The sequence below is a fragment of the Alphaproteobacteria bacterium genome (assembly GCA_002869105.1).
Taxonomy (GTDB): domain Bacteria; phylum Pseudomonadota; class Alphaproteobacteria; order UBA7879; family UBA7879; genus UBA7879.
In genome coordinates this window covers 57,672-106,683 of the sequence record PKTP01000002.1, presented here as the reverse complement: position 1 = coordinate 106,683, position 49,012 = coordinate 57,672, and the positions used below count along the sequence as shown (strand labels likewise).

At 41.2% G+C, this 49,012-nt stretch carries 52 protein-coding genes, 3 tRNA genes and 1 other RNA gene (1 of these 56 running past the window's edge); 16 read left to right on the top strand and 40 right to left on the bottom strand.

What is annotated here, in order from left to right; translation table 11 throughout:
* From C0582_00850 to C0582_00830, 5 genes are all read right to left on the bottom strand, one after another.
* Positions 1-99 (bottom strand): hypothetical protein (locus C0582_00850; GenBank protein PLX30457.1); only part of this gene is annotated, 99 nt, incomplete at its 3' end.
* A 74-nt stretch (positions 100-173) separates the two neighbouring features.
* Positions 174-247 (bottom strand) — tRNA-Gly (locus C0582_00845).
* Positions 248-255: 8 nt separating this feature from the next.
* Positions 256-341, bottom strand: a tRNA-Tyr gene (locus tag C0582_00840).
* A 57-nt stretch (positions 342-398) separates the two neighbouring features.
* Positions 399-1,544, bottom strand: a complete 1,146-nt coding sequence (locus C0582_00835; GenBank protein ID PLX30451.1) for an aminotransferase DegT — start codon at positions 1,542-1,544, stop codon at positions 399-401.
* A gap of 22 nt (positions 1,545-1,566) precedes the next feature.
* A tRNA-Arg gene (locus C0582_00830) sits at positions 1,567-1,643 on the bottom strand.
* A gap of 188 nt (positions 1,644-1,831) precedes the next feature.
* On the opposite strand from C0582_00830, the gene C0582_00825 reads away from it, so the two are divergent.
* The 3 genes from C0582_00825 to C0582_00815 are packed head-to-tail and all read left to right on the top strand — an operon-like array spanning position 1,832 to position 3,106.
* Positions 1,832-2,398, top strand: a complete 567-nt coding sequence (locus C0582_00825; protein PLX30450.1) for a hypothetical protein — start codon at positions 1,832-1,834, stop codon at positions 2,396-2,398.
* The gene (locus tag C0582_00820; protein ID PLX30449.1) at positions 2,364-2,744 is read left to right on the top strand and encodes a hypothetical protein; all 381 of its coding nucleotides are present in this window, start codon (positions 2,364-2,366) and stop codon (positions 2,742-2,744) included. Before C0582_00825 ends, C0582_00820 begins: the two co-directional genes overlap by 35 nt.
* On the top strand, positions 2,726-3,106 hold the full coding sequence (locus C0582_00815) for a hypothetical protein (protein PLX30448.1): 381 nt from the start codon (positions 2,726-2,728) through the stop codon (positions 3,104-3,106). The genes C0582_00820 and C0582_00815 overlap by 19 nt, the downstream gene beginning before the upstream one ends.
* 77 nt (positions 3,107-3,183) lie before the next feature.
* On the opposite strand, the gene C0582_00810 is transcribed toward C0582_00815, so the two are convergent.
* From C0582_00810 to C0582_00775, 8 genes are all read right to left on the bottom strand, one after another.
* The gene (locus C0582_00810; protein ID PLX30447.1) at positions 3,184-3,804 is read right to left on the bottom strand and encodes a hypothetical protein; all 621 of its coding nucleotides are present in this window, start codon (positions 3,802-3,804) and stop codon (positions 3,184-3,186) included.
* On the bottom strand, positions 3,798-4,199 hold the full coding sequence (locus tag C0582_00805; protein ID PLX30446.1) for a hypothetical protein: 402 nt from the start codon (positions 4,197-4,199) through the stop codon (positions 3,798-3,800). Before C0582_00805 ends, C0582_00810 begins: the two co-directional genes overlap by 7 nt.
* Positions 4,184-4,630: a hypothetical protein gene (locus C0582_00800; protein PLX30445.1), complete on the bottom strand. Its 447-nt coding sequence runs from the start codon at positions 4,628-4,630 to the stop codon at positions 4,184-4,186. Before C0582_00800 ends, C0582_00805 begins: the two co-directional genes overlap by 16 nt.
* A gap of 107 nt (positions 4,631-4,737) precedes the next feature.
* The gene (locus C0582_00795) at positions 4,738-5,454 is read right to left on the bottom strand and encodes a repressor LexA (protein PLX30444.1); all 717 of its coding nucleotides are present in this window, start codon (positions 5,452-5,454) and stop codon (positions 4,738-4,740) included.
* A 66-nt stretch (positions 5,455-5,520) separates the two neighbouring features.
* Positions 5,521-5,787 carry an aryl-sulfate sulfotransferase gene (locus tag C0582_00790; protein ID PLX30443.1) on the bottom strand — a complete coding sequence of 89 codons (267 nt, stop codon included), beginning with the start codon at positions 5,785-5,787 and terminating at the stop codon, positions 5,521-5,523.
* On the bottom strand, positions 5,787-6,896 hold the full coding sequence (locus C0582_00785; protein PLX30442.1) for a hypothetical protein: 1,110 nt from the start codon (positions 6,894-6,896) through the stop codon (positions 5,787-5,789). The genes C0582_00790 and C0582_00785 overlap by 1 nt, the downstream gene beginning before the upstream one ends.
* 5 nt (positions 6,897-6,901) lie before the next feature.
* The gene (locus C0582_00780) at positions 6,902-7,798 is read right to left on the bottom strand and encodes an RNA polymerase factor sigma-32 (GenBank protein ID PLX30441.1); all 897 of its coding nucleotides are present in this window, start codon (positions 7,796-7,798) and stop codon (positions 6,902-6,904) included.
* A 12-nt stretch (positions 7,799-7,810) separates the two neighbouring features.
* On the bottom strand, positions 7,811-8,605 hold the full coding sequence (locus tag C0582_00775) for a hypothetical protein (protein ID PLX30440.1): 795 nt from the start codon (positions 8,603-8,605) through the stop codon (positions 7,811-7,813).
* 98 nt (positions 8,606-8,703) lie between these two features.
* Between C0582_00775 and C0582_00770 the strand changes: the two genes are divergently transcribed.
* Positions 8,704-9,120, top strand: a complete 417-nt coding sequence (locus tag C0582_00770; protein ID PLX30439.1) for a hypothetical protein — start codon at positions 8,704-8,706, stop codon at positions 9,118-9,120.
* A 473-nt stretch (positions 9,121-9,593) separates the two neighbouring features.
* On the opposite strand, the gene C0582_00765 is transcribed toward C0582_00770, so the two are convergent.
* The 15 genes from C0582_00765 to C0582_00695 all read right to left on the bottom strand — a co-directional run bounded on the left by C0582_00765 (position 9,594) and on the right by C0582_00695 (position 22,332).
* Positions 9,594-10,466, bottom strand: coding sequence for a hypothetical protein (locus C0582_00765; protein ID PLX30438.1), 873 nt, complete (start codon positions 10,464-10,466; stop codon positions 9,594-9,596).
* Positions 10,466-11,542: a hypothetical protein gene (locus tag C0582_00760; GenBank protein PLX30437.1), complete on the bottom strand. Its 1,077-nt coding sequence runs from the start codon at positions 11,540-11,542 to the stop codon at positions 10,466-10,468. Before C0582_00760 ends, C0582_00765 begins: the two co-directional genes overlap by 1 nt.
* Positions 11,539-12,141 (bottom strand): recombination protein RecR, encoded by a 603-nt coding sequence (locus tag C0582_00755; protein PLX30436.1) that lies wholly within the window; start codon positions 12,139-12,141, stop codon positions 11,539-11,541. Before C0582_00755 ends, C0582_00760 begins: the two co-directional genes overlap by 4 nt.
* An 8-nt stretch (positions 12,142-12,149) precedes the next feature.
* Positions 12,150-12,473 (bottom strand): YbaB/EbfC family nucleoid-associated protein, encoded by a 324-nt coding sequence (locus C0582_00750; GenBank protein PLX30456.1) that lies wholly within the window; start codon positions 12,471-12,473, stop codon positions 12,150-12,152.
* On the bottom strand, positions 12,473-14,125 hold the full coding sequence (gene dnaX, locus C0582_00745) for a DNA polymerase III, subunit gamma and tau (GenBank protein PLX30435.1): 1,653 nt from the start codon (positions 14,123-14,125) through the stop codon (positions 12,473-12,475). Before dnaX ends, C0582_00750 begins: the two co-directional genes overlap by 1 nt.
* 16 nt (positions 14,126-14,141) lie before the next feature.
* Positions 14,142-14,238, bottom strand: an RNA gene (gene ffs / locus C0582_00740) — signal recognition particle sRNA small type.
* Between the two features lie 116 nt (positions 14,239-14,354).
* The gene (locus tag C0582_00735; protein PLX30434.1) at positions 14,355-15,068 is read right to left on the bottom strand and encodes a hypothetical protein; all 714 of its coding nucleotides are present in this window, start codon (positions 15,066-15,068) and stop codon (positions 14,355-14,357) included.
* 107 nt (positions 15,069-15,175) lie between these two features.
* Entirely contained in the window at positions 15,176-16,147 is a 972-nt protein-coding gene (locus C0582_00730) for a hypothetical protein (GenBank protein ID PLX30433.1), read from the bottom strand.
* The gene (locus C0582_00725) at positions 16,144-18,936 is read right to left on the bottom strand and encodes a hypothetical protein (GenBank protein PLX30432.1); all 2,793 of its coding nucleotides are present in this window, start codon (positions 18,934-18,936) and stop codon (positions 16,144-16,146) included. The genes C0582_00730 and C0582_00725 overlap by 4 nt, the downstream gene beginning before the upstream one ends.
* Positions 18,937-19,117: 181 nt before the next feature.
* Complete coding sequence (locus tag C0582_00720) at positions 19,118-19,651, bottom strand: hypothetical protein (protein PLX30431.1); 534 nt, start codon at positions 19,649-19,651, stop codon at positions 19,118-19,120.
* Positions 19,652-19,688: 37 nt separating this feature from the next.
* Positions 19,689-20,351, bottom strand: a complete 663-nt coding sequence (locus tag C0582_00715; GenBank protein PLX30430.1) for a hypothetical protein — start codon at positions 20,349-20,351, stop codon at positions 19,689-19,691.
* 70 nt (positions 20,352-20,421) lie between these two features.
* Entirely contained in the window at positions 20,422-20,604 is a 183-nt protein-coding gene (locus C0582_00710; protein PLX30429.1) for a DNA gyrase inhibitor YacG, read from the bottom strand.
* Between the two features lie 16 nt (positions 20,605-20,620).
* Positions 20,621-21,496, bottom strand: coding sequence for a hypothetical protein (locus C0582_00705; GenBank protein ID PLX30428.1), 876 nt, complete (start codon positions 21,494-21,496; stop codon positions 20,621-20,623).
* Complete coding sequence (gene maf, locus C0582_00700) at positions 21,493-22,098, bottom strand: septum formation protein Maf (protein ID PLX30427.1); 606 nt, start codon at positions 22,096-22,098, stop codon at positions 21,493-21,495. The genes C0582_00705 and maf overlap by 4 nt, the downstream gene beginning before the upstream one ends.
* A gap of 15 nt (positions 22,099-22,113) precedes the next feature.
* Positions 22,114-22,332, bottom strand: a complete 219-nt coding sequence (locus tag C0582_00695) for a translation initiation factor IF-1 (protein PLX30426.1) — start codon at positions 22,330-22,332, stop codon at positions 22,114-22,116.
* Positions 22,333-22,384: 52 nt separating this feature from the next.
* Between C0582_00695 and C0582_00690 the strand changes: the two genes are divergently transcribed.
* On the top strand, positions 22,385-23,149 hold the full coding sequence (locus tag C0582_00690; protein ID PLX30425.1) for a hypothetical protein: 765 nt from the start codon (positions 22,385-22,387) through the stop codon (positions 23,147-23,149).
* Positions 23,150-23,215: 66 nt separating this feature from the next.
* On the opposite strand, the gene C0582_00685 is transcribed toward C0582_00690, so the two are convergent.
* Positions 23,216-24,445, bottom strand: a complete 1,230-nt coding sequence (locus C0582_00685; protein ID PLX30424.1) for a glycosyl transferase — start codon at positions 24,443-24,445, stop codon at positions 23,216-23,218.
* Entirely contained in the window at positions 24,336-25,349 is a 1,014-nt protein-coding gene (locus C0582_00680) for a ferredoxin--NADP(+) reductase (protein ID PLX30423.1), read from the bottom strand. The genes C0582_00685 and C0582_00680 overlap by 110 nt, the downstream gene beginning before the upstream one ends.
* A 51-nt stretch (positions 25,350-25,400) precedes the next feature.
* On the opposite strand from C0582_00680, the gene C0582_00675 reads away from it, so the two are divergent.
* The 7 genes from C0582_00675 (at position 25,401) to recA (ending at position 37,072) form a co-directional block, all read left to right on the top strand.
* Positions 25,401-25,877, top strand: coding sequence for a tRNA (adenosine(37)-N6)-threonylcarbamoyltransferase complex ATPase subunit type 1 TsaE (locus C0582_00675; protein ID PLX30422.1), 477 nt, complete (start codon positions 25,401-25,403; stop codon positions 25,875-25,877).
* A gap of 2 nt (positions 25,878-25,879) precedes the next feature.
* Positions 25,880-28,726: a hypothetical protein gene (locus C0582_00670; GenBank protein ID PLX30421.1), complete on the top strand. Its 2,847-nt coding sequence runs from the start codon at positions 25,880-25,882 to the stop codon at positions 28,724-28,726.
* On the top strand, positions 28,723-31,995 hold the full coding sequence (locus C0582_00665; GenBank protein ID PLX30420.1) for a hypothetical protein: 3,273 nt from the start codon (positions 28,723-28,725) through the stop codon (positions 31,993-31,995). Before C0582_00670 ends, C0582_00665 begins: the two co-directional genes overlap by 4 nt.
* A 65-nt stretch (positions 31,996-32,060) precedes the next feature.
* Entirely contained in the window at positions 32,061-34,049 is a 1,989-nt protein-coding gene (locus C0582_00660; GenBank protein PLX30419.1) for an oligopeptide transporter, OPT family, read from the top strand.
* A 193-nt stretch (positions 34,050-34,242) separates the two neighbouring features.
* Positions 34,243-35,532, top strand: a complete 1,290-nt coding sequence (locus C0582_00655; protein PLX30418.1) for a hypothetical protein — start codon at positions 34,243-34,245, stop codon at positions 35,530-35,532.
* On the top strand, positions 35,522-35,956 hold the full coding sequence (locus C0582_00650) for a hypothetical protein (protein PLX30417.1): 435 nt from the start codon (positions 35,522-35,524) through the stop codon (positions 35,954-35,956). The genes C0582_00655 and C0582_00650 overlap by 11 nt, the downstream gene beginning before the upstream one ends.
* A 57-nt stretch (positions 35,957-36,013) precedes the next feature.
* Positions 36,014-37,072: a recombinase RecA gene (gene recA, locus C0582_00645; GenBank protein PLX30416.1), complete on the top strand. Its 1,059-nt coding sequence runs from the start codon at positions 36,014-36,016 to the stop codon at positions 37,070-37,072.
* A 202-nt stretch (positions 37,073-37,274) separates the two neighbouring features.
* Here the strand turns inward: recA and C0582_00640 are convergent, their stop codons facing one another.
* Positions 37,275-37,484 (bottom strand): hypothetical protein, encoded by a 210-nt coding sequence (locus tag C0582_00640; protein ID PLX30415.1) that lies wholly within the window; start codon positions 37,482-37,484, stop codon positions 37,275-37,277.
* Positions 37,485-37,494: 10 nt separating this feature from the next.
* Positions 37,495-38,343 (bottom strand): hypothetical protein, encoded by an 849-nt coding sequence (locus C0582_00635; protein PLX30414.1) that lies wholly within the window; start codon positions 38,341-38,343, stop codon positions 37,495-37,497.
* Positions 38,344-38,969: 626 nt separating this feature from the next.
* Between C0582_00635 and rpmG the strand changes: the two genes are divergently transcribed.
* Complete coding sequence (rpmG, locus tag C0582_00630; protein PLX30413.1) at positions 38,970-39,152, top strand: 50S ribosomal protein L33; 183 nt, start codon at positions 38,970-38,972, stop codon at positions 39,150-39,152.
* Between the two features lie 179 nt (positions 39,153-39,331).
* Entirely contained in the window at positions 39,332-39,499 is a 168-nt protein-coding gene (locus C0582_00625; protein ID PLX30412.1) for a hypothetical protein, read from the top strand.
* Between the two features lie 4 nt (positions 39,500-39,503).
* On the opposite strand, the gene C0582_00620 is transcribed toward C0582_00625, so the two are convergent.
* From C0582_00620 to C0582_00610, 3 genes are read right to left on the bottom strand one after another with little or no spacing between them, the layout of a single operon-like run.
* On the bottom strand, positions 39,504-39,920 hold the full coding sequence (locus tag C0582_00620) for a hypothetical protein (protein PLX30411.1): 417 nt from the start codon (positions 39,918-39,920) through the stop codon (positions 39,504-39,506).
* 60 nt (positions 39,921-39,980) lie between these two features.
* Positions 39,981-41,264 (bottom strand): hypothetical protein, encoded by a 1,284-nt coding sequence (locus tag C0582_00615; protein ID PLX30410.1) that lies wholly within the window; start codon positions 41,262-41,264, stop codon positions 39,981-39,983.
* Positions 41,265-41,309: 45 nt separating this feature from the next.
* Entirely contained in the window at positions 41,310-41,984 is a 675-nt protein-coding gene (locus C0582_00610) for a hypothetical protein (protein PLX30409.1), read from the bottom strand.
* Between the two features lie 455 nt (positions 41,985-42,439).
* Between C0582_00610 and C0582_00605 the strand changes: the two genes are divergently transcribed.
* Positions 42,440-43,417 carry a hypothetical protein gene (locus C0582_00605; GenBank protein ID PLX30408.1) on the top strand — a complete coding sequence of 326 codons (978 nt, stop codon included), beginning with the start codon at positions 42,440-42,442 and terminating at the stop codon, positions 43,415-43,417.
* Between the two features lie 5 nt (positions 43,418-43,422).
* On the opposite strand, the gene C0582_00600 is transcribed toward C0582_00605, so the two are convergent.
* The gene (locus C0582_00600; GenBank protein ID PLX30407.1) at positions 43,423-44,454 is read right to left on the bottom strand and encodes a hypothetical protein; all 1,032 of its coding nucleotides are present in this window, start codon (positions 44,452-44,454) and stop codon (positions 43,423-43,425) included.
* A 59-nt stretch (positions 44,455-44,513) separates the two neighbouring features.
* Here C0582_00600 and C0582_00595 point away from each other — a divergent pair, with 59 nt between their 5' ends.
* Positions 44,514-45,281, top strand: a complete 768-nt coding sequence (locus tag C0582_00595; protein ID PLX30406.1) for a hypothetical protein — start codon at positions 44,514-44,516, stop codon at positions 45,279-45,281.
* A 123-nt stretch (positions 45,282-45,404) separates the two neighbouring features.
* Here the strand turns inward: C0582_00595 and C0582_00590 are convergent, their stop codons facing one another.
* The 4 genes from C0582_00590 to rpiB form a co-directional block, all read right to left on the bottom strand.
* Positions 45,405-46,973: a hypothetical protein gene (locus C0582_00590; GenBank protein PLX30405.1), complete on the bottom strand. Its 1,569-nt coding sequence runs from the start codon at positions 46,971-46,973 to the stop codon at positions 45,405-45,407.
* Between the two features lie 114 nt (positions 46,974-47,087).
* On the bottom strand, positions 47,088-47,552 hold the full coding sequence (locus C0582_00585; GenBank protein ID PLX30404.1) for a transcriptional regulator NrdR: 465 nt from the start codon (positions 47,550-47,552) through the stop codon (positions 47,088-47,090).
* A 9-nt stretch (positions 47,553-47,561) separates the two neighbouring features.
* Positions 47,562-48,836 carry a serine hydroxymethyltransferase gene (gene glyA / locus C0582_00580; GenBank protein ID PLX30403.1) on the bottom strand — a complete coding sequence of 425 codons (1,275 nt, stop codon included), beginning with the start codon at positions 48,834-48,836 and terminating at the stop codon, positions 47,562-47,564.
* A protein-coding gene (gene rpiB, locus C0582_00575; GenBank protein ID PLX30402.1) for a ribose 5-phosphate isomerase B crosses the window boundary here: on the bottom strand, positions 48,833-49,012 show its 3' end. 252 nt of this gene lie beyond the right edge of the window; 180 of the gene's 432 nt are visible here — the last part of the coding sequence; its start codon lies off the right edge, out of view — the gene reads right to left on this strand; its stop codon occupies positions 48,833-48,835. Before rpiB ends, glyA begins: the two co-directional genes overlap by 4 nt.

Below are 49,012 nucleotides of genomic sequence, written 5' to 3'. Positions count from 1 at the left end.
GGTGATCGCCGCTGTTAACGTTGTCTTCCCATGGTCAACGTGGCCAATCGTCCCAATGTTACAGTGCGGCTTATTTCGATTAAACTTCTCTTTACTCATTTAGTTGCTCCTTAAGAAACTCAAATTTTTAGTTATCATACTGAGGTTTTTTGTGCATTACCACCATAAAAAGTTGGAGCGGGTGAAGGGAATCGAACCCTCATAACTAGCTTGGAAGGCTAGGGCTTTACCATTAAGCTACACCCGCATAAGAGGTGGTGGAGGGAGTAGGATTCGAACCTACGTACGCATACACGGGCAGATTTACAGTCTGCTGCCTTTAACCACTCGGCCATCCCTCCGGAAAACCATAATTGCACTTAAGTTTTTTTAGGTGAAAAAGTCAATACTTAATCGCACTAAAAACCCGATTTATTTTTAAAAAATGCTTGGATTTTATCAATAATGAACGATTGTTTCTCCCCATCCAAATACGGGTGCATTGGCAAACTTAATACGTGTTGTGATAACCGCTCACTAACCGGCACTCCCTTTGGTGCACTGGGATATTGTTTATAAGCTGGCTGGTGACTCAAGGGAATGGGATAGTAAACCATGGTTGGAATGTTATGATCCTTCAATGCTTGCGCAAGCGCATCACGGTCTGATGTTTGCAGCGTGTATTGCGCCCAAACAGATTCATAATCAGTTGGCACCAGGGGTGTTTTAACATACTCCTGCAGTCCCTCTGTATAGCGCTGCGCAATTTCTTGCCTTCTTTGGATTTCATCTGGATAGATTTTTAACTTTTCCAGCAGGATAGCAGCTTGAATCGTATCAAGGCGCCCATTCATGCCCAGGCGCACATGTTCATAGCGATGGGAACCTTGTCCATGCCCCCTGATTGATTTGAGCACTTTATCAAGCTCTGAATCGTTGGTGAAAATAGCACCACCATCCCCATAACAGCCAAGAGGCTTTGCGGGGAAAAAGCTTGTTGAACCAGCATCACCATAAGATACTGCTACCTTACCGTCTTGCTTAGACCCAAATCCTTGGGCACAGTCAACCAACAGTTTCATGCCATTTTGTTTGGCAAGTGACTCAATATTTTTTAAGTCAGCCGGCAAGCCAAATAAGTCAACGGCTATAATTACTTTTGCCTTTAAATCAGACTTCGTTTTAACCCAATCGATCGCCTCATTTAGTGAGTTGATATCCATGTTAAATGTATCTGGATCAACATCAACAAAAACCGGGGTTGCTCCCAACATGGCAACCACCTCAGCCGTTGCAACAAAAGTAAAAGCTGGTACAAAAACAGCATCACCAGGCCCAACATTCCAAGCCCATAACGGCATCAACAACCCATCCGTACCACTTGCGCATCCAATGGCGTGCCTAGCTCCAGAAAATTGAGCAAGTTGTTGTTCGAGTTCCGCAACTTGCGGGCCATTGATATAGCATCCTTCTCGAACAACCTCTAAAATTTTCTGCTCTAACTCTGCGCCAAGGCGCTGCCTTTGAGCCTGCAGATCAATGAATGGAATGGTGTTTGGGTCCATGCGTGTTCTCTTTAAAATTTGTTGGCGCACTCGACAGGATTCGAACCTGTGACCTCTGCCTCCGGAGGGCAGCGCTCTATCCAGCTGAGCTACGAGTGCTAAAGTTTCTTTTTTTATAGCGATCAGCTCAACTTTTGTCTAACGCAAATCATAGCAAAGCTTCTACAAATGATGTTTCGAAGTATTTGAGGAGGTCAAAAAAAATCCACACTCGCAAAAAAATAAAAACAATGTTAGAAAGAATAAAGACTTGTTCATGTGTAACAGAGGGGCTGCAGGACCAACTCATGACTTATCGTTCTATATTGTTAACCATGTTTGTATGGGCTCAGACCCTTTACTGCCAAAATGCTTCAGATCTCCAAATTCAGCTCAAAAACCTTCGTGAGTCCCTCTACCAAGCCGAAAATATTCCCGGCCAAAAAGGGTTAGATCAGGTTAAGTATTATCAAAAGCTCATTGAAGAAAAAGAAAAAGAGCTTGTCGATCAAGGCGTTGATCCCGAGCCAGAGGACAAAGAAAATGCTCCTTGGATGCACACAGATGACCTGGAAAAAATTAATTACCAATCACACCAGCCTAACGCGGGACATCAATCGGCTCTTCAAGATATTGACAAAGAAATACTCAATGTTGAAGAAAAGCTAAATTGGCTCATTCAAAACAAAGAATCTGGCATCCTCAATGCAAATGAGGTTGCCAATCAAATCAATCAGCTTGCTGAAGAAAGAGAAAGCCTGCTGATCACCAAAAATAATCTCAGGGAAGACCCAACATCCACCATCGTCAACTATAAATCAAAACGCTCAAAAGAAACTCTTGATCGCGATCAAAAACTTAAAGATCCGAAATGAGCAACTCCAAAGCACCTTTAATCAAATCTATCTTTTACGTGAGCAAATACTTGAACAAACCGATGGCGAGGCTATTAAAAAGCTTGGTAATAAAATTTCCTCACTTGAACAGGAAGAAAAAACGTTAAAGGCGAGAATACGTGCCATGGTCCAATCCCCTCTCCCTCCTCGAGTCATGAGCAAAACACATCAAGAGCATCTAAAAAAAGGCAATACCAATCAGGTTGAATACGACTTAAAGCTAAAATCTTTTATTCAAGAGCTCTCCATTAAAGTGACCAGCTCCGTACAAAGCTTTCAAAAGCTAGCTCTGGCACAGAAATTTCAATGCTCGGTCAACAATTAACATTATTGAATCAACAAATAGTCATGGCTCAAGAAGATCTTAACGAATTAAAATTGGATAAAAGCCACTCAAACCAATCGGGTGCAGAAGCTACTCTTCTTACAAACCAACACGCTGTTGCACCAACGCCCCCACAACCTCAAGCGACTAAAAGCGAGCACAGAGAAGGTTTAACCCAACAAATTAAATCTCAACAACAGCAAGCTTTATGGTCTGAAACGCCACAAACAAACCAACAAGCTGAAGCCTTTAAGCCGAATGATCAAGCTTACAATGCGCAAAGTCTAGCAAAAAATGTTGAGGAAAAATCCCAGGTAAAAGCTGAACAAATAAGAGCCCTTGAAAACATTAACAGTATTTAAAAAGCATCTTGGTTTTTAGACTCTATTCCTCTTCTGAATGAATTAATCTCTTAGACACATCACGCCTATTTACCAGATTATTTTCGCCAAAATCTTGGCACAAGGACAACAAAAAAAACAACAAGCTCTAATCGTCCTAAAAGCATAGAGAGAATAAAAATAATCTTAGCAGCATTCGGCACACTGTAATAAGTTGAACTTGGACCAATCATCTCTCCTAGACCTGGCCCTAGGTTGGTGAGTGTTGCCACCACACCTGAAATGGTTGTCATAAAATCAAGATCTGTCAATCCCGCAAGCAAACATAAAACAACGATGGTTAGCATATACATAAAAAAGAAATTTGTGACAGTCATCATCGCGCTATCGTCAAGAGCTCTGCCATAGAGTCGCGGCGTAAAAATACTTCTTGGCCACCGAGCCTTACGCAATTGCGCAAACACATTTGCCAAGAGCATTTGCAAGCGATAAATTTTAAGACCTCCAGCTGTTGATCCGGTACACCCACCAATGATGGGCAAGAAGAAGAAAACCATCAAGGCCAATCCTCCCCAATTAGAGTAATCAGCCGTTACAAACCCTGTTGTTGAGAGTGCAGAAATCACATTAAAAAGAGATTGAATCAGAACAGAGCCGAATTCTTCGTTCCCCTGAAAAAATCGCCAAACCGATACAAGACTGACCGTTAAAATTAACATTTTTGTGTATCCCCGTATTTGGGGGTCCCTGAAAAAAATCTTAAGCCCTCCTGTTTAGCCAAGAGGAGAATCAGAAAATTAGCGCCTGCTAAAAACATAAATACACAAAATGTTAGCTGGATGACTGGACTTGAAACATATTGAATAGACTGATTCCAGGTTGAAAAACCACCCGTTGATAATGTGGTTAATGAGTGACAAATCGCATCATAAGGAGACATGCCTTCAATAAAAAAACAAAAGGCACATATGGCTGTAAGAGTGATGTATAAATAAAATATTCTTAGCACTGTACTCATAAGCCTAGGCGTAACCTTTTCAACCTGATCGATGGTTTCAGATTGAATAAGGCTGATGTAGTTAACTTGACCAACTGGAATCAATATAAGCGCCATAACAATGATCCCTTTTCCGCCAAGCCATGCATGATGCAACACCACATAATAATGGCCTGATCAGCGCCTTCAACATTAATAATAACATTTGCGCCAGTGGTCGTAATCATAGATACCGACTGAAAGAGAGAATCAATCCAGCTTAAATGAATAGACCCAAAAAAGAAGGGGATCGCACCAATAACCGCCGTTGAAAGCCAGACAGAAAGTGTAATGATACAAGATTCTTGGATTTCAACTTTAGCGTTTTGATTGTTTAAATTGCTCACTATCATCAGCAAACTACAAATACTCCCCAAAACAGAGGGAATCAGAAAAACCATGAAATCAGAACTATCATGCCAGCAAGCATAAAAGGCCGGCGGAAGCATGGAAATAAAAAACACCAACCAATAATAGCCCAGGATTTTAAAGATTTTAGGGGAATTCAAGTTTGCTCTATGCCTTGTTAAACATTTGTCAAAATCTTATCAGAATTTAATCCGATGTAAAAATTCAATTCTCGATAAAATACAAAATCAGTCATTCTATACACTTTTTATGTATACTTTCTAACCAGTTGGGCAAGCTTTCCAATAATTTCAACACGTGAAACATGGTATCTTTGATCGATAAAATCTCTATTAGCGGCTTGTAAACAGATAGATTCTGGATCATGATCATCCGTGACTAAGCGCTTCAGCGTTACTTCATCACCATCAATCAGAGCCGCAACAATATCTCCTGAAACAACCTTATTGGTTTTCAACATAATCACCACATCACCATCCAAGATACCGGCCTCAATCATAGAACAGCCAACTATTTTTAAAGCAAAATAGTCTGCAATTGAATGATGAGCAGACAAAAAAGATGCAGGAACATCAATGACTTCATCTGGGTTTTCAAAAACATGGAGGGGTATCCCTGCAGCAATGTTGCCATGAAAAGGCAGCTCAACTGAAGATTCATGGGTTGATACATTTAAAGTTTCAGAAACACTTCCACCATCAAGCACATTATCCCCTCTCATTTGCACCTCTGTTTCCTGCAAATGACGGACTGGCGCTGCTTTGATAAGTTCAATGCCGCGTGCTCGGTTTGGTAGACGCCTAATATATTCTTTAGACTCAAGTGCCGTAACGAGAGAATGAACCGCTGACTTTGAATTCAGACCAAGTGCCTCTTTCATTTCATCATAACTCGGTGAAATATAATTTATTTTAATATGTTGCTCAATAAATTGTAATAGCTGTAATTGTCTCTGAGTAATCATAGAATATAACCATAATTAAGATTCAAAAATTATCCAAGATTAAAGTCTCAAAAAATACAAATTCACTCATTTTTCTGGATATTGTTGCATGCTCTCGATCAGAACAAACAACCTAAGGGCACTGGAAAGATTGTTAGGCTGCAAATGATCTATCGCTTCAATAATTTTTTGAACACTGATTTTTTTTTGGGCGGAAATCTCATTTAGTTGGCGCCAAAAAAAGGGTTCAAGTGTAACGCTTGTACGATGCCCGTATAAATGGACTGATCTTTTTTTAGGTACATTTTCAGCCACCGCAGCCAGAAAAAGGGGAGGGAATAAGCCATCCTTCATCAGTGCACAGCCATTCTTATCAACGCATCGACGTTTTTCTTTTGCGCGGGCAGAATAACCATGTCCCCTCTTTTATGACGGGTTTTTTTTATCAAGCTTCCCTTTTTCAAAGCACGCCCATGATAAAGTTTGACCTTATACTGTTTAACAAAAGGCTCTATCCGATAAGGGCCGTTTTGATTGTGCAAAAAGAAAAGTTTATGAGAGGCCAGTGCTTTAAAGAAATCTGCGGTGGTTCGTTTTTCAGCCAAAAACCCACTCCCCATTCTATTACTGACACCCACAATTTTTGGGCTAAGCTTTATCATCTTTTTCAGCCTATCATTCATCTCCGCAAAAGACAGTGTTGTTGTCAGCATATCCTGATGAAAGGGGATTTTTTTATTAGTAGGCGCCATGGGAATATCAACGATAACCCTAAAAGAATATCGATTGATAAAATGAATCAGATCTTTATCTCGCATTTTCTCTAAAGGCAGAACAATTTGAATGGATGCTTTCAATTGGGCCAGCTTTTTTAGCTGAGACAGTGACGGAGAGCTAATCGCATAGTATGCAAGCACCTTAGTTTGGTTAGCAGCAATCTTTTTGCTTTGCTGAAACGCAACTCTCTTCTGCTCCTTTGTTTGACCGGTCAAAAAAGCTTCTTTCTTAAGACGCTCTTGATCTCTGGATGGTGTTCGGATGCTTTGTAATTCTTTCTGCAGCAACTCTTCCTTGGTCTTTTCCTGGGAACGTCTTGAAATTACTTGGTGCACAACCGGTTTAAGAGCATTCAGGACAATCAAACTTTCTTGCTCTTCAAAGTTCTTAGAAGCATCAAAGGCCGATATTTTTTCAACGGTATCGGCCCCATTATTTTGTACGCTGTTTCGTTGAGATTGACCGGATGGTGTCAAAACAACACTCTTCTGACTTTTCGCTGAATATCGATCTTTATATGAATGAACGAGGAATTTCCAATGGAGAAAAGCGACAATCAAACAAAGCGTGGAGGTTAAAGCAAAGAAAGCGATATATCTTGTATATGACTTATCTTTCGTTGAATTGATGATTGCTTGAAGACGCCGTTCAGCATCAAAATCATTTTGTAGATGACTATGTGACATGGATATCACTCAACAAGGTATCTAAGGCCTTCATTTTCTTTCAAGTGTTTATCAAGAAACTGATGAAGCTTATACATGGCCTTAACTTCAATTTGCCGCACGCGTTCTTTAGAAAGCTGGTAATGCAGCGCAAGCTCTTCCAATTTTTTAGGGGGCTCTTCCAGCTTTCGAGCAACCACAATTTGTTTTTCACGTTGATTAAGCATGTTGATGGCTTTATGAACCAGTTCTGATTTTTTGGTCTGATCCGTTGAATGAATCAGCGCTTCTTCTTGGTTGGCATCATGAGATTCAAGCCAGTCTTGCCACTCTCCAGATCCAGACTCTTCCTTGATTGACTTATTAAGAGAAGCGTCGTGGGCTTGCATTCTTTTTTGCAGAGACTTCACTTCTTCAATTGGAACATTAAGTTCGGTGGCTATGCTCTGCGCATGTTCGTCTAATAAATCTACATCATCTCTTATTTTAAGGGCATGTTTGATTTTCTTAAGGCCAAAAAATAATTTTTTCTGCGCAGCCGTCGTTCCAATTTTAACCAATGACCACGATTTCAAAACATAGTCCTGAATGGCGGCTCTAATCCACCATTGAGCATATGTTGAGAATAGGTTTCCCATTTCAGGATCAAACTTATTGGTTGCTTGCAAAAGCCCTAAATTTCCCTCAGAAATCAAATCTGCCAAAGGAAGCCCATATCCTCTATAGCCTGATGCTATTTTAACAACCAACCTCAAGTGGCTTTCAATCAACTTTTTTCGGGCATCCTTATCTTCACTTTCTACCCAGTTCTTGGCCAGTGTATACTCCTCATCAGGTTCAAGCATTGGAAATTTCTGCGTTTGTCGAATATAGTCATTTAATGTATCTGATGAAGGGAAGTAATTTATTTTTTCGTTTGCCATACTTTTTGCCTGTTAGTAAACAATGCTCCAATACTCATAAAATCGCGTCAGAACATCTTTAAGACCATCATTTTTTTTCATATTTTCAAGCTCTTGGTCAAAGAGGGCCTTAAATTCTTTGATGCCATTAATGCTTTTATTGAATATGACATATATATCCGTAACAAGGAAGGGCTCAGGATCCTTCTCCAACCTCAATAGATCTTCTGTATCCACGTCAAGACCGATAGACTTAGCGTGAAGCTCATCACTTAACATGGCCTGGTCTCGATCATTCATCATTCGTGCTTTGCAATCACCGGTATTTAAGGCCACATCAAAGGGTATGTTGCTATCTGCCAATTTCTCGGCCAACCCCTTAATGTTCATCATGTATTGAGGGACACAAATTCTTTTAATTTTTCTATCCATAGATTCGGGTATTGTTCGCCCAGATATTTTCAAAGCAAGGGAATTATTGGCACGACGATAGATATATATTTTTGCCTCCAACACTTTTGTTTTTAATTTTTGATCAAGATTAGAGGAGCTTAAGTCAAACACAGGAAAATGGGCCACAACTTCTTTATTATTAAAAATCTGCTTCCATGAATCATCTGAAAAAAAAATGAACTTAACTGAAAGGTCATAGCGTTGAAAAATTTTTGTGATCATTGTCGGCATAATACCCTGCCCTAAAGAGGTATCATTGGCATAAGGGGGTAATTTAAAGGCAGAGAAAACAAGCTGGTTCTGACTCTCCACCCCAGCAATGGCGTCTGAGACGATCAAAAAAAAAGAGAAAAAAACAACCAACCTATTCACCATTCCTCACTATAGCTTTTAATTCCTTACGTTGCCAAGCACCAATCACCCCTCTTGAAAAAAAACAAAAAGTTCTTAATTAATTATTTAAGGAACAAAAAATGCGCAAGAATTGGAAAACATCAGAAATAGATGAGCTTAAATCCCTTTATACAAACGGATTTAAGGCACAGGAAATCAGTAAGATTTTGCAAAGATCTCAACAGAGCATCAATCGCGCCCTCTCACGCTATGCATTTAGAAATCAATTTAAAACCAAGAACACAAAAGCTATTTATATATCTCCGCCGCCATCTATCATCGACAAACCCTTGGCGCCAATCGCCTACCTAAAATTTAAAGCACCAACGTCTCTATCCTCTTGCACCCATGCCCCTAATCATGACCATCCAGATATACATTTTAGAAAGAGTCACAGCAATAAAGTAAAAATAGAAATACAGTCAGATTTTCCAAATCATCTCCAGCACCTTCCAAAGAAGAAGGTTTTAACTGGGGTGGACTTGAGGATGAAATAAAGTGGGCACACCGAGCAACACCTCATAGAATTTTACCAATCAAAAAACAAAATATGCCCCTGATTTTCTATGTAAGAAGCGTTGAGAACCCAAAAGAAAAATATTACTTAAATCGAAAATCTCTTCTCACTAAGCTCAATCAAGAGAGAAAAAATTTACGTCTTCCCCTATTTAAGATACGATAATAAAAATTTTTGGACCTTTTATGTTGAGATATGTCCTGTCAGCAATTTCGTTAGTGGTATCATTCCACATCTACTCTGCCTCTTTAAATAATATCATTTCAACCAAAAGCAGCGACTTCAATACGATCAACACATTCTGTGCCTCTAACTGCTCAAATTGTCAATTCAGCCACTCATATTGCCTCCGAGTTCTCTACAACGCGTTTGGAAACATTTGTAGCAGTCAACAATCAGAAAACTGTTATGACAAATGGTATAAACTCTCAAACCAATGTCAAGAATATTGCCCTAATCCTTGACATGTTTAAAAGAAATGCCTTGGTTTACCGCTAGACCAGCAATAATAATTGCCGTTCCAACACCAGCTAAAAGTGTACATCTTTCATTGAGACAGGAATAAGAAGAAATCAATCCAAAAACAGGTGTTAGGAGCAAGTATCCTGAAACTTGTATGGTTTGGTTACGCGCAAGCACCAGCGCTAAGAAAACATACGCAAAGACAACAGTGACCAAACCAGAAAACAGGAGCAAAATAATCCGTGCATTCAAAAGAATCGTAAGGGCATTTCTCCACGGCTCAAGACCCTCTACGAACAGAGAGATAAGGGTAAAAGGAAGAATAGAAAAAAGGTTAAACCATCCAACAAACGCAAGGCCTTGTGAGATATCTACTTTCTTATATCCCCGTAAAGTTATAATTGCTGCACCAGCCGCAACCGCCGATATAGCAGCATAAAACAGCCCTAAATAACTCCCAAGACTTAAAGCTTCACGGCTAATCAGCGCAACACCAAAAGTAGAAATCAACAGCCCGACCATCTGTTTAGCAGTTATCCGCTCTCGAAAGAGAACCGCTGCAAAAAGAACGGCAAATATCGATTGTGTTTGTAAGATCACTGTTGATAATCCCGCTGATAGCCCAACAAAAATCGAGCCATACAAGAAAGAAATCTTCAATCCATGAAAGAAAGTAAAAGATAGGACCACACGATATGGATAAAGCGTTTTATGACAAATCAACAAAATAAAGGATAAAAGACCTGAGCGGACGGCACAAAAGAAAAACAGCGGCATTTCTTCAAGTGTCATCTTGACAATTGGGGCATTTATCCCCCAAGAAGCGGCTACTAAAAGAGCCATTAAAATATCAATTTTTTTCATTAAAAGCTGTCAACAAAAGGTTTTATAGCGGCTTGGTTGATATCAAAAAGATCAGAATACTTCCAGTTTGGCTGACCATCTCTATCAATCAACTTTGCTCGAACGCCTTCAATAAAATCACCTTGCTCCAAGAATACTTTGGCCAACTTTAGATCACAGTCAAAAACATTTTCTAGTGAAGCTGATTTCTTTTTTTGAAGATAAAGATGCGTCACTTTCAAGCTTAATGGACTCGCGTAGGCAAAGAGGTCATAAATATTTTGGAGCCACTCTTTTTCTGCTGGTTTAAGCTTTTGTAGCAGCAACATATCAAAGCTACTCAGTAATATTTCAAGGTCTCCCTCAGCCAAAAACGCGTCAATCTCTTGTCGAAAGTGGGCCAGTGGGCTTTCCAATTGTGTGGGCGCCTGTAAATTCTCAAGAAGAATATCTATGCATCCCTGAGCATCAACATTTGTCGGAGCTTTCTCTAAACCTTCATAAAAGAAATCCAGGGACCGCGATGCCAAATGATGCGTCCCCAAACCTGTATACAATAAATCTTCTGCATTTACCCGGCAGCCGCTTAAGGCCATTAACCATCCTGTGAATCCGGGGCATTGATTTAAGAACCAAGCAGCCCCAACATCGGGGAAAAAGCCAATCGCTGTTTCAGGCATCGCCCATGAGGAAGTTTCCGTGACAATTCTATAATCACAATGGTGCGCAAGCCCAAATCCACCCCCCATGACCAATCCTGCCCCAATAGCAATGGTTGGCTTTGGAAAACAAGAGAGTTTTTTGTTAAGCGCATATTCTTGAGTGTAAAACGATTGAATCTTGACCCAATCTTGCTTTTGGAAATGATGATAGAGATCCTTTATATCTCCGCCAGAACAAAAAAATGTAGGAGACGTACTATTCAAAACAACGACATCAACCTCACTCGAACAAGCCCAGCTTTCAAGTAAGTTATGCAGCTCATCTACCATTTCTCGATTTAATGCATTAAGTGCCGAGGGACGATTCAGGGAGATATATCCAATACCTTGATGAATCTTAGCGTTAATAAGGTCAGATTTGCTCATATCAATCACCTTTTTTCCAGTTTGACGCGACCGTTTAAAGCCGTTGTTAGAGTTCCCTCATCCAGATAATCAAGCTCTCCTCCCATAGGAAGCCCAAAAGATAGCCGTGATATCTTTAAATCATAATCCTTGAGTTGGTCTTGAACATAAAAAGCCGTTGTTTGACCCTCTAAACTGGGACTCAACGCAAAAATAAGCTCATGAAAAGAGTGTTTGTTCAGTCGCTCCTTTAAGCGAGCAATTGTTAAGTGCTCTGGCCTCACACCCTCAAGAGCTGATAAAAGCCCTCCTAAAACATGATATTGGCCACGATATGTTTGCCCACGCTCCAAAGCCCATAAATCCTCAACAGTTGCCACCAAGCACAGCGTATTGTCATCACGATTGGGGCTTGAGCAAATGTGGCACGGCTGTGAAAGATCATAGTTGCCACACACCTGGCACGTGGCAACAGAACAATCTACATCTTGTAAGATTTGAGCTAAGGGGCGAAGAAGTGTTTCTTTTTCTTTAATCAAATGGAGCGCCAAGCGCCTACCAGATCTGGGCCCAAGCCCTGGCAGCTTTCCTAGCTTTTTAATAAAAGAATCAAGAAGGTTTTCTGACATGTGCACGCTTAAAAAGGAAGCTTCATTCCTCCGGGCAAATTAAGCCCTCCGCTAATTTCTGACATTTTTTCTTGGGAAAGCTTTTCGCCTTTGGTTTTAGCATCATTGACAGCGGCCACAATTAAATCTTCTAAAATTTCTTTTTCATCTTCTTTGAGCAAATCATTCTCAATACTCAAAGACTTCAAAACACCCTTGGCGGTTGCGGTCGCTTTAACCAACCCTCCTCCAGAAACGCCTTCAACAATCTCTTTTTCAAGCTCTTTTTGAAGAGATTCCAGTTTTTCCTGCATCTCTTGAGCTTGCTTCATCATGTTACCAAAGCCTTTCATCATGGATCTATCCTTTCACTTATTTTCGTTAGTCGTGCCTCTGGAAATGCCGCTTTAATTTTCACAAAGGTATCACTTTTTTGATAATCTTTAAGCCTTTTTTTTTGCGCCTGTTCTTTGCTTTCTTGCAAACTAAGCGCTTTATCATCAGCGGCCCATTCAACAACCCACGGCGCGCAAAACCATGCTGTCATTTTTTTCTGCAAATCACGCTCAAACCCCTGTGGAACTGACTGAACTTTCTTAAGTTTCAAAAAAAGGTTTTTACCCTCAATAAAAGCCACAGAACATTCCAGATGCGTGGCTAGTATAACTTCATTGTTTTCATGAGCATACTGCACCAATTGCTCCATAGTAATTTCGCTCACGCGATTTTCTTTAGAAGCCTCCCCTGAGTTCAGTGTCTGAGACACGTCTCTAGGATATTTTTCAGCAGCTCTAGATTTATTTTCTTGTAAATTATTGCTCTCAGAAACGGTTACCGGATGGTCAAATGACTTTTTTTTTTGATCAGAATCAAGCCCTTGGGTTGCAATATCAATCAAATCTGGAAGATGACTGACATAGCAAAAGCGAATCAGGATCATTTCCATAGCATCCGCCTCATTAGGGCTCAATCGAATTTCCTCAATGCCTTTTAAAATCAATTGCCATGCGCGGGTTAACGAAGGGATGGATAGTTTTTCGAGCAATTTTTTTTCAGTCTCTAGCAAGCCCCCTTCAGCCTGCATCGCCTTGGCCGTTGAGAGTCTATGGATACAATGCAGCATTCGATTAGTAAGCATTAAAATCGATATGCCTTCGTTATAAAGTTTATGAAAAATATCAAGGGACCCTTGAATATCTCCGGCAAACGCCCCCGTCATCAAATCAATAACATCTTGCTGCCTTGCATATCCCAGCATTTTCTCCACGTCTGAACGCATGATATCGCCTTCAGCGATATTGAATACCTGATCAAGAATGGATAAACCATCTCGAACAGACCCTTCAGCTGCTTCAGCTATAAGGCGCAATCCCTCGGCCTCAGCAACGCGACCTTCAGCTTCAACAATTTGGCCCAAATACTCTTGGAGTCGCCTAACGGAAACCCGCTTTAAGTCAAACCGCTGAGACCGGGATAGAATTGTGACAGGAACCTTATCAATTTCCGTTGTTGCCAAGAAAAACTTGGCGTAGGCGGGCGGCTCTTCAAGTGTTTTTAAGAGCGCATTAAAAGCACTCTTAGAAAGCATGTGCACTTCATCAATGATGTATATCTTGTAGCGGCCATGAACAGGCTTATAAGAAACATTCTCGATAAGTTGACGGACATCATCAACTCCCGTTTGACTGGCGGCATCCACTTCAAGAACGTCTAGAGATTTTTCCTGAATAATATCTAAGCATGGCCGGCATACCCCACATGGAGAACCGGTTGGCCCTGACGTACCATCTTTACCAAGACAGTTTAACCCTCGGGCAAGCAATCTGGCTGTTGATGTTTTACCAACACCACGCACCCCCGTAAAAACATATGCAGGTGCCAAGCGATCGTTTTGAATGCTATTTGTTAAAGCTTTAACAAGGACCTCTTGCCCAATAATGTCATCCAGTTTTTGGGGACGATACTTTAGAGCGCTCGGGCGAAAAGATGTATACGTGTCAGTCATGAGTCAATCATAGCTTAAGCGAGAAGCACGATACAACCCAAATACATTTGCGACGGCTGCTTCCTCTCGGACCTGACCGGATTAACAAACTTTTTGTCTGCATGTGCTCCCCAATTATGTTGTATCCAATTCACCTATCTTATGAAAGCATTAAAAAAGTTAGAAAGTAATAAAAGATTTTAAGATCAGCTTTATTGCAACAGCAATCAGCAGAACACCAAGGATTTTTTTAAGGCAGTAAGACGGAACACGTTCCATAAAGTAACTTGCCCCAAAGGCCGCAGGCAAAGATCCCAGCAACAGATAAAAAAGAAGCGTGAGATCTGTCTTTCCCAAAAAAAGCAACCCCATGCCAGCCAAAAAAGGAAACCGGAATAGCATGAATAACTTCTGTTGCAATCAATGTTTGGATCGTCATCTTCCTGGCATATAGCCAACGCAAAACCAGCGCACCAAAAGATCCAGCTCCAACCGAGGTCAAACTTGTCGCCAACCCAATCAAACTTCCAAAGAAAATTGTAAGATTGTTCCTTTTAAAGTCAGTCATATCTTTGCGAGTCTGAATCCCTTCAGTCCACTTTGAAAAAAACCACGATACACCTGAAACTAAAATCATCACTCCCATTAAAAGCTGCAACCACGTTAACCGCGTGAATCCTTGATTAAAAAAATAAAAGACCAATACCATTACTGTGGCGGGCAAACTTCCAATCCAGAGTTTTTGAGCCACCGCCCAATCAACTCTTTCTTTAAAAACATGCGTTCCACCTGTAAGTAATTTTGTAATCGTTGCGAACAAAAGGTCTGTTGCTACAACCGTTTGAATATCTAAACCAAATACTAACAGAAGCAGTGGCGCCATCACCGCGCCACCTCCTATACCCGTTAGTCCAACAAGCGCACCAACAACAACACCAATGATCGGCGCATAAAAATAATCCATGCACTTATCCTTTAAAAAAATACTTAAACAACTAAAATTGTGAGGATGCGTGATTGGTGCGTCAAGCTATTATATGCTTTATCTAATGGCTCTCTAAAGAGCTCATACTATTGATCAAGAGTTAAGAAAAGCTGCCATAAGAACAAATCTTCAATGCGATGATAAGCTGAAAGGGGAACGGTTTGGCTTTCTTTCAATGAGCAAACGCCAAATCGCCATGGTTTTAAATTCTCACGAATTTGTCGTAAAAAATTAACCCCATAAGAAGCGCCAAAGAGCGTCAATATTTCTTGAGAAACAAATTCCCCACATGTGTTCTGATAGCCATTGCTAAAATCAGGGCTATCAACAACAATGGATGCTCTTGCAAAATATCCAAAATATTGGTCAATATTGTAGAAATTCATGCCAATCACAGCCCCCTTTATCGCTGAGTCATGAAGAGATTGAACAGCTTCATAGGTCAGCTCTCTTTTTTTATCACCAAACAAAGTTGCTGCATCAACAAGGATTTGAATAGCGCGTAGGTTTTGCCTCACTTCCCTGTCATGGATGTCTCTTGCATGATGAAAACTCACGAGAACACGCGTCCGCGAAAACCCTCCTCTATCAAATGAAAAAATAAACCTATTTAAAAGAGGCGCTGTCTCTATGGTTGATTTAATATCATGCCCGGTGATTTTCTTCATTTTTTCCATAAGAGCTAGAGAAAACTGATCCGTCAGAGCACGGTCAGAACTATGAAATCCAAAGGGTATATGTTTTAAAGTAAAAAAATCAGCCGGCAAATTACCATGACATTGTGGACAGATACGGACCTGGGTTGGCGTCGCACACATGTCACAGCCTACCTCTTCACCCTTGCGAATACCAAATGACAGTTTTTTTTGTTCACGACTCTCGTGTTTAAAGACGCGTCCTCTTTTTTCAGCCGGACCATCAAAGAAAGTATCAAAAACCTCATCTATTTCTGGTTGGCAAATTTGGGGCAAGGCTGAACATCTAAACAGGACCTCGCTTGCCGTGAAAGACGTTAAACAATAAGGACAAACTGCTGAATCTTTGTTTTTTAGCTTCATGAAACCGGATCCACTGATAGATTAATTACTCGAATATTATCATAAAAAGAACGGTCATGTACGGAAATTGAAATATAAGGTGTCAGGGGCAGATCATCTTTCCATTGAAGCTCAAGCAATGTTTCACCCGGTTCACAAGTGACCGCATTCATTTCGGCCAAAACCTTTTGATTTTTATCAAGCATGTGAATGGGATGACTGTCATTAATCACCACTGAAAACGGGGGGAGTGTTATCTGCCCAGTAGCAAAAATCTGCAGAAATAAGGAGTTCTTTTTTGAAGGGCCTTTCCTGAAAAATGCATATTTTATTTCAGGTCTTTTGATAGGAGCCGTAAACGGATAGGGGTCATCTATTTCAACAACTCTGCCACAAATCACAGAGCCGGGAAACACAGAAAAATAATGCTTGTCATTCAATGCGGGGAAAAAGAGGCGAGCAAATTTCTTGACCTCTTCCGTCTTTTTAATGACCTGATAGTGGATGGGATTCTGAATATCATCTGGAAAATCAGGAAAACGGTCTGACCTGGCACAAAAGATAAGGTGTGAACACATCAATCTATTTTCTTCTAAGACATTCTCAAGCGGCCATGGATAGACAATCTCTAGGAAATCCCGATGATTAAATACTCTTTCCTGTCCTGTATGATGAATGTTTTTGTTAAAACCATACTCCTTTTGAAAAGCTTGCCTGACCTTTCCTTCAATGCCTTCCTGGTATGCTTGTAGCACAAAATTCTCATCCCAATTTTGAATCAGCGTCTTGTTTTCTCCTTCTAATGCGGCTGCTCGCACCCGCGCCCATTTATTGCTGGCCATGGAGGCATGAGAGAGGTGTTGCTGAAAAAGATGAAAACACGCCTCATCGCATAACTCTGGCTGCCAAAGCCTTCTTAATTCTTCAACCTGACCCGCTTGCTTAGCTTTCCTGAGTTGCTTGAGCAACGCCCGCTTTTGGTAACATTTTTTGATGTGATAGCTTAAATCAAAATCATCAACGATATGATTTTTAATGAAGTTTGTTTCTTTAAGAGTCGGATAAAGTTCCCACAGAGTTAGTATTTCTTCATGTGATTGTTTTTTCTGTATTTTTTGATGAAGTTTTTCTAAGACTTTGATTTGAATTTCCAAGTTATTGAGATGTTCCAGCTGCTCTTGAACCTGAACAAATCCCTCAATATAAGGTTTGCTTTTCAACCAAATTGCATACAAAACCCGCCCATCCTCCTTGAGGGCAGCTGATAGTTTTTGCCAGGCTTTAACGCGCTCTTTTGCAAGGTTCATTCGCAAAAGAAACGGCTCATCGATTTTTTCCGATTGATATTTTTTTGCAAAAGTTTTGATGCGCTGATAAAGCTGATCTTCCTCTTCAACATAGGCCTTTCTCAGAGCAAACCTCTCATCACACCGCTTGAGCAGTCGACTTAATGTAGCCAGCTCTTCTTCTTCATCAACAAGGCTATTTAGAAATTGCTGCAGAGACTTGCCATCAACCTTAAAATCATTTTGATTGGCATAAGCATGCCATTCAGGATTTTCTCTCCAGAGTGTCAAAATTTTTGAAGGGGAGACATCTGGGCTCTGACATAACTTTACAAATGATTTGATATTCTCTAGTCCCCTCATCAAGGATGTCATTTGTTTTTGATACCCTTGTAAATCAGTAAGGTCTCTGAGCTCGGGTGCTTCTTGCCACAGCTTGAGCATCAGTTGATGATCTTTTTTTTGAGCAGCCTCTATGAAGGCGTGATAATTGCTCAGTTCTGACTTTGAAGTCTGAACAGGGAATGACTCATACCCAAATGCCTCAAACCGATGACACCACGTACAATCTTTATGATTTTTGTGAAAATAATGGTTTGAATTTTTTGAGCAGAGTACCAAAGCTTCTACAGCACGGGTAAGATGTTGGCACCATTGACGCGCCGAAAGACGCTTAGCTGCCTCTCGATGGCCCGCTGTAAATGTCTGTTGAAAACCTAATTGCAAGGTTGAATCTAAGTGGTCTAAGGGAATAGCCAAGGGCGAGGCCTGTATTAAACTTTGGGGACCATAAGGCCACACCCCCCCTGCAATTGCTTCATCTCGACCAAGCGGTTCAATGCCCTGCTTCCATTGCCCTGAAAAGGGATGATCGCCGGTTAAAAGCATATAGATAATAACCGCTAGCCCAAAATTATCATGTTCAGGTCTGCGGTTCAGACGTTTCATGTCTTTACCAATTAATTCAGGCGGGGTAAATCCATCCGATGCAACAAGGCTTCTAAATGTCCGTGAAGCGCTTTTCACCTGAAAAGAATCAGTATCAATAACTGAAACGAGAGCTTGGTTGTTGATTAAAAAATTATCTGTTTTGATGTCGCCAATCACATACCCTTTGCTGTGAAGCGCATCAACAATAGAAGCAACATTGAGCGCTGCAATATGAAGATAGTACCAATTGAAACCAGGTGCTTTTTGATTCCTGAGCTTTGCATTATATACATTGTTAAGCGTCATTCCCCCTGAAACACGCTGCATTAAATATCCCCGAAATTTGCCATTTCGATCAAAAATAAGTTCTTGGGGCCACGGAATGGAAACATGCCCATGCTTTTCCATGGGGTCAGAAGGTGGAAGTTGCAGCATGGTCTGTAATTTTTCCAGGCGTGTCACGTCTGGTTGATGGAAAATTTTGGCAACCACATTGATGCGATCCGTTTGCCAGACCTCCCCCTCACCGCCAGCTGCAAGCTTTTTATCTAAAAGAACCGGTTGACGAACTCGGGTGTATAGCGTCTCAGTCATTATGATACAGTCCTAAAATAAGAGAAACATCATCCTTTACTTTGGCACGAAGAGGCGCAGATCTCAAGAAACTCTCGATTTCAAGCTCAGCTTCATGTTTCCCTGGCTTTCTTGATAGAAAGTCAATAAACGCCTGAAAAAAGGGCCGATACGGCAGATGTGTTTTGACACTGATACCTACCTACGCCAATCCATCGCTTGATAAAGCAAAGAAGTCGATGCTGTTTCGTGGAAATGTTACAATTTGTGGGTGCTCAACTTTGCTGACAAAGTCTGTTTCATTGGCATATTCACGATCGATACTGGCACTAACCAACTTTAATTCAGCGTCTTCCCGGACAACACAAAAACCATCCCCGACCTGTAAGATGCACATATTGCTTTCAGCAACCAAGATCATAGACAACGTGGAATCCCCTTGCATAGGATCGATGATATAACTTGATTCTCTTAACCCACGATATAGATCCAAAAGTATATCTTTTAAATCTCGCCCTTGTATCATATCCAAAGGCATCTCTTGAAAAGATTGAGCCATATAATTGCTGATGCTTTCAGCAAAGCGCGCACTGCCCTCAATAGAACCGGCACCATCCGCGATGAGCGCTAGATGTATTGCCCCGCGCTGAACATGCCGAACAACATCACCACACTCTTCAGCCAACTTTTCATGCATGACACCAGCTGATACGCCTGTAACAATTTGCCAAGGCATATAAACCTCCCTGTTTTTTTTCTTTAAGCGTGCAAGCCTATTGTACGGCCCATGTCGTAACAGATGGTAAAGAAGCCATTTCCCCCGCTGATTTGTGCTTTGAAACACGCCTCACGGATGCTGACATCCAATGAAATAACTCTTCAAATTTCAAATCTTGCAATCTTAACGGTGGTCTGTTTTGAGGCGCAATCTCTTCGAGTGTTTCCAGGTCTGCGCCTTCAACCGCAATGGTGAAGAAATAGCATTTATTAGCACGCTCCATTTCTTCAATCCGTTTTGATGCTTCTTGCCATTTATCATCCGTTGGGGCCCCATCAGTGATCAGAAAAACCCACGGACGGTAATATTGAACGCCATGATCACGATAGATTTTCTTCCGAAACTCTAGCATATCCAACCCCATGTTAATGGCTTCTCCCAAAGGTGTTTTTCCTTGGGTTGTTAATTGGGGCGGCGTGAACCGGTCAATGGTTGAAAAGTCATGGATGATTTTAACGTCAGCACCAAAAGTCAAAACACCCACTTCAACACGTAAGGACGCCATTTCATCTTCTTCAATATCATACTTAAAAGATGCCAGCCCGGCATTGAGGGCTTGAATAGGTGCACCCTCCATAGAGGCAGAGACATCTAACAACAGAACGACTGGACATCGTATTTCTGGGTTTTCAACAAATTCGGGGTACTTTAATTTCATTATTTATCTTTGCCAGTAACGGTGAGAAAATTCAACGTCAATCATTTTGAATTACTAGAGGCAACAGAGTCTAATGACTTTTTTTCTCAGATTTTTTAAAATTTTGAACAATTTCTTTTTCAGAAAACTCTTCTTTGAGAGTATAGCGCTCTGAGAGCCAGCGATTCAAATCGATGTTTTTACAATGGCTTGAACAAAAGGGCCGACTTTCCATCACGGTTGGCTTTTTACATATTGGGCATTTTTGCGTCATTTTTCAGCAACTCTTATTAACATAATTCTAGCAAATCCCACAAAGGATATCCAGTTCGACTACGGGTGAGTTCAACCAACCCCGCACGCGACATACCTAGAACATGTATGTCTTTCATCCCCTGGTCACGTTGAATTTTATTCAACAAGTGTGAGGTTTCCATGCGGTTCATCTCAACAAAATCAATCAGAATCAGCCCAGATAGGTTCAGCAACTGAATGTGCTGACGAATAAATAGCCACGCTTCATGATTGACTTTTTTAATGGAGGATCGACTGGCAGTGTCTCCAGAGCTGATGTTCACATCAAAACACCACGCTATCCGCGAGCGGTCCAGCGACACAGATCCTTTTGATTCCTTCAAAACCCACTCTGTTTGTCTTAAGCTATCAAACAGATCGCCAAATCCCTCTGCATCAAGCACGCTTTCATCAAGGGTATATCTTATGTTTTGAAGCCCTAAATCCTGAAGTTTCACAGCCAGACCTGGATCGTTTACCTTCACCTCGTCTGCACGCTGACCCATCTTTGAAACCGCTGAGAGCCAATTTAGGGGACTTTCAGGCGCGCTGTTTCCATGAACAAACTTTCCCTTATAGCCTTTATGATGTTCGAACAAGGATTGGTCATGGGTGATGCATATCCAAACCTCTTGCCCCTCTGTTATTTTTGAGTCAGCACTCTGGATCAGCGTGTCTTTTGAAAGGCAATCTGAGGTCACAAAAAAGCTTTTACCATCTGGTCCCCTTTTTGAAACGCGGCCTTTAACCTCAGCCCCCGCCCATGAAAAAGGGATCTCAGGGCCAAAAATCAAAACATTTGTGGGGTCATTTCCCAAAACCTCAACCGCTAAAAAACCTTTGCCACATGTGTCGATCAGCAGTCTTTTCATGACGGTTTAAGACTATTCTCCGGAAAAACACCGGCGCTGCCGAGCATGTTTTTGGCTTCATAGACAGGCAACCCTTGAATACTTGATACCGATCCGTCAATGCGCTTTACCAAAGATTGAAACGCATAATCAAACTTATAACCGGAGCACCCTTTCCAAACATTTGAAGCCACATAGGATTGAATCTCTTGGTTTGTCAGACGCTTCATTTGCACCAATGTTTCAACCAATTTAATAGTTATCTTTTGGGGGTGGTGCGGATCATAAACTCCGACCGCCGTCATGCTGTAATGGCGCCTGCCGGAAATACGCTGCATGAAAGAGGCCTGCTCTTGCGCAGTTTGAGCTTTTTGCAATATTCTACGGCCAACAGCCACAATGGTGTCCGCCCCCAAAATAACCTGATTAGGGCGCTGCTTCACAGCCGAAGAAAGTTTATTTTGACAAATCCGTTTGATGTAAGCCCGTGGCACCTCTTTTTTTAATTCAGATTCATCAATATTTTGAGGGAAAATCTCAGAGATACGATACCCAAGTTGTTCCAGAATTTGGGCGCGAGAAGGGGATCCAGAGGCAAGAACAAAAGATTGAAAGTCGGACATCAGATAAAAATTTGGTTACTTGTGTCGGAAAGAAATCCGACCTTTGGTCAAATCATAAGGCGTCATTTCGACAGTCACCTTATCTCCCAACAGGACCCGAATCCGATTCTTCCGCATCCGTCCCGATGCATAAGCAACAACCTCGTGACCATTTTCTAACATCACCCGGTAGTTTGCTTTAGGCAAAAGTTCTGTGACTTCGCCTTCTAATTCAATTAAGTCTTCTTTTGACATTCCAGCCTATTTTTTCTGAATCATATGAATCTTTGCCTAAATATTCAAGTAAATGCTCATCTTCTTATTTAAAATCTCAAAACTAAGAACATTTCAAAACTTCTTCTTGCCAATCTTGCTTGTTGTAGATTATATTTTGAATAAACATGGGGGCCATTCAATGAACAAGTTTTTTTCTGCGCTATCAATATTCTTTCTTACAACTCTTTTTTCCGCTGAAGCCGGCATAAGCAATAGTATCTATCTTTCCAAAGCAACCCTTACCCCACGTGCTTGTAAGCAAGATCTTGACCTTGTGTTATCTGTTCTTCAGAGCATTGCCACGGATTCAAAACCCTCTAATACAACTCAGTATGCGCCTTGCTTGAAGGCCTTCTATGACTTTGTTGAAGCGCCAACCAAAGGGTCGCAGGCTCGGGAGCGGATTCATGAAGCTCTTAATAAGCTTGATAAAAAAGCACCCAACACCAAAAATATTATTTTAAATCTTGCCTATCATTACGGTGTAGAAAGAGTAAAATCTGCTTGGGGCCATTTACCTGTTCTTGATGATAGAACATCAGGAATTGATCCCTCTTTCTCAAATGTAAACTATTGCACGACTGTGCGCGCTGACCGTCAATTCATCAAAGGCTTGTTTGCTTCCGAAGGCTATCTGAAAAAAGATGAGGAGTTAAGACTTGCAGCAAAGAATTGGCTCCAAAATGGCATCAAAAGTAGAAGCAGTGACTTTGTGAGTGACCTAGAAAAGGGACACCCAAGTGTTAAAATGATCAAAAACAAAAATTCTAATAAAGTGACTTGCAAGGCAAAATAATTCCTTTTGATTTTTAGGTAACAATACCCTCAGCTGGCCTTTGGCCAGCTTTTTTTTGGAATGGAACTAATGCAGAATTTTTTCGTAAACAGCTAGTGTTTTTTGTTGCATCAGACTTAAAGGGAATTTTTTCTCAACATGCTTTTGGGCAGAGAGTCCCATATCGATTAACTTTTGCTGATCCAAGGATAAAATACTGTCAATGACTTCTCGAAGATCTTTAATAGATTGAGAAGGTATCAACCATCCTGTCTTTCCTGGAACAACAATCTCTGCGCCGCCACCAATGTTTGTTGTCACAATAGGCCGTGCCATGGCTCCCGCTTCAGCAATTGTCCTTCCAAAGGATTCAGGCTTTGTGGAAGGACACACCACAACATCAGCAGCAGCATAGGCTTCTTGAATCGTAGCCGAAGCAGGGACAATCTTAACCTTGTCGGCTAATTTAAGCTCAGCAATCAAGTGTTGGATATGAGCCAGATATCTCTCCTTACCAGTCCAAGATCCCATCAGAATTAATTTCCACTTTTGATCGAGCGGGGCCATGGCTCTGATCAAATCTTCATGGCCCTTAATGGCCGTAAAACGACCTGGAAGCAAAAACACACGGTCATGGGGCTTCACCTGCCACTGTTCCCGAATCGATTGAATCTGCCCCTTACTGACATGCGCCGGGTTAAATTGATTCAAATCAACACCTCTATAAATCAGGTCAATTTTAGACGGGGGCACATGGTATATTTGTTGGATGTGCTGGGCAATATACTGAGACGGCGCAATTACTTTGTCCCCCCATGTCATCACCTTATTATAGTGATATTTAAAAGAATTTTGACAGCCATAAGCCCCATGAAACGTAGAGACAAGTGGCACCTTGCTCCACTTAGCTGCATAAAAACAAGCCCAAGCAGGCGCGCGGCTTCTAACATGGACAAGGTCAATCTTATGTTTTTTAATGATCTTATAGAGTTGCCAAGCTGAGTAGAAAATCAAGGCATGTGATTTTAAAGTTGGCACGGTTAGATGAAGTGTTCCAGCATCTTCAAGCTGAGGAGCCAGCTTGCCGCCAGTAGACGCAACATAAGATCGCCAGCCTTTTTCAACAATGGCCTGGGCTATCTCACACGTACCACGCTCAACACCCCCGGTATTCAGCGCCGGCAATACTTGTAAGATACCTGGATTCTTAAGACGTGCCACCTGGTACACCTTGCGTAGTGGAGTATTCAAAGTGGAATACTTCGCCTGGATACACCAGCGAACGAATCTGATGCACGGCTTGTGCTGCTTCCGCAAATCCAGTCAAAATTAATTTTTGTTTGTGCGGATATGTTGCCACGTCTCCAATGGCAAAAACGCCTTTGAGGTTTGTTTCACACGTTTTAAAATCAACTTCAATATGCTTTTTTTGAAGGGCCATACCCCAATCAGATAGTGGGCCCAAATCCATGGACAATCCAAAAAAAGCAAGCAAATGATCGGCCTCAAGTGTCCGGTGATGATCATCTAAATTTGTTAATTCAACGGCCTCAAGCTTACCATTTGTTCCTTTCAAGGCCGCGAGTTGATAAGGCGTGACCAACTCAAGCTCTTCTGAAGCGGCCGCAGCTTTGAGCTGCATCACACTTTCAGGGGCAGCTCTAAACTTATCCCGTCGATGAACCATGTAAATTTTCCGCGCAATACCCTTCAAGTTCAGCGCCCAATCAACTGCAGAATCACCGCCCCCCGCGATCACAATTGTTTGATCCTTGAAATCTTCCATTCGCCGCACATAGTAATGCACATGCTTTTCTTCAAATTCTGCCAAATTTTCCAGTGGCGGTTTATTTGGTCCAAAAGCTCCGACACCCGCAGCAATAATAATGGCTTTGGTGTCAATCTCATGCCCTTTAGAGGTTTTGATTATCCATCCTTCATCTGTTTTGCTGATGTGCGTTGCTTGTTGTCCCAAATGAAAAGTCGGGTTAAAAGGAGCTGCCTGCTCTTCTAACTTATCAATCAATTCCCCTGCCAAAATACTTGGGTGCGCTGGAATATCATAAATGGGCTTTTCTGGATAAAGAGCGCGGCACTGCCCACCAACAGTATCAAGAGCATCGATCACGTGACATTTAAGCTTATTCATCCCACATTCAAAGATCGCAAATAATCCCACAGGTCCTGCACCAATAATGACAACATCCGTCTGATATGACATCTTAAATTCCTTTGTTTTAGTCTATGCTTTGGTTCATAATAGTCATTAGAGATGAATTGGCAAGCAAGACCTAAAATATTTACCCGAACCACGCGTAGCCCCGACAAAACTCAGCGGCTTGGCGCGTTGGTGTCTACATGCCTTAAACCTGGGGATTGTCTGGCATTTTCGGGCGTTCTTGGGGCGGGCAAAACCACTTTTATTAGAGGCCTCATTCAAAATCTGATCGGCACATCTTACACAGTTAGCAGTCCAACATTTAATATCGTAAGCGTCTATGATCAGGGCCCTTTTCCCCTTTGGCATGCAGATTTGTACCGATTAGAAAATAAAAACGAATGGCAAGAGCTTGGCCTCAATGAAACACAAGAAGGTGTTTCATTGATCGAGTGGCCCGAAAAAGCAGCCGACTTTATTCCTCGGTCCACTTTGTGGATTCAGTTTGAACCTCATTCGGATTTATTAGCTCTAACCTTTAGTGGCTCTGAAGAGTGGGCAAAACGCCTTTATCCTCTCAATGCTGATTGACCATGGCTTATTTTACCATTCCTCCCTCACACTCTATCCTTGATGTTATTGCCGATCGCCTTATTGAAGAGACATCCAGTGATCCCCTGGCAATCACTCACTATCATATATATTTATCAACGCGTCGGTCGAAGCACCGCTTAACGGAGATCATTAACCAAAAGAAACCAAACTCTTTTTTGCCTAAAATTATCTCTCTCACCAACCTAGACAGCGAGGCGATTGCTTTTATATCCCTCAATCTGATGAAGGAAATTACGCAACTCCCCAAAGTTTTATCCTCCGCTCGAAGACGGGCTCTTTTATTTTCTTTGGTTTCTAAATTTAATGAGCAAAATAATAAGTCTTACAACATCAATCAATTGGTAAGCTCATTGGAAACGTTGATTGATGATTTATTAAACGAACATATCCCCTTAGAAAAACTCTCAGATCTGGACCCCGGCTTCAACACAGATCATCACGTGAATTCTATTTCATTTTTAAAACTCTTCAGTCAAATTTGGCCTGCCATTCTTAAAGAAGAAAACGTCATATCACCACAAGAATATCGCCGTATTCTCATTACGTTGCAAAAAAAAGCTTGGGCAGAAAAGCCACCTGAGCATCCGATATGGCTTGTGGGCGCCAGTGGCTCGCTACCAGAAGTGAGGACCCTGATGAAAGCGATCGGCTCACTGGCAACAGGATCTGTCTTTCTACCCGGCTATGACCCCAAAATCAAAAATAATATCCCTGCTCACCACCCTTTTGCCAGTCAAAACCTTTTTATTGAAGAAAGTCGGCTTGATACTCAGATAATTAAGGCCGTGCCCACATTATACGCCCCGTGTGATACTGCCCTCTACAAATGCCTTCAAAGGGATTCAGATTCAGACCCTGAAAAAAGCGACTCCTCTCTTTTTGAAAAGTTAAACATACTTGAAGCGGATCGTATTGATGAAGAGGCTGCTGCCATTGCTCTATACATTCGACACTTTTTAGAAGAGACACATAAAACAATTTTAATAGTCACGCAAAACAGATCGCTTGCCGCCAATATCAAGCACCATTTAAAAGTATTTGATATCTATGTTGATGCTTCGGCAAATATCTCCATTGATCAAACGGCTACAGGAGGAAGCTTCATTAAAAGCTCTCTTTTTACTCTGGTGTCTCCCATATGCTCATGGATAGATTTTGTTGCGTTGCTAAAACATCCCTTGTGTCAAATCCAAGGCGATAGAATGGGCTACTTAAAAGCCCTGCGCTGGTTTGAAAAACATATTCTTCGTGGAGCGCGCCTGCCCGTCCTATGGATAGACGTGAAGTCTTTTGTCCTGAATCGTCTTGAGCAATACACGCATGAAGAAGCCATAACGTGTTCTAATTTTTTTACGCATTTCTTTGCCCTCATTGACAACTTTCAAAGCACATGCCGAAAAAATTCCTTACAAAATTGCTTTCAAAGCCACGGCGATATCCTATCGTACCTTATTGGGGGCGATACCAAAAATGAAGAGCAGCTCAATGTCGTTTTAGATGAGCTCGCCAACGCTCTTGAATCGCTTCCAAGCGTTGGGAGCGTTCCCTATTCACAAATCCTGACATCTGTGCTGTGCACCCTAATGAGCCCACCAGCAGTCTCTTCTATCCGACCACAAGTGCAAATTTTGGGCATACTTGAATCACGGCTTTTACGGTCAGATTTAGCAATCATGGCCGGTATGAATAGTGATACTTGGCCTGTTCAGCAACAAGATGATCCATGGCTGAATCGTTCCATGCGGGAACAAATTGGTCTACCTTTGCCAGAGCAAAATCTTGGATTTGCGGCCCTTGATATGATGAATATTTTAGGCTGCAAAAAAATACTACTCACCCGTTCTAATTCACACAATGGCAAGCCGACGCAACCAAACATATTTTGGCATCTTCTGAAGTTAAAAGCCGCAAAACAAGGAAATAAGATACAATCAGCAAACAAATACATATCATGGGTACGTCAACGCCGTTACCCCCCCACCCAGGCTGCTCACAGACCGCCGTTTGTTCACGTTGACCCACAGCATCTACCACCAAAAATATCAATTTCAGATAGTTCTCTTCTTCTGAATGCGCCTTATCTCTTTTACCTGCACAAGATTGCCTTACTCAGACCCCTCCCCCCTTTATCTGTCAAAACGGATGCTGTTAATTTTGGCATCATGATGCATGATATTCTAAATAAACTCGCTGCGTCCTCTCATCTGTATTGCTCTCAAGAGAAAAGCTATCAACTGATGCATCAAATGCTTAAAAAGTACATGAAGGGCGCGATTGCCCCCGCTTTTTGGCAGCGTCGTGCTGAGAATATCATTTGTTATTTCCTTGACCACATCAAAACATCTAAGAATATCGAAGCAATTGTCACTGAAATTTCAGGCTCTCTTTTTATAGAGCATCAAGGTAAAATACTTGAGATTATCGGCAGAACAGATCGGATTGATATTTACAAAGACTCAATAGAGATTATTGATTACAAAACAGGGCAAGTGCCAGCCCAAACAGCTGTCGCAAATCATCTCGCACCCCAGCTAAGCTTAGAGGCTGCTCTCTACTATCAAGGCAGTTATCAAAAACTTAAACCAAATGTTGACGTCCAGCAAATCAGTTACTGGAAGTTATCGGGAAAAGAAAACCCTGTTGAAATCATTCCCATCAACGCTCATGCAAAAGATCTGGCGAATTCAGTTATTGAAAACTTAAAAGAGAAAATTGAAAAATACTATATCTTAGGCCACGCCTTTTCGCTGACAGCTGATCAAGATAATCCAGATTATTATACGCTCACCCGCTACCCCGCTTGGTCGCATGCGAGGATGCCATGAGCTCACATCAATCCAACCACACATCAGAATGGATTGAAGCGTCAGCCGGCAGTGGCAAAACCTATCAATTAATTCATCGTATTTTAGGACTCTTGTTAAAGGATATCTCCTTCAATGACATCCTATGTATTACTTTTACCAACGCAGCTGCAGGAGAAATGGAAAAGCGGCTACAAGAAAAGCTTGAACACTGGGCGCTCTCCTCTGACATGGAACTTGAACAGGACATGAACCAGATGGGGTTTGAAAATCCTTGTTCAACAATACTTGATAAGGCAAGAAATTTATATGAAGACTATCTCTGGTCTCAACAAAAAATCCGTTTTACAACGCTCCATGGCATGTGCCAATCGATGCTCCGCACCTTTGCCCTTGAATCTAATGTCTCTCCAGACTTCTCAGTACTGGAGGAAAGAGAACAAGCTCAACTTTGGCACGAGGCTTTTGAGCATGTCGCCCAAACATCGCAAACAATGGGTCTTCTAACAGACCTTGTCAATCAAACCTCTTTACCACAGCTGGGAGATCTTCTTCTTGATCTGCTAAAAAATCGTTATCAATGGATTAATCTTGAATCCCTCAGAGGGAAAACCCAAGAAAATTTAAGTCAGGTCGTCTCTCTCTGCATCCTTAAAGATGAATCTGACCCCTTTATGTGGCTCATCTCACAGCATCCTTTACAAAAAATTTCTCGTCTATGTGAGCACTGTGAAACTGGATCTGCCTCAGACCAGAGCTTGGCACAGAATCTTAGACGGCATTACACCCGCTTTTCATCTGATCCTAATCTTGAGTCCTATCAAGCTGTCATTGATTTATTTCTCACTAAAACAGGGCAGTTTCGCAAAAAAATGGTCAGCAAAAAAACCAGTGACACATTAGATCAGAACGGTTGTGATTTTAGCGTCTTCTTTAATGACTTATCCTCCGTTCATCAAAAGATATGCGCTCAAAACATATGTGAAAAAACCAATCTCCTCCTCTCATTATTTACTGAAATTTATATCCACTATGCGTCTTTGAAGAACAGCCATGGGCTATTAGATTTTGATGATTTGATTATCAAAACCAATCAACTGCTAGAAAGCGCAGAACAAGGCGCTTGGGTGCGCTATAAGCTGGATAACAGGTTGATGCACCTGTTGGTTGATGAAGCCCAAGACACAAGCGCCTTACAGTGGCAGCTTTTGATGAACCTATTGGAAGATTTTTTTACAAAAGATAATGATCCTGGGATGAAATCATTGTTTATCGTGGGTGATAAAAAGCAATCCATTTATAGTTTTCAAGGCGCTGATCTGAAACATTTGGATCATTATCAAACCATTGTTCAAGAGCGATTTTCTGCCCATGGGCATCTCATCAAAAAACGGATTCTGGACCACTCTTATCGGTCAACAAAACCTATTCTTCAGTTTGTTGATCATATTTTTAACGCGGATCAAAACCCTCATGGTCCCTTTTATAAACTGTCTCACAAAACTCAGCGCCATGGGCTTGGCGGACGGGTCTCTCTATGGCCACTCGAGCAAAATGATGACTCTATCAACCCCAATGATGCCAATCAGTCCGCCGAGAAGAAGGTGGCGGATAAAATAGCCACTGCCATCAGTGATTGGCTGAAGCAAGGATCGCGCCTTCTTTCAAAAGATCGGCCGATAGAGCCGAGAGATATCATGATTCTTCTGCAAAAGCGGGGGCGCTTTGGTCCTGAAATGGCGGCAGCATTAAAGCATCATCAAATTCCCTGTGCTGGGTTAGATCGTCTGACACTTCAAGATAATCTGGCTGTTCGTGATCTTCAGAGTCTTCTTAAATTTTTACTGTTACCAGATGATGATTTCTCACTGGCGGGCATTTTAAAAAGTCCCTTAGTCAATATTGATGAACAAGTTCTCTCTTCACTTGCGCTTTCAAGAAAAGATCGTTCCTTATGGCAAGAGCTCCAAAAGCAAGGCAAAAAAGAAGAGTCGCTCAGAGAGATCGTTTGCTGGTTGCATCATTTGCTCAATAAAGTTGACTATGTGACACCCTATTCACTGGTCTCGATGATTCTAATCGAACAAGGGGGGCTGGATAAATGGATTGATGATTTAGGATCTTCTACAGCAGATCCTCTTCTTGAATACTTGTCAATGTGTGAGCTTTATGAGCAAAAAAATGGGCCGTCATTAGAGAAGTGGGTTCACTGGTTCGAAACCAATGAGATAGAAATCAAACGGGCTTTGAGTGATCCAAAGCAAAATTATGTTCGTTTAATGACAGTTCATGGTGCAAAAGGATTGCAAGCGCCGATTGTGTTTCTTCCGGATACAACCGAAAACAAAAATAGTCGTGGTCCGATCTATTGGCAAGATGGCGGCATGCTATGGGCCTCTTCATCTTTGGAAAAAGAAATATCCCCCATTCCAACCATCAAAAAACAGAAACAGCACCTGATCGATGAAGAGTCAAAACGATTACTTTACGTTGCCCTAACCCGTGCTGAAGAGCAGCTTTTCATTGCTGGCTGGGCTCCAAGTCGTGGGTCTATGACAGAATATTCCTGGTATCACCAATGTCAAAAAGCCCTCAAAGAACTCGTGAGAGATAATGCAGATTTAGAGAAGCCCTTCATTTTTGAAGATATTCCAAAGCATTTCACCTCTGCTTTACCGTTGAATAACTCCAACCATGATACAACGAATCCTCTCCCCAGGTGGCTTTCGGAGCCTTTAGCCTCTGAGGAAAAATCAATTGAGATCATTCGCCCCTCTAATCCTGAGCAAGAATCCCAAACTCACCACAATGAAGAAGCATTGTTTTATGGATCTTTGATGCATAAAATCTTGGAACATTTACCAAGCCAAAGCCACTGGAACGCTTTCTTAGAGAGAGCTAAAATTTACATCAAAGCCAGTGATAATGATCTGCTCAGTGCCTCGAAAAAAGAAAAAATGGAACAAGAGCTCAAGAATTTACTAACATCAGACGTTTCTTATCTTTTCCAAAAAGGAGCGCTTTATCAAGAACCCTCTTTCTGGTCCGAGGTCAATGGCAAACTCATCAAAGGTCAAATTGATCTCATTCTCCGTAACTCTGAAAGAAAAGAAATATGGATCATCGACTACAAGACAGGAAAATTCAACGAAAAGGCCCTGGAAAAATACCAAAAACAACTCATGATTTACGGACATTTTATCCAATCACAATACCCGGAAGACCACGTGCATATCGGGGTTTTATGGATTGAATCGCGCAAGCTAAGCACGCTCAAACTTCATTCATGATCAAAAAGCTTTACAATCATATATGGCAAAGTAATATTAATTGTTGATGTATTAAAGGATTAAACATGAATGCCCGCACGGATGAACCCTATATTCCAGCCTCTCAAAAATTACCGGAACTAACCGTCAAGTCTATTATCTTAGGCGTTATTCTCGCTGCTCTTCTAGCAGGATCTAATGCTTATTTAGCTTTAAAAATAGGGCAAACAATCACGGCATGCATCCCAGCAGCTATCATGTCTATGGCTGTCTTAGGGATGTTCAAGCGTTCAAACATTCTTGAAAACAATATGGTTCAAACAATTGCTTCAGCCGGAGAGGTGATTGCTGCCAGTGCTATTTTCACCCTTCCCGCTCTACTCGTCATTGGGCATTGGGAATCTTTCCCGATCTTAGAAACGGCCATGATTACAATCGTTGGAGGTTTTATTGGTATTTTCTTTTCCATTCCCCTCCGCCGCGCTCTCATCATCGAAGAGCGCCTTGCCTTTCCCGAAGGAGTTGCCACTGCTGAGGTTTTAAAAGCAGGGGATCAAAAAGGAGGGAGTGCAAAAAGTATTGTTGTAGGGGGCTTGCTAGCTGCTCTGATGCAGCTTTGCCAAGGGGCTTTTCAATTTGCCAGCAGCTCTCTTGCTTTTTGGAAAAAGATTGGTGGCAGTATTGTAGGTGTCAATATTGGTTTCTCACCGGTTCTAGTCGGGGCTGGATATATCGTCGGCCATAAGATTGGTATTACCTTGCTGATTGGTGGCATTATCATGAATTGGATTCTCATACCCATTTTCACATCTTTAAATGGCATCCCAGAAGCTGATAGCCTGGTTAAAAGCGCCGCCATGATGAAGTCAAACCTTAGATATGTTGGCGTTGGCACCATGATCATTGGCGGAATTTCTGCTTTCATTTCCGTTCTCAAGCCGATTCGTGTTGCAATTGGTCACTCTTTTAAAACATTTGGATCGAATAAATCTGGCAAAAAACTCTTAAGAACTGAGCAAGATATTCCCTTCAGCTATGTGCTGATTGGATTATTGGTTTTATTCATCCCAGTATACCTCATTTTGAATCATGTTTTTCATTCTTTTAACCTGCCACTATCATCTACAACTTTCTTTATACTCGTCCTTGTGTCACTCATCAGTACGTATGTTGTTGGCTTTCTGGTTGCCTCTATTTCAGGCTACATGTCAGGATTGGTCGGCACATCCTCAAACCCACTCTCCGGGAGTTTGATTGCTTCAATCGTTTTAGTTGCCTTTGTGATTATGTCCGTTATCGGCAACGAGATTAACTACATCGAAAATACCGTTGCTGCTACTGGTGTTGCAGCGGGCCTTATCATGATTACAGCTATGGTAGCGGCCATGGGTGTTATCAGTTGCGATAATTTACAAGATTTAAAATCGGGCCATATCCTGGGGTCTACTCCGTGGAAACAAGAAGTGGCATTATTTTTAGGCGTTATTGTCAGTGCTATTGTCATTGCACCCATCATGCAAATTCTCTTTGAAGCCTACGGTATCGCCGGCATGTATCCCCGCGCCGGTATGAATCCAGATCAAAACTTGGCAGCACCTCAGTCTGTGTTATTAGCAACCATTGCTCAGGGGATGCTTGGTCAATCTTTGCCTTTCAATCTGATTATGGTTGGCGTAGGAATTGGGGTGATAGCCATCCTTGTTGATCAATATCTCAAAAAAACAGGGAATGGTCGCTTCCCTGCTCTTGGGGTTGCGCTTGGTTTATATCTTCCGTTCGAAATCGTAACAGCGTTATTTCTTGGCGGACTGTTGAAATACATTGTGATGAAAACGCAAAAGCACGAAAGCGGCAATAACAAAGGTTTGCTTTTCGCTTCAGGTTTGATTGCTGGTGAAGCAATTACGGGCATCGTTCTTGCTGTGCCGTTTGCCGCTTCTCAACGCACTGATATATTCCAATTCACACCTTCATGGCTCACGCCTTATAGCACTTTCATTGGCTTTGTTTTATTTGCTTTCATTGCCTTTATGCTGGTGAAGACTAGTCAAGGAAGCTCAAAAAAGAAAGCGTAGTAAGATCGTCAATCTATAAGATCTCTATCTTATTCATTAGCGCGTTGACCAGCGCTTGATCATCTAGTTTTGTTGACCTATTTTTAGTTTTGCGGCAAAAAAGAGTGAACATTTAGTTAATTCTTTGAACTTTATAAACGCTCTTCCCTTTTTTCAAGAACACAAACGCTGGTCTCTTTGGCTGTCCAGCATCATGGTGTTATCCATTACAAGTTACAAAACCTACCCAATCAGTGTCATGGTAGTCTCTCTTTTGCTGGCATTCGCTGCTTTGGTTTTACGCCGCCATTTTTGGATATTCCAAGTTCTAAAAGTCTTAATTCTTGGCATCTCATTGGGCATCATTTCAATATCCTTCTCCCAATATTACAATCCGACAGACGCACTAGATAAAAAAAAATTTGTGCCAAAACTTGAAGGGAGAATCGTTGAAGTAACGCCAGCTCCATATGGATATCGTCTCAAAATTGCGGTGCACCACACGGTAAAAAAAAGCCTAAAAAAGAATCTTACTCATGTGAAATTGACCCATCGTATAAAAGGGGAACGTCAACCTTGCGTCGGGGATATAATCAGCGTCAATGCCGTTCTAACCCCTTTTTCAGAGGCCCTTATTTCAGGGGGATTTGACTTTAGAGAGAACAATCGCGCTCAAGGCATCGGTGCCTCAGGATTCACGGTCGCTCCTATCATACTTTTACAGCCAGACACCAAAACGTACACAGAGTTTTGGCAAAGAATTCGTCAAAAAATTACAAACATAATCATCAATATCCCTTCAAAAAATCCGCAAGTAAATGCCATTGCTGCCTCCCTCATCACAGGTCAAAAATCACTAATAAGTAATGACGTCCGAAGTGATTTTGCTGCCAGTGGACTGGCACATATTCTGGCTATTTCAGGTCTTCATATGAACCTCATGGCACTCATTGCTTTTTTCTGTGTTAAGTTTTCTCTATGTCGCTTTCCCGGCATATTAGAACGCATTCATCTTCCTAAGATTGCGGCAAGCATGACTCTTATCCTGTTATTTTTTTATTGGAATATTTCTGGTCAATCCATGTCTTCAACCCGCGCCTTTTTTATGGCTTCTTTTGTCTTGGTAGGCATTCTTATGGACCGAGAAGGATTAAGCCTTCATTTCATAAATTTAGCGGCCATCCTCATTTTACTCATGTATCCTGAAGCCTATAAGCTACCCAGCTTTCAAATGTCATTCTTTGTTGTTTTGGGTCTTATTTCACTCTATGAAGCCTGCCCCCAAATTTTTGTAACCAATGAGGGTGGATGGCTGCGACAAGTTATTGCCTCTATCCGCAATCTCATTACGACTTCTTTGATTGCCTCAATTATTATTCTTCCGTTCAGCATTATGCATTTCCACACGCTCTCGGTTCAGGGCATTCTTGCAAACATCATCCGTTATCCCTCTGTTGGGAACATTGATACTTCCTGGGCTTGTATTGGGGCTCTTGGTTGCTAGTCTCACAGGTTATTCTTTTGTTTTGACTTTAACGTTTCACCTGATTGATTACGTCACATACCTAGCACAGCTTATTGCCAGTTGGCCCGGCGCGAAACTTCATGTTGCGCACCCTCCCCTCTGGTCATTCTTACTCTGTATTATCGGATTACTCTGGTTTTGTGTGTGGCGCTATCAATGGCGTTTTTTAGGCCTGGTTCCTTTCTTGATTGGCCTCATCGGGTTATTTACGGCCACGCCACCCTCCTGTTATTCTTTTAGGAATCCTAAGTTTTATATGTGTCATAATCACAAAACCGTATTCACAAACACACCCAGAGTCAAAGATTTTGAAGCTGTCTACCTGTGTCATGCCCTGGGCTTCTCTGAGAAGAAAATTCAGAGAACAAAGTTGATACAATCTGATCTCATGAAATCCCTTTAACCGAAAGTGGCAATATGATAAGTTTCAACATTATTAATATTTCAAAAAAGGTTACCGATGACAAAGCAAGCATCACCAGAAAAAGCCAAAGCTCTCGATATTGCTCTTAAACAAATTGAGCGTGCTTTTGGTAAGGGCTCCATCATGAAGCTCGGCGAAGGTCAACAAGTTGAAGCAGAGGTTGTTTCAACAGGTTCTATTGGACTTGATCTTGCACTTGGTATTGGCGGTCTTCCTGTTGGCCGTATCATCGAAATTTATGGCCCCGAAAGTTCTGGTAAAACGACACTTGCCTTACATGTTGTTGCAGAATCTCAGAAAAAGGGAGGCACTTGTGCTTTTGTTGATGCTGAGCATGCCTTAGACCCCATTTATGCGCGTAAACTTGGCGTAAATACCGATGACTTAATTATCTCTCAACCCGATGCAGGTGAGCAAGCTCTTGAAATTACAGATACCTTGGTTCGCTCTGGCGCTGTTGATGTATTGGTTATTGACAGTGTCGCGGCTCTTGTTCCCCGCGCAGAATTGGAAGGGGACATGGGAGACTCCCACATGGGACTTCAAGCACGGTTGATGAGTCAAGCCTTAAGAAAATTAACGTCCTCAATTTCCAGATCCAAATGCATGGTGATATTTATCAATCAAATTCGTCAAAAAATCGGCATCATGTTTGGGAACCCCGAAACAACAACGGGTGGAAATGCTTTGAAGTTTTATGCATCTATTCGTCTCGATATTCGTCGCATTGGAGCTATTAAAGACAAAGACGAAGTAGTTGGTAACCAAACCCGCATCAAAGTTGTTAAAAACAAGCTCTCGCCGCCATTTAAAGTGGTTGATTTTGATATCATGTATGGTGAAGGTGTGTCCAAAGTCGGGGAGCTGCTAGATCTTGGAGTCAAGGCAGACTTGGTTGAAAAAGCCGGATCTTGGTATTCCTACAATGGCCAACAAATTGGTCAGGGGCGGGAAGCGGCGAAACGTTTCTTAAAAGAAAATAAGACTGTGGCTGGTGAAATTGAACAAAAGCTTCGCCAGAATGCCGGCTTAATCGATATGATGGAAGGCACAGTAGAAAACGTTGAAACTGAAGAAACCATCACCTCTAGCTAAACAACAATCCCACGGGCTTAAATCCGTGGGATATTAGCGTCAATAGAAGTCGCACAGACTCCACATAGTCTTCCAGGGAATCCTCCTCTGAAGGATGCTGCCCCAGATTTTGTTGCCGTTCACTATACAAAGCAAGACGTACCGCTCTCTTTTTTTGAAATGAGATGGTCAAAACAACGAGGTTTTCCCTCAGAAAAAACCCTTAGAAGTAAAATTTTTTAAATTGCTGAATGCGCTCGTATGATTCATCAATGCGTTTAGAGAGCGCTCTTGCCTGGTGTTCCTCACCTTGAAGTGTTTTTTCAACATGTTGAAAAATTTTGTCTACTTTTGAGGAATCATGCTCTTGAAATTGAGAAATGATCAACACATCATTGCCAGCCAGGATTGCTCTGATAATCTTATCACCCAACTCAAAGTCATCAAGAGCCCCCCATCTCTAAATCATCACTCACAAATAAAATGTCAGATGGCCATTTAGCACGCTGTTCTTGAATAACTTTAACTGAAAAAGTCAAGCTAGGGGATTCTTTATCCAACTTCTTGTGCACGGAGTGTGCTGTCATCACTGGGATAATTTGACGAGAGTTTTCTTTATGTATTTCTGACACCAATAGATTAAAAGGCTCCATGTCTCGCTTTTGATCCCAAACCTCTGTTAGGTCTGTCATGCCCTGATGCGTATCACCCGTATCAGCACCCAAACCTGGCCAATGCTTTAGACAAAAGGCCATCCCAGATTTTTGGATTGCCTCTATAAATTTACGGCTATATTTAACAGCTATTTCTGGATCTCTTGAAAAACTTCTCTCAAGTCGGCCAATACATCCTTTTTCCGTCTCAACTTCGGTATCGGCAACAGGGGCTAAATTCCAATTGATTCCCAAACCCGCTAGCTGCTGCATATATTTTTGTAACAGTGCCTCTGCTTCCTCTTCAGGCATCTTCGCTAGTTTTTTTGCCGACGGTAATTGCACTTTGTAACCATATTCTGAAAGAAACCGTTTTACATACCCACCTTCTCCATCAATGGCTATTAAAAGCGGCGACTGTTTTTTTGCTTTTTCCTGAAAAAACGCTGAGAGCTCTTTAAGTTTTTGTGGGCCATCTTGTGTGTTTCTTCCAAGAAGCAAAACCGCTCCAACTTTGCCATCCTCAATATGACGCCCCATCAGCTGCACACTTTCATCTTGGGGAGTGGTTCCCAAAAAACCTACCATAAGCATGGCGCCAAGCTTAGCTAAAGTTTGCTGAATAATTTCTGGGGTCATAAGATACTCACTATAAGGTGTTCATGTAATCGATATCATAGGTTTTTCTGCAATTCAAATTTTCTACAAAAGCTTTAGAGGCAGTGCCTTCAGAAACTCTCTCATTCTAGACCTTAAGAAACGAGCTGTAATGGCCCAATAAAACGCCTAAAACTACGGAGATATACGCCAATAATTAAGCTTGAACTATTATTGGTTATCCTTAATACTAATTTTTGGCTTTAATAAAATTGGAGCCCAACCAAGGTCGGGCTCCAGTCTAACAGGGAGGCTTCACGTCTGGGAGACGTATGAGGTCTAATAATTTGACCTCACTTCTGGGTATTGCACCCAGAACTCGGATCCACTATGCGCGGAAATTTCGTAAAACTCGATGTCAATATACATCAAATTTCATTTATTCAAAGCTTTTTTTATGTCTTTTGTGAATAATTGCACAATATCACCAGAAAATTAATTAGAATCAATGGTATATTTTAAAGTTTAATGAGTATTTTTCTTATGATGGCCCTTGATAAGCATGAACTGTGAACAGTGGTCATGAAATTATCTTCGCCAAAAACAATTGAACTATTGACCTTTTGTTGAAGTTCTATTATTGATCATAACGTGACTGGAGACATATTATGGCTAAAAGCAAAAAAACAGATCTTTTTAAACTGGAAAGCACGGCGGGTACCGGATACTTCTACGTCCGCAAAAAAAATCCAAAGCAGATGACTGAAAAGCTTGAGCTTATGAAATATGATCCAAAAGTCCGCAAACGCGTTCTGTTCAAAGAAACAAAGCTTAAAAAAGGCAGCTCTTAATCTGCTGTCTTGCCAGGCTCTGCTAGCCTCAAAAAAAAATACCTAATAATTTCAGCACATTATATCCATCTCCTTACAGGAGACTGAAATCTGTGAAATTTTTCTAGATTCATTTCTCCCTATTTCTTGTTACAGTATAAGTATTCAACACGTATAACTTTATTACTGGAGGTAACACCATGTCTCTAATCAACAGAGTTTTATCCTTAAAAAATAAACATGAATTCATTGAACACTCTCTGCGTCACGAGATGTCTCGACCAAGCCCGGATATCATATTGGTACAAGATTTAAAAGTTAGGAAGCTCCACATTAAAGAAGAACTCGTACGTTTGGGCGCTATTTGAGTCTTTATCGGCCCATAAAATAAAAAGTGGCGCTCGGTGCGGTTAGCATAAAAAACATAATCAAAGGCAAAATTTCGCCCTTTAATGGGTTCATGTTACTGACTATGACGCCTAGCTGTATGTTAAAGACACAATAAGCAAGAAAAACAAAGCTGATCAAAAAGGCAACACTCCACCAAATACCTAAGACAAGACCTTGACTCAGCGTCACTTTTTTAAGCCGATACGATAAATAAAAGCAATAGATACCATACAGAAGCACACTTGTAAGACTATTCACCCAGAATTGCCACTGATTACCAAACCGCCCAGAGAGAAAAACTTCGTGAACAGAAATATTTGCCAGGGGGAAAATACCGAGCGCAAGCAATATCAGATTTAAAATAAAATATTTTTTTAAAAGAGTGCCCAAAAACTTCATTTGAATCCCGCATAACATATAAATAATAGTATACAAGGAGCCGTATAGAATCAATGCGTTTCAAGACCTTACCAAGACAGCAACGATTTCAATGTGATAACTCCCATAAAATTGATCGATGGGAATTATCTCCATAGGGCTATAACCAAATTTATCTAAAATCATACAATCTCGGGCAAAAGTATCAGGATTGCATGAAACATATATAATTCTTTCAACATCACTTTTCCCAATTTGAATGAGCTGGTCATACGCTACGCCGACACGGGGTGGGTTAATCACAATACAGTTATACTGAAGAAGCTCTGATTGGCTGAGCGGCGACTCTTTTAAATCCCGCGCCTCTACCTTGGAACTTGTTACTTCCCCCCTGCTTAAAGCCCCCCTAAGGCTGCGCACAGCATCTATATTAGATTCATAGCCATGAACTCTATGGCATCGGCTTAAAGGAATTAAAAAGGTTCCCAAGCCACAATAAAGATCAGCGATCATGAGAGGCCTCTTCTCTGTTGGCAAAAAAGATGCCACGATAGACTGCATCGCCTTTTCAGATGGGTAGCTCGCCTGCATAAAGGCATCTTGATGAATATAAACCTTAAGGCCATCAATCAAAATGAACGGATCCTGTAGGACAAAGCTTTTTTCTTGATAAGTTAATCGAGTCACCCCATTCCTTTTCATGAAATCAAGCGTTTGTTTTTCATTGGCACACAACCCTTTTGCATCTTTGATTGTCTGCACATCAAGATCTAATCCATTTTCAACCTTTAAAACCGATACAGACGCTTTAAATCCTTCTTGAGTGTTTTCTGTTAAGAAAATTTTTATTGGGATTAAAAGATCAGAAATGCTTTGATCAGCCACGTAACAACTCTCTAAATCAATGAGTTGATTAGAATGAAAACGCCTTAAACCAAAAATAATACGATTATTGTGCCTGAGCACTTCAAAGCGGAATCGCCGCCTCTCTCGTTGCCCGTAAGTTTGTACGGGGGAGACAGTTAAAAATCGGACACCAAAAGAATGGAGGGCATCGATCACTTTTTGGCGCTTAAAAGCCGCCTCCATATCATCTGACATATGCAATGTTTGGCATCCGCCACATCGCCCAAAGTAAGGACAAGGTGGATCTTGACGGCCTTGAGAAACCTTAAGCCACTCTTTAATAACATAAAGATTTTTCTTATTTTTGGAGAACTCTTCAACAGAAATTTTTTCGCCTGGCAAGGCATTAAAAAGCTCTATTTCTGTTGTGTTTTTATGAGGGGTGATCTTCTCAAAAACGCCAAACCCCTTTGAAGATAATTTTTTTATAGATACCTTAAGCGTTCGGCTTAAAACCATACAGACACATAACTTTTACAAGAAGATAACGTTTCTTAAGAAAATTTAAAAGCGCGTAAGCCCTGCTAATTTAAATAAGATACGATTAGGTTTCTTATCAAAGGTATATCCCTTCAGAGAGTTGCCAGCCATATTCATTGCATACGCTGCCTCTAATCTTAAGAACGATGCGCTTAAAATTGGAATTTCAACCCCAGCACCTGGGGCAAAATATGTGGCGCTGAAGCTTTTCTTCTCTCCATCAACTTTCAGCTTATAGCGCGTCCAGCCGAAACCAACCTTAAGGTATGGAATAATTTTATTTTTATCGGCATACCCTACTCTAAAGCTTGCGCCCAAGTCTAAATTGCTTGCGAGTTTTCCATATGATTTTTTCGTTGCTAAAATAGATCCATAATTGACGTCAAGTTCACCGGATAAGTATGCCTTACGAACTTTCTTGCCTCCCCCCATAATGAGTGAAGCATAAGCACCACTTCCGCCTAAATCATTTGAATTTACTTTGGCGTTCAAATGCGATGCCGTCATCCCAAGCCCTAGATAGCCTCCATTTAATTTGTGGTCATCTTTCTTAGATTTATCATCAGAAGAAGAGCCATCTTTTGGCTTTCCCAGGCTTTCAAGGGTCTTAACGCCTGCGATAGATCGAGAAGAAACCTCGAATATGGCAAAAGAAAAAACAAAAATTATAAAAAAGTTAACGCGCACCCTGTTCTCCATAAGCTGCTAAACTATTACATAGTATCATAACCACTAAGCAATAAACAATCCACTTAAAGAATACCCTACTCTGAATATACCCCCTCAACAAAAAAAGCCGAGGATAAACCTCGGCCTTCAATAAAAAACAATAGATTCTAAAATCTTACATAGAATTATATGCTTTTGAAAAGTTTGGAGGTTTGAAATTCAGCTCTAAAACAAGCTTTGCAAACCTCTATTGACAGAAGGTAATACAGCAAATAAACACTGTCAACGATTAATAAAATGAATTAAAACGATAATTTTGTTTTTTAATATTTTTTACTATGAGATCATACAATAAAATATCATATAATTCAGAGGATTTTGCAAGAGATCAAAAACCATAAAAGAAAGATATTATACAAACAGTTGATTTCCTTAAAAAAATTGTGCATTTTTAAGATATATCATTGAAATAATTTGATTTTATTATGTCAAAAAATTTTTGCATCAGCACCACAGAAGCGCAAGTTGTAAGCGCCGTTAAAGATACAATGAATATCTCTACTGCTGCCAATTTTCTGGGAATGCCCAAAACAACGCTATCTTCAATCCTCGCTAAAGTTGAGAAAAAACTTCAAAACACAATATTCATTCGCAAGCAAGGATCAGGAGAAATCAAAATAACAGAGTTTGGGAATGAAGTTATTCCGAAACTGGAAAAAATTATCTGGATCACAGAAAGCTTTCGACCCACAAAAGAGATATCTAAGAAAGTTTATAATGCCGGCAAAATAAACATCATATCAACACAAACATTTCTTGAGAGCTTTATTGCCCCTTATCTGAAAGAGTTTATTGATGAAAACCCTGAAATCAGGATTTCACTTCATCAAAAAGACAGCAACTACTATTATCAACCGAAATTAAATGATATTTTTATTGGGTGTTGGGAGTATCATACAGAGAACTATCACTACATTCTTTACCATGACTTTTGTCAAAAGTTATGGGCCGCAAAAAGCTATTTAGAAACCCACGGTAACATTGATAATATTGATGAACTTCTAAAACATAGACTTCTCATCGTTCAAACATCTATGAGCCAAGAACACTACTCTGGAAATGATTTTATTGTTCGCCGCTTAGGCATGCCGCTCTCTTCACAAAATATTATCTATGTCAGAACCGGGCTAAGACTGGTAGACGTCCTAGCAGAGAGGGGCGTTGGCATTATTGCTGCGTCAGAAGAAACAACATTGCTCAACAAACTAAAAGTTGAACCTATCCTGAGTGACATTCACGGCGAGTGCGTTTCATTTTATGTTAAAGTTGAAAAAAAATTCATAGAAACACCCCTGGCTCGCTATGTTGTTGATTGGATCTTCTCCTGCCGAGACAAAGCTCTTCGTAGCATAGAAAAAGAGCCAAAAACCAATTATGAACCTTTTAGGCCTGAGAAAGATTAAAAGTCTTAATTCTCTCGCTGTCCTGCATACCCAATCAAGGCAAAAAGCTCTTGCTTCTTCTCCAAACACCCAACTTCAAAGGTGTCTATCAACTGTTCAGCGCGCGCCTGAAAAGTTCTGATCTCCTTGTGTATCGCATTATTAATATCATAAGTTTTTAATAGAGCCTGCGCTCTACTAAACTCAGAGTCAGTCCTTGCACTTTTGCTAAAGACGCACTCCCAGAAAGCGCGATCTTGATGACTTCCTCTCTGATAACAAAGCATTACAGGCAAGGTGATCTTCCCTTCATAAAAGTCATCACCATAGTTTTTACCAATATTTTCAGCCCCAAAGCCATAATCTAACAAATCATCTTTGAGTTGAAAAATCTGTCCTATAATCAATCCTATTTCTGCTGTTATATGCCGATCACTCGCTGACAAACGCCCTAACACTGAGCCAATTTCACAAGCGGCCTGAAAAAGACTAGCTGTTTTTGCAGCATTAATTTGATAATAATCCTCAACTGTAATGGTTAGATCTCCCAACAAAGAAAGCTGTCTAATCTCTCCTGTGGTGATTTTCTTTGTAGCACTTGATAAAATCTGCAATGCCTCGGGACAATCTGCCGTCATGACACTTTCAAAGCTTTTACTAAAAAGATAATCGCCCATTAAGATTGCAAGCTTATTGCTCCATAAACTATTTATCGTAGGCTTGCCCCGTCTGATACTGCTTTCATCAATCACATCGTCGTGCAATAACGTTGCTGTATGGAGCAGTTCAAGGGCAGCTGCAAGATAGATCTGTTTTTGATCAGGGTTAGGGTGCGCAGACATTTTTGAACAAATGAATAATAAAAGGGGCCGGATTCGCTTGCCGCCCAAATCAAAGATATGATGACCCATCTGCTGGATCAAAGAAACCTTTTCATCCATAGAATCGATGATAAATTGGTCTAATAGACCCAACTCATCTTGATAAGCTGAACGAAGCTCTAAGAAAGATAAAAAAGGAGGGTCTCCCGATAACTTTATTGCTGATGCACGCGCCATTGTTAAAATGTCTAAATCCTGTATACATTAGATCATATCACTGAGACAAAACAATAAAAATGCCACCAAAGATTCAAGATTTTACTGTTGACGAGTTTCTGGGAGGGAGCTTTTACCTTAAACAGCCCCAAAAAGGGTTTAGAGCCGGCACGGACAGCATCTTACTCGCGGCCTCAATTCAACTTAAGGACACAGATTCCTTCTTAGAATTGGGGTGTGGAAGTGGCGCCGTATTAATGGCCCTTGCACACCGCTATCCAAACCATACTTTTCAAGGCATTGAGCTTGATAAACAAAGTTACGAATATGCCATTGCCAATACAGAAAAATTACAAAACCCCGCAAAAATCCATCTCCTTGACGTTAATAATATAACAAAGCTTCCAGCATATAGTCATTTGCAACAAAATGCCGATTCAATTGCGATGAATCCGCCCTTTTTCCAAAACTCTTCCCAGCAACAGAAATCTATGAGTCGGATGCTCGCAAGGGCCTTTTTTAATCAAGCCGATGAGTTAAGAACTTGGTTCAAAACTGCTAACTTCCTCCTCCGAGATCAAGGCTTATTAACCATCATCTACCCAACTTTGTCACTGGACACGGTAATTACCGTTGCTAGAAAATCTGGTTTTAGGGGGTTCAACATTTACCCCATTTGGCCCAAAGAAAAGACAAGCTCCAAAAGAGTTCTTATCAAAATGCAAAAGAATTCCAAAAAACCAGCAACGCTTCGTTCTGGGCTCATACTCCATGAAGAAGATGGAAGGCTAACCTCTGATGCTGAGAGGGTTCTACGCCATGGGTATGCGCTTAATATAGATCATTAGTCGATAATTATTCTGCCTGGTTTGATAGTGAGAGACCGCTGTAAAGTTGGTTTTTAACTTTAAACTGATCAACGTGATGCTTAAACGGCACACTATACTCTATAAAAGCACTGAGACCCCACTTTAACATTCCTCGCACACCCCAATCCCCATTCCCGAAAGCATGCTTGTGCGCTCTGTGGACACTTTTAAGCCCCGTTTCCAGACTTTCCCTGTCTCAAGATATGAATAGACAGTCATCTTTTTCAAAAAATCATCGATGGCAAGCCCATAGCGCACCTCAATTTTTGCCTGAACTCCAGAGTCACCAACTAAAACACCCACGGGAGGCGCAAAAGAAAAGGGAGCACCCCCATAAAAAAACCGCTCCATATAAACGGGTTGGTTTAACGCATACTGCCCTCTCATCGAGCAAACTAAACTCCAAAACTCATCAATGGCATATTGCTGAGAAAGAGCTGCCGTGATTTTTCTAAAATTCAAATTTCCACGTTGATCTGTGCCCCTTTGGTGTGAGTTTTCATCGTTGAGCCCATGATGATATCCAACATTTAACTCCGTTTCTCCCCAGTCATAATCCATTTTTTCAAAATGACTTAAAAGATGAAGGACCAGGTTTTTTTGTTGAATATCTCTTTGAACACCTTGTTGGGATTGAGTGCGTTCTGTAAAGTTTTTGCGATCCAACATCAATCTTGCGTGCCCTTGAATTTGGTGACTCAGCGATAAATCTTGCTCTAACCCTATCCCATAAGACTTGAGTCGGCCACGCGCCCGCGTTAATCCTTGCAACCTTAAATCTGGTTGGTCTCGTAAAAGATCGGTAAAGATAAACGCTCTGGTTCCTAGATCCATGATGGGCGCTGAAAACTCTGCGCCATAGTGCATTAAGCGATTAAACTTATGCGTCGGATAAACAGCACCAAAGACTTTTAGTTGATCCCCCGTGCCAAACAAAGAATTAAATTGAACATCTCCTCGCGCCACCCAACTGCCAAGGCTTTCTGGCATTGTATTTGAAACACCCATCTTATGCGTAATGCTCTGACGGGCAATAATAGCTATAATTTCACCCCCATTTTCATCCTCAACTTGCGTTGACTTTAAGGTAAAAGACAGCGTATGTCCTGGCTTCCGACGAACTTTATCAATGACTAAGTTAAGGGAATCTATATTAAAAGGGCGTACTATTTTTAGGTTTTCAATGTCTTTCTTAAGATCATCATCACTGGGCATATTTATCCAGCGAAACGTTGTTTTAATAACGCTGTTTTCTATGGCTTTGAGGCGAACCACTCCCTTTTTCAATTGTTGAAAAGGCACATAAACATAACTAAATACATATCCCTTTTCTTGATAGAGCTTGTTAAGGCGCTGAGCTAAAGATTCAAGATCTGCAGTTGTGATTGATTTACCGATGAGATCTTTGGACATCTCAAGAACTTGCTCATCCCCAAAAACTGAGCTCCCTTCCAGTGTAACCGAGTAAAGCGTTAAAGGCTTTGGAGTGCCGGTAAAGTAATCCGCGGGCTCTTGAATATTGATATCAGATGTATCATAAGCGGCTTGATTTTGACTCAACATCAGCGACTGACGCACCGCTGCGGGACTGGGCCTAAAATTCAGCCCGTCACTATCATACAAGAAAACAACATGTGTCAGCAGAAATAAGAGACATATTTTTTTAAACATGCAAAGCCTCCCCCCTTAACAGTAACACGATACGTGAAGTATGTGGTTAAGAGCAAGGATTAATGAATCGACAGCATCAAAGGAGAACGACTTCCGCTCTGGATAGTGGATCTTTTATTCTTGTTCATGTTTTTGCTTAAGCGCTGTAATGAGCTTTGTAAAGTCTTCAACACTCGAAAAATCCTTATATACCGAGGCGAATCGAATATAAGCCACTTCGTCTAACTCTTTTAAAGAACTAAGAACATAGGCACCGATTGTTTCTGTTGTAATTTCAGACTCACCACATGTTTCAATCTGTCGAATAATTGCATTGACAACACGCTCAATTTGATCTGTTTTCATGTGCCTTTTTCGTACCGCTGTGTAAATCGAGCGCGCCAACTTTTCCCGGTCAAATGTCTCTCGGTCACCGCTATTTTTAATAACAGTCACAGGGCAGAGTTGAACACGTTCAAGCGTTGTAAACCGAGACCCACACTCTATGCATGACCGACGGCGGCGGATAATAGTATCTTCCTCATTCGGCCTGGAATCTTTAACTTGGGTATCTTTAAAACCACAAAAAGGACAGATCATTTCTTTACTTTAACTATGCGTTGAATAGAATGGGAAGGATTGTGCAATAGCTGTGACAGATTTCTCAAAACCCAACAATTCAGGTTCAGATAATTGTCTTTTAACGGATAAATTTTCGACAACATCCGCAATCATCCCCCCAATTTTAGTGAGTTCCTGAGCCCCCATACCACGGGTGGTAACAGACGGTGTTCCCAGTCTAAGTCCAGAAGTTATCATTGGTGGTTGAGGATCAAAAGGAATGGTATTTTTATTAACAATGATTCCTAATTTTTCTAGAACTTGCTCAGCTTCTGCACCAGATACATCTTTATTCCTCAGATCAATCATTAAAAGATGATTCTCTGTTCCGCCGGTTACCAAATTAAAATCACGCTCTAAAAGCGTGCCAGCTAAAGTTTGTGCGTTTGCCACAACCTTTCTCATGTATTCCTTAAAGTCATCTTTAAGAGCTAAGCCAAAAGCCACAGCTTTGCCAGCAATAACGTGCATTAAAGGGCCGCCTTGAATACCAGGAAACAAAGAGGAATTAATTTTTTTAAATAAATCTTTATTGTTGCTAAGGATAATACCTCCCCGTGGACCACGCAGGGTTTTATGAGTGGTGCTTGTCACAACATCAGCATAGGGCAAGGGACTTTGGTGCATCCCTGTTGCAACCAATCCTGCAATATGCGCCATATCAGCCAATAAGAAGGCGCCCACTTCATCAGCGATTTCTCTAAATTTTTCATAATTCAAGGGTCGTGAATATGCAGAAAATCCAGCAATGATAAGTTTTGGTTTTTCGCGGCGCGCAATAGCTGCAACCTCATCATAATCAATCAGGCAGGTGTTTTTAGAAACGCCATATGTGCAAACATCAAACCATTGACCCGACATATTAAGAGGATGCCCATGCGTGAGATGCCCACCAGCAGCTAAATCCATCCCAAGAATTTTATCTCCTGGCTTCAACAAAGCTAAGAAGACAGCCTGGTTTGCTTGAGATCCTGAGTGCGGTTGGACATTGGCAAAGTCACATTTAAATAATTCCTGAGCCCGTGCAATGGCTGTTTTTTCCACTTCATCAACAAATTCACATCCACCGTAATAGCGTCGCCCTGGGTATCCTTCAGCATATTTGTTTGTCAGTACAGAGCCCTGGGCTTCCATCACGGCTTTAGATGTTAGATTTTCTGAAGCAATCAAATCAATGTGATTGTTTTGGCGCTCAAACTCTTGATCAAGAAATCTACTGATAACCGGATCAGCTGCCTGCAGGGTTTCACTAAACAGTGTCATTGGATCTCCTCAATTAATTTAACTCTCTTTTCATGTCGGTCACCAGAGAAAGACGTGGCCAAAAATTCATTTACGATTTCTCGAGCTTGTTCATTTTCTGTAAATCGTGACGCTAAAACCAAAACGTTTGCATCGTTGTGTTCACGGGCGAGCCGAGCAAATTCAGGCGTTAGACA

What these genes read in the sequence shown, in the direction of transcription:
- C0582_00835 (PLX30451.1), bottom strand. Translation starts at nt 1,544, where the DNA reads ATGGACCCAAACACCATTCCATTCATTGATCTGCAGGCTCAAAGGCAG.
- C0582_00825 (PLX30450.1), top strand. Translation starts at nt 1,832, where the DNA reads ATGACTTATCGTTCTATATTGTTAACCATGTTTGTATGGGCTCAGACC.
- C0582_00815 (PLX30448.1), top strand. Translation starts at nt 2,726, where the DNA reads ATGCTCGGTCAACAATTAACATTATTGAATCAACAAATAGTCATGGCT.
- C0582_00810 (PLX30447.1), bottom strand. Translation starts at nt 3,804, where the DNA reads ATGTTAATTTTAACGGTCAGTCTTGTATCGGTTTGGCGATTTTTTCAG.
- C0582_00805 (PLX30446.1), bottom strand. Translation starts at nt 4,199, where the DNA reads ATGGCGCTTATATTGATTCCAGTTGGTCAAGTTAACTACATCAGCCTT.
- C0582_00795 (PLX30444.1), bottom strand. Translation starts at nt 5,454, where the DNA reads ATGATTACTCAGAGACAATTACAGCTATTACAATTTATTGAGCAACAT.
- C0582_00790 (PLX30443.1), bottom strand. Translation starts at nt 5,787, where the DNA reads ATGAAGGATGGCTTATTCCCTCCCCTTTTTCTGGCTGCGGTGGCTGAA.
- C0582_00785 (PLX30442.1), bottom strand. Translation starts at nt 6,896, where the DNA reads ATGTCACATAGTCATCTACAAAATGATTTTGATGCTGAACGGCGTCTT.
- C0582_00780 (PLX30441.1), bottom strand. Translation starts at nt 7,798, where the DNA reads ATGGCAAACGAAAAAATAAATTACTTCCCTTCATCAGATACATTAAAT.
- C0582_00775 (PLX30440.1), bottom strand. Translation starts at nt 8,605, where the DNA reads ATGGTGAATAGGTTGGTTGTTTTTTTCTCTTTTTTTTTGATCGTCTCA.
- C0582_00770 (PLX30439.1), top strand. Translation starts at nt 8,704, where the DNA reads ATGCGCAAGAATTGGAAAACATCAGAAATAGATGAGCTTAAATCCCTT.
- C0582_00765 (PLX30438.1), bottom strand. Translation starts at nt 10,466, where the DNA reads ATGAAAAAAATTGATATTTTAATGGCTCTTTTAGTAGCCGCTTCTTGG.
- C0582_00755 (PLX30436.1), bottom strand. Translation starts at nt 12,141, where the DNA reads ATGTCAGAAAACCTTCTTGATTCTTTTATTAAAAAGCTAGGAAAGCTG.
- C0582_00750 (PLX30456.1), bottom strand. Translation starts at nt 12,473, where the DNA reads ATGAAAGGCTTTGGTAACATGATGAAGCAAGCTCAAGAGATGCAGGAA.
- dnaX (PLX30435.1), bottom strand. Translation starts at nt 14,125, where the DNA reads ATGACTGACACGTATACATCTTTTCGCCCGAGCGCTCTAAAGTATCGT.
- C0582_00735 (PLX30434.1), bottom strand. Translation starts at nt 15,068, where the DNA reads ATGGATTATTTTTATGCGCCGATCATTGGTGTTGTTGTTGGTGCGCTT.
- C0582_00730 (PLX30433.1), bottom strand. Translation starts at nt 16,147, where the DNA reads ATGAAGCTAAAAAACAAAGATTCAGCAGTTTGTCCTTATTGTTTAACG.
- C0582_00725 (PLX30432.1), bottom strand. Translation starts at nt 18,936, where the DNA reads ATGACTGAGACGCTATACACCCGAGTTCGTCAACCGGTTCTTTTAGAT.
- C0582_00720 (PLX30431.1), bottom strand. Translation starts at nt 19,651, where the DNA reads ATGCCTTGGCAAATTGTTACAGGCGTATCAGCTGGTGTCATGCATGAA.
- C0582_00715 (PLX30430.1), bottom strand. Translation starts at nt 20,351, where the DNA reads ATGAAATTAAAGTACCCCGAATTTGTTGAAAACCCAGAAATACGATGT.
- C0582_00710 (PLX30429.1), bottom strand. Translation starts at nt 20,604, where the DNA reads ATGACGCAAAAATGCCCAATATGTAAAAAGCCAACCGTGATGGAAAGT.
- C0582_00705 (PLX30428.1), bottom strand. Translation starts at nt 21,496, where the DNA reads ATGAAAAGACTGCTGATCGACACATGTGGCAAAGGTTTTTTAGCGGTT.
- maf (PLX30427.1), bottom strand. Translation starts at nt 22,098, where the DNA reads ATGTCCGACTTTCAATCTTTTGTTCTTGCCTCTGGATCCCCTTCTCGC.
- C0582_00695 (PLX30426.1), bottom strand. Translation starts at nt 22,332, where the DNA reads ATGTCAAAAGAAGACTTAATTGAATTAGAAGGCGAAGTCACAGAACTT.
- C0582_00690 (PLX30425.1), top strand. Translation starts at nt 22,385, where the DNA reads ATGCTCATCTTCTTATTTAAAATCTCAAAACTAAGAACATTTCAAAAC.
- C0582_00680 (PLX30423.1), bottom strand. Translation starts at nt 25,349, where the DNA reads ATGTCATATCAGACGGATGTTGTCATTATTGGTGCAGGACCTGTGGGA.
- C0582_00675 (PLX30422.1), top strand. Translation starts at nt 25,401, where the DNA reads ATGAATTGGCAAGCAAGACCTAAAATATTTACCCGAACCACGCGTAGC.
- C0582_00670 (PLX30421.1), top strand. Translation starts at nt 25,880, where the DNA reads ATGGCTTATTTTACCATTCCTCCCTCACACTCTATCCTTGATGTTATT.
- C0582_00665 (PLX30420.1), top strand. Translation starts at nt 28,723, where the DNA reads ATGAGCTCACATCAATCCAACCACACATCAGAATGGATTGAAGCGTCA.
- C0582_00660 (PLX30419.1), top strand. Translation starts at nt 32,061, where the DNA reads ATGAATGCCCGCACGGATGAACCCTATATTCCAGCCTCTCAAAAATTA.
- C0582_00655 (PLX30418.1), top strand. Translation starts at nt 34,243, where the DNA reads ATGGTGTTATCCATTACAAGTTACAAAACCTACCCAATCAGTGTCATG.
- recA (PLX30416.1), top strand. Translation starts at nt 36,014, where the DNA reads ATGACAAAGCAAGCATCACCAGAAAAAGCCAAAGCTCTCGATATTGCT.
- C0582_00635 (PLX30414.1), bottom strand. Translation starts at nt 38,343, where the DNA reads ATGACCCCAGAAATTATTCAGCAAACTTTAGCTAAGCTTGGCGCCATG.
- rpmG (PLX30413.1), top strand. Translation starts at nt 38,970, where the DNA reads ATGGCTAAAAGCAAAAAAACAGATCTTTTTAAACTGGAAAGCACGGCG.
- C0582_00625 (PLX30412.1), top strand. Translation starts at nt 39,332, where the DNA reads ATGTCTCTAATCAACAGAGTTTTATCCTTAAAAAATAAACATGAATTC.
- C0582_00620 (PLX30411.1), bottom strand. Translation starts at nt 39,920, where the DNA reads ATGAAGTTTTTGGGCACTCTTTTAAAAAAATATTTTATTTTAAATCTG.
- C0582_00615 (PLX30410.1), bottom strand. Translation starts at nt 41,264, where the DNA reads ATGGTTTTAAGCCGAACGCTTAAGGTATCTATAAAAAAATTATCTTCA.
- C0582_00610 (PLX30409.1), bottom strand. Translation starts at nt 41,984, where the DNA reads ATGGAGAACAGGGTGCGCGTTAACTTTTTTATAATTTTTGTTTTTTCT.
- C0582_00605 (PLX30408.1), top strand. Translation starts at nt 42,440, where the DNA reads ATGTCAAAAAATTTTTGCATCAGCACCACAGAAGCGCAAGTTGTAAGC.
- C0582_00600 (PLX30407.1), bottom strand. Translation starts at nt 44,454, where the DNA reads ATGGCGCGTGCATCAGCAATAAAGTTATCGGGAGACCCTCCTTTTTTA.
- C0582_00595 (PLX30406.1), top strand. Translation starts at nt 44,514, where the DNA reads ATGCCACCAAAGATTCAAGATTTTACTGTTGACGAGTTTCTGGGAGGG.
- C0582_00590 (PLX30405.1), bottom strand. Translation starts at nt 46,973, where the DNA reads ATGTTTAAAAAAATATGTCTCTTATTTCTGCTGACACATGTTGTTTTC.
- C0582_00585 (PLX30404.1), bottom strand. Translation starts at nt 47,552, where the DNA reads ATGATCTGTCCTTTTTGTGGTTTTAAAGATACCCAAGTTAAAGATTCC.
- glyA (PLX30403.1), bottom strand. Translation starts at nt 48,836, where the DNA reads ATGACACTGTTTAGTGAAACCCTGCAGGCAGCTGATCCGGTTATCAGT.